This is a genomic window from Burkholderia sp. BCC1996 (assembly GCF_905339955.1).
Taxonomy (GTDB): Bacteria; Pseudomonadota; Gammaproteobacteria; order Burkholderiales; family Burkholderiaceae; genus Burkholderia.
Map to the genome: position 1 here is coordinate 1 of NZ_CAJPHM010000016.1, position 56555 is coordinate 56555.

The window sequence follows — 56555 nt, forward strand, 5'->3', positions numbered from 1 at the left end:
GCCATCAAGCGCCCACACTTATCGGCTGTTAATTTTTAAAGAGCATTTCTGCGAGAAACTTCGTGTTTCTCAGCAGCGCCGCGTTTTCAGCAGCGCCGCGTTTTCAGCAGCAGAGAAGCGAGATTATGAACCGTCTTTTTCAGTTCGTCAACAACTTTTTAACTGCTTCGTTGCGACGGCTGGGGTTCAACTTCCTGCACCGCCGAGGCTGCTACGACCAGCCCGACAGCACCGCTTCCCTTCTTCTCCCGCGCCGCGTTTCCGTTAGCGCGAAAGAGGCGTGATTCTAAGCACCCGCCCTCGTCTGCGCAACCCCTTTGTGAAAATATTTTGAAAAGCCCCCGTGCGCTGCCGCGCACGGGGGCTTGGGGTTCGTTGCACCAGGCGATCATGGCGGCGACCGACACCCGTCGCTCGCCAAGCTCCACCCGGCCGCCGGCGAATCAACGGTTCTTGAATACCGGTTTCCGCTTCTCGACGAATGCCGCCATCCCTTCCTTCTGATCTTCGGTCGCGAACAACGAATGGAACAGCCGACGCTCGAAATGGACGCCCTCGGCCAGCGTCGTCTCGTACGCACGGTTCACCGACTCCTTGACCATCATGACCGCCGGCAGCGAAAACTCGGCGATCGTCGTCGCAGCGGCAATCGCCTCGTCGAGCAGCTTGTCGGCAGGCAGCACACGCGACACCAGCCCGGCCCGCTCCGCCTCGGCTGCATCCATGAAACGTGCGGTCAGGCACATGTCCATGGCCTTCGCCTTCGAGACCGCGCGCGGCAGGCGCTGCGTACCGCCTGCGCCAGGCATCACGCCCAGCTTGATCTCGGGTTGACCGAACTTGGCCGTTTCCGCCGCGAAGATGATGTCGCACATCATCGCGAGTTCGCAGCCACCGCCGAGCGCGAAGCCCGCCACGGCAGCGATGATCGGCTTGCGGATCTCGCGGACGGTCTCCCAGTTACGGGTGATGTAGTCGCCGCGGTAAACATCCATATAGGAATAGGTCGCCATCATGCCGATGTCGGCCCCGGCCGCGAACGCCTTCTCGCTTCCCGTCACGACGATCGCGCCGATCTCGTCGTCCGCGTCGAACGCTTTCAGCGCGGCGCCCAGCTCATCCATCAGCGCATCATTCAGCGCATTCAGCGCCTTCGGACGGTTGAGCGTGACCAGCCCGACTCGCCCCCGGGTCTCCACCAGGATGTTCTCGTAAGACATCTATTTCTCCTCGATCAATGAAATGAGAAACGCCTCGCACATGCGAATAGTTTGATGCTACCATTCTCCGACCAACCGGTCGGTTAATTAATCGATCCAACCCTTCTCAACGTCCATCAGGCTGCCGTCATGACCCATGCACTGTTCACGAAGCACGAAGACACGCTGAAACACGCCCTCGCCGCCATCGAGAGCCGCGGGTACTGGAGCCCGTTCGCGGAAATGCCGAGTCCCAAAGTGTACGGGGAAAGCGCGAACGCCGATGGCGAAGCGGCGTTCAAGGCACACCTCGGCAACACGTTCGTGCTCGACCAGCCGGCGTCCGGCGGAACCGTCGGCGCGGAGCAGTCGCCGTACGGGGTCGCGCTGGGCATCCGCTACCCGAAATCGACGCCCGACGAACTGATTGCCGCAGCCGCCGCGGCCCAGCGTGCATGGCGCGAAGCCGGCCCGAGCGCCTGGATCGGCGTCAGCCTGGAAATCCTCGCGCGACTGAATCGCGCGAGCTTCGAGATTGCCTACAGCGTGATGCACACGACGGGCCAGGCGTTCATGATGGCGTTCCAGGCCGGCGGCCCGCACGCGCAGGATCGAGCACTCGAAGCGGTCGCCTATGCATGGGACGAGTTGCGGCGCATCCCCGCCGATGCGCACTGGGAGAAGCCGCAAGGCAAGAACCCGCCGCTCGCGATGCACAAGCGCTATACGATCGTCCCGCGCGGTACCGGCCTCGTGCTCGGCTGCTGCACGTTCCCGACCTGGAACGGCTATCCGGGCCTGTTCGCCGATCTGGCGACCGGCAACACGGTGATCGTCAAACCCCATCCGGGCGCGATCCTGCCGCTCGCGATCACGGTCCGCATCGCCCGCGACGTGCTGCGCGAAGCCGGCTTCGATCCGAACGTCGTCACGCTCCTCGCGACCGAGCCGAACGACGGCGCCCTCGTGCAGGACCTCGCGCTGCGTCCTGAAATCAAGCTGATCGACTTCACGGGCAGCACGCAAAACGGCACGTGGCTCGAACGCAATGCCCACCAGGCACAGGTGTATACCGAGAAGGCAGGCGTCAACCAGATCGTGATCGACTCGACCGACGACCTGAAGGCTGCAGCCAAGAACATCGCGTTCTCGCTGGCGCTGTACTCCGGCCAGATGTGCACGGCACCGCAGAACATCTATGTGCCGCGCGACGGCATCCGGACGGCAGACGGTCATGCGAGCTTCGACGAAGTCGCGCAGGCCATCGCCGTCTCCGTGCAGAAGCTGACCGGCGACCCGGCGCGCTCGGTCGAACTGATCGGCGCGATCCAGAACGACGGCGTGACCGCGCGCATCGACGACGCGCGCAAGCTCGGCCGCGTGCTCGCCGACAGCCAGACGCTCCAGCACCCGGCGTTCGCCGACGCTCGCGTGCGCACACCGCTCGTGCTGCAACTCGACGTGGCCGACCGCGCGAAGTTCACGCAGGAATGGTTCGGCCCGATCTCGTTCGTGATCGCGACCGACTCGACCGCGCAGTCGCTCGATCTCGCCGGCGAAATCGCCGCGGAACATGGCGCACTGACGCTGTCCGTCTACAGCACCGACGACCAGGTCCTCGACGCTGCGCACGATGCGGCGGTGCGTGGCGGCGTCGCGCTGTCGATCAACCTGACGGGCGGCGTGTTCGTCAACCAGTCGGCCGCGTTCTCCGACTTCCACGGCACCGGCGCGAACCCGGCCGCCAACGCGGCGCTGGCCGACCCGGCGTTCGTCGCCAACCGGTTCCGCGTGGTGCAAAGCCGCGTCCATGTTGCGCCGAAGGCAGTGCCCGCGGAAGCCGGCCAGACGGCATAACCCGAATGGCCGACGTGCAAACGCCGTCACGTTCTCTACCATGAACGAATCCGCCACCCGGCGGGTTCGTTGCACATCGACACACCCATGACCGACGCCTACATCTGCGACGCGATTCGCACCCCCATCGGCCGCTACGGCGGCGCCCTGAAAGACGTTCGTGCCGACGATCTCGGCGCGGTGCCGCTCAAGGCGCTGATCGAACGCAACCGTAACGTCGACTGGTCGGCCATCGACGACGTGATCTATGGCTGCGCGAACCAGGCCGGCGAGGACAACCGCAACGTCGCGCGCATGTCCGCGCTGCTCGCGGGCCTGCCGACCGCCGTGCCGGGCACGACGCTGAACCGGCTGTGCGGCTCGGGCATGGACGCCGTCGGCACCGCCGCGCGCGCGATCAAGGCGGGCGAGGCACGCTTGATGATCGCGGGCGGCGTCGAAAGCATGACGCGTGCGCCGTTCGTGATGGGCAAGGCCGCCAGCGCGTTCGCGCGCCAGGCCGCCATTTTCGACACGACGATCGGCTGGCGTTTCGTCAATCCGCTGATGAAACAGCAATACGGCGTCGATTCGATGCCGGAGACGGCCGAGAACGTCGCGGTCGACTACGACATCAGCCGCGCCGACCAGGACCTGTTCGCGCTGCGCAGCCAGCAGAAAGCCGCGCGCGCGCAACGGGACGGCACGCTCGCCGAGGAAATCGTCCCGGTGACGATTCCGCAGAAGAAAGGCGACACGCTCGTCGTATCCGTCGACGAGCATCCGCGCGAAACGTCGCTCGAAGCGCTCGCGAAGCTGAAGGGCGTCGTGCGCCCGGACGGCTCGGTGACGGCCGGCAACGCGTCGGGCGTCAACGACGGCGCATGCGCAGTGCTGCTCGCCAACGCGGAAGCCGCCGATCAATACGGGCTGCGCCGCCGTGCGCGCGTCGTCGGCATGGCGACCGCCGGCGTCGAGCCGCGCGTGATGGGCATCGGCCCGGCGCCGGCCACGCAGAAACTGTTGCGCCAGCTCGGGATGACGATCGATCAGTTCGACGTGATCGAGCTGAACGAGGCATTCGCGTCGCAGGGTCTCGCGGTGCTGCGCATGCTCGGCGTCGCCGACGACGATCCGCGCGTGAACCCGAACGGCGGCGCGATCGCGCTCGGCCACCCGCTCGGCGCATCGGGCGCCCGGCTCGTGACCACGGCACTTCATCAACTCGAGCGTACGGGCGGCCGCTTTGCGCTCTGTACGATGTGCATCGGCGTCGGCCAGGGCATCGCGATCGCCATCGAACGCGTGTAACCGACGCACCGCGCGCCTATAACGAAGTCATGAAGGAGACACTGCATGTCATATCAGGCGATCCAGCTGGATATCGATCAGGCTGCCCACGTGGCCACGATCACCCTCAACCGTCCGGACAAGCTGAACAGCTTCACACGGGCAATGCACCGCGAACTGCAGTCGGCACTCGATGAAGTAGAAACGGCCGGCGCGCGTGCGCTGATCCTGACGGGTGCGGGGCGCGGCTTCTGCGCAGGCCAGGACCTGGCCGACCTCGACTTCACGCCGGGCGCGTCCACCGACCTCGGCACGCTGATCGACGAGCATTTCAATCCGCTGATCCGCCGCCTGCAATGCATGCCGATTCCGGTGATCGCCGCCGTCAACGGCACCGCGGCCGGCGCTGGCGCAAATCTCGCGCTCGCCTGCGACATCGTGTTCGCCGCGCGCTCGAGCAGTTTCATCCAGGCCTTCGTCAAGATCGGGCTCGTGCCCGATTCGGGCGGCACATGGTTCCTGCCGCAACGCGTCGGCATGGCACGCGCGCTGGGGCTCGCCCTGACCGGCGACAAGCTCGGCGCCGAACAGGCCGAACAATGGGGCTTGATCTGGCGCGCGGTCGACGACGATGCGCTCGCCGCGTCGGCCCGTCAAGTTGCCAACCAGCTCGCGCAGCAACCGACGCTCGCGATCGCGTCGATCAAGCAGTCGATGCGCGACAGCGTCACGAATACGCTCGACCAGCAGCTCGACCTCGAGCGTGACCTGCAGCGCAAGCTCGGCCAGTCGTACGACTACGCGGAAGGCGTGAAGGCGTTCATCGAGAAGCGCGCGCCGCGGTTCGAGGGACGTTGACATGACCACCTCCACCGACACGATCGACCCCGATGCGCTCGCCCGTGCGGCGGCACGGGCCATGTACGACGCGGACGCCTGCAGCCGCGCGTTCGGCATGGAAATCGCCGAAGTGCGCGCCGGCTACGCACGCCTGCAGATGCGCGTACGGCCGGAATTCCTGAACGGGCACCAGACCTGCCACGGCGGCATCATCTTCACGCTCGCCGATTCGACGTTCGCGTTCGCGTGCAACTCGTACAACCTGAATACCGTTGCCGCGGGCTGCTCGATCGAATACCTGCGCCCCGTCTACGGCAACGACCTGCTGACGGCCGAGGCGATCGAGCAGACACGCAGCGGCCGGCATGGCGTCTACGACATCCGCGTCACGAACCAGACAGGCGAAACGGTCGCGATGTTTCGCGGCAAATCGGCCCAGATCAAGGGCACGGTCCTCCCGGAAGACCGCTGACGTCCACGGCTCGCTCATAACAATCACTGGAGACAGGCATGACTACCCCGCTACCGCTCGAGCCGATCGAGACCGCTTCACGCGACGAGCTGACCGCGTTACAGCTCGAACGCCTGAAATGGTCGCTCCGGCATGCGTATGAGCACTCCCCCGTCTATCGCCGCAAATTCGACGAAGCGGGCGTGCATCCCGACGACCTGAAGACACTCACGGATCTGTCGCGCTTCCCGTTCACGACCAAGAGCGACCTGCGCGACAGCTACCCGTTCGGCATGTTCGCGGTGCCTCAGGACCAGATCTCGCGCATTCACGCGTCGTCGGGCACGACCGGCAAGCCGACCGTCGTCGGCTATACGGCGCGCGACATCGATACGTGGGCGAATCTCGTCGCGCGCTCGATCCGCGCAGCCGGCGCGCGGCGCGGCGACAAGGTTCATGTCAGCTACGGCTACGGTTTGTTCACCGGCGGGCTCGGCGCACACTACGGCGCCGAACGCGCAGGGCTCACCGTAATCCCGTTCGGCGGCGGCCAGACCGAGAAGCAGGTGCAGCTGATCCAGGATTTCCGGCCCGACATCATCATGGTGACGCCGAGCTACATGCTGTCGATCGCCGACGAGATCGAGCGCCAGGGTCTCGATCCCGCGCAGAGTTCGCTGCGCATCGGCATCTTCGGCGCGGAACCGTGGACGAACGACATGCGCGTGGCCATCGAGCAGCGGATGGGCATCGACGCGGTCGACATCTACGGTCTGTCCGAAGTGATGGGCCCGGGCGTCGCGTCGGAATGCGTCGAGACCAAGGACGGCCCGACCATCTGGGAAGACTACTTCTATCCGGAAATCATCGACCCCGAGACCGGCGAAGTGCTGCCGGACGGCGAACTCGGCGAGCTGGTCTTCACGTCGCTGACGAAGGAAGCGCTGCCGATCATCCGCTACCGCACGCGCGACCTCACGCGCCTGCTGCCCGGCACCGCGCGCACGATGCGCCGGATGGAAAAGATCACCGGGCGCTCGGACGACATGATGATCGTGCGGGGTGTCAACGTCTTCCCGACGCAGATCGAGGAACAGCTGCTGAAGCAGCGCGCGCTGGCACCGCACTATCAGATCGTGCTGACGAAGGAAGGTCCGCTCGACGTGCTGACGCTCAACGTCGAGCCGTGTCCCGAAACGGCGCCCGACACGGCCGCGATCCACGCGGCCAGACAGGCGCTCGCACACGACATCAAGTCGCTGATCGGCGTGACGGCTGTCATCAACGTATTGCCCGTGAACGGAATCGAGCGCTCGGTCGGCAAGGCGCGACGCGTCATCGACAAGCGCAAGGGCTGATACCGGCTACGGCACGAGGGCGCTCCGGAACAGCGATCATGCGCGGCCCTCGAAAAAACAGCCCGACCGGCCAAAACCGGTCGGGCTGCCTCGTCTCGATGCGCCGGCTACACGTGCGTGCCGGCGTCACCGCGGATCACGAATTCGGGAACAGCAGCCACATCCGGCCGATCTGCTTCATCCGTCCGGCCTGGTCGCCGGCGTCGTCGCCGAGCCCCCAGAAATAGTCGGCCCGCACGCCGCCCTTGATCGCGGAACCCGTGTCCTGCGCGAACACGAGCCGGTTCATCGGCGTATTCGTCAGCGGACGCGTGGTCTGCAGGAACACCGGCGTGCCGAGCGGGATCGACGACGGATCGACCGCGATCGAACGCTCCGCCGTGAGCGGCACGCCGAGCGCACCGATCGGGCCGTCCGCGCCGCCGTGCGGTGCATCTTCCTTCGTCGGCATGTCGCGGAAGAACACGAATCGCGGATTCGTGTCGAGCAACGCATCCACGCGAGTCGGGTTCGCCTTCGCCCACGCCTTGATGCCCTGCATCGTCGCCTGGGCGGGCGTCAGCTCGCCGCGATCGAGCAGCCACTTGCCGATCGAGCGATACGGCTGGTTGTTGGTGCCGCCGAAACCCACCCGCATCACCGAACCGTCGTCGAGCAGCACGCGTCCCGAGCCCTGCACCTGCAGGAAGAACGCCTCGATCGGATCGTCGACCCACACGAGTTCGTTGCCGTTCAGGATGCCGGCGCGCTCGAGCTGCGCGCGAGCGGGCAGCGCGGCACCGGCGCGATAGCCGGCCGGCCAGCGGTACAGCGCGTACTGGTAAGGACCGCGACGCACGCGGGAGCCATGCAGCAGCGGCTCGTAATAGCCGGTCACGAGCCCGTCGAGCGTGCCGTCGGTGTTCGCCAGCTGAAACGGCGTGAAATACGTTTCGAAGAAGGTACGCGCGCTGCTGACGTCGAGTTCGTCGAGGCGATCGGCGGCCGCGCAGGCGCGCTGCCACGCCGGCTGCCGCGCAAGCCGCGCGCAGTTCTGCCGCAGCGCGGCCGTCGCGCCGATCAGCGAATCGTCCTGCCACCCCGGCACCTGTTGCCAGGCAACCGGCGTGAGCCGCTTCGCGGCGACCTGCCCCGGCACGATCGCCGCACCGGTCGGCGGCTTGAGCGTCGACGTGCGCGTCGGCGCGCCGCCGCACGCGGCAAGCAGCGCCGCCGTCGCGACCGCCGCAACCCAGCCGGCCGCCCGCGGCCCAAACCACATACAATGTCCGTTCTTGATGGAAACCGCCATGTCAGATTTTCTCGACCAATATCCGATGCTCATCTTCGCGCTCGAAGCCTTCGTAGCGCTTGCCCTGCTGATCTTCATCGTCGTGTGGACGTCGTCGGGCAGGAAGAAGCACGCCCGCGGCAACGACCGCCAGCCGCGCTGACCAGCGCCCGCACGCTCAATGCAGCGTGCGCGGCATGTGCAGCGCAAACTCGTCGACCGGCGCGTCGAACCGCTCGCCGTCCTCCGCCACGCAGAAGTACGCGCCGCGCATCGTGCCAACCGGCGTCGCGATCACGGCCCAGCTCGTGTATTCGAACTGTTCGCCCGGCTGCAGCAGCGGCTGGTGCCCGACGACGCCGAGCCCCTTCACTTCCTGCACGTGGTTTTCGCTGTCCGTGATGATCCAGTGACGCGCGATCAGCTGGGCTGCGACCTGCCCGGTATTCCGGATGGTCAGCGTGTACGCGAATGCATATTGACGTCGATCGGGGTCGGATTGTTCCGGCAAGAAGCTGGTTTTCACCGAAACGGTGAACTGATACTGACTCATGGTGTTTCCGCTGTAGGTAACCGCCGCGCCGACTCGAGCGGCAGGGCCGCGGGCGCGCCGCACTGGTTCGGCATTCTATGCGGAATCGGGCCGCATCCGCACGGCCCGTCGCCGCGCGCCGGGTCGCCGGACGGTAGAATGGCGGTTTTGCGCCGCAGCGTCCCCGCTCCCCTGTCATGACTCAATTCCGCATCGCTCCCAGCATCCTGTCGGCCGACTTTGCACGGCTCGGCGAAGAAGTCCGCAACGTGGTCGCCGCCGGCGCCGACTGGATTCACTTCGACGTGATGGACAACCATTATGTGCCGAACCTCACGATCGGCCCGCTCGTCTGCGAGGCGATCCGCCCGCACGTGCAGGTGCCGATCGACGTGCACCTGATGGTGCGCCCGGTCGACCGGATCGTGCCCGATTTCGCGAAAGCCGGCGCGAACCTGATCAGCTTCCACCCGGAAGGCTCGGACCACATCGATCGTACGCTGTCGCTGATCCGCGATCACGGCTGCAAGGCCGGCCTCGTGTTCAACCCGGCCACGCCGTTGAACTATCTCGACCACGTGATGGATCGCCTCGACTTCGTGCTGCTGATGTCGGTGAACCCGGGCTTCGGCGGCCAGTCGTTCATTCCGGAAACGCTGAACAAGCTGCGCGAAGCGCGCGCCCGCATCGACGCGTACACCGAGCGCACCGGCCGCGAGATCCTGCTCGAGGTCGACGGCGGCGTGAAGGCCGACAACATCGCGGAAATCGCGGCGGCCGGCGCGGACACCTTCGTCGCGGGTTCGGCGATCTTCGGCAAGCCCGACTACCGCACGGTGATCGACGAGATGCGTGCCGCGCTCGCCACCGTCGCGCGGGGCTGACGCCGTGGCCGATTCCTCGCTGGCCGGGGCCGCAGCCGACGGCGCGGTCCGTTTCGCGACGCCGCGCATCGACGCGGCATTGATCGACCTCGACGGCACGATGGTCGACACGGCCGACGATTTCACGGCCGGGCTGAACGGAATGCTCGCGCAGCTCGGCGCGCCGGCCACGTCGCGCGACGAGGTGATCGGCTACGTCGGCAAGGGCTCCGAGCATCTGATCCAGAGCGTGCTGAAGCCGCGCTTCACGCGCGACGAAGCGCACGCGCGCTTCGACGACGCGCTCGCGATCTACCAGACCGAGTACGCGAAGATCAACGGACGCCACACGCGCCTCTATCCGGACGTCGCAACCGGCCTCGATGCGTTGCGCACGGCCGGCATCCGGCTCGCATGCGTGACGAACAAGCCGCACCGCTTCGCGGTCGAGCTGCTCGAGCAATACGGGCTGATCGATCGCTTCGGCATCGTGCTCGGCGGCGACAGCGTCGCGCGCAAGAAGCCCGATCCGCTGCCGATGCTGACGGCGTGCGAAGCGCTCGGCGTCGCGCCGGACGCGGCGGTCGCGATCGGCGACTCGGAAAACGACGCGCTGGCGGGCCGCGCGGCCGGCATGGCGACGCTGACGGTGCCATACGGCTACAACCACGGCAAAGCTATACAAACGATAAATTCGGATGGTATAGTCGATTCGTTGCTGGTCGCGGCCCGCGCGATCACCGCGCACAACGCCGGCCGGCCAACCCTCTGATTATTTCTTCCATCCGCATGTTTCTGAATAAAAAACGGAGTCTGAGCAGCATCGACCGGGGAGCCTGGCCCTGGCGTCGCTGGTCGCGCTAACCTCTTCGATGAGGTACGCTGAGGCACGTCTTCAGCGCCGTTTTTTATCTCGCTGCGCAGCCGCGCGCCGATCGTCGCACCACCTCGAGTTCTACCGCGTCCGAACGCTTGCGTTCAGGACCGGCCGCAGGCTCGCGACGTTCACGCCCGGCGTGCCGGCCGGCAACAGGCACTTCTCGATCGACCGCCCTTTCGCCGACGGCAGCCCGCGCAGCGTCAAGTGATCCCTGGCGCACGCCGCCGCTCGTCCCGAACAGGACCGGAACATGACCGAACTCGAATTCCAATCGCTTGCGAACGAAGGCTACAACCGCATCCCGCTGATCGCGGAAGCGCTCGCCGACCTCGAAACGCCGCTGTCCCTCTACCTGAAGCTGGCCCAGCCTGAACGCGCGGGCGCCAACTCGTTCCTGCTCGAGTCGGTAGTCGGCGGCGAACGCTTCGGCCGCTATTCGTTCATCGGCCTGCCGGCCCGCACGCTGGTGCGCACCCGCAACGGCGTGTCCGAAGTGGTGCGCGACGGCCAGGTCGTCGAGACGCACGACGGCGACCCGTTCGAATTCATCGAGTCGTTCCAGGCGCGCTTCAAGGTGGCGCAGCGCCCGGGCCTGCCGCGCTTCTGCGGTGGCCTCGCCGGCTATTTCGGTTACGACGCGGTGCGCTACATCGAGAAGAAGCTCGCGAACACCGCGCCGCGCGACGATCTCGGCCTGCCCGACATCCAGTTGCTGCTCACCGAAGAAGTCGCGGTGATCGACAACCTCGCCGGCAAGCTCTATCTGATCATCTATGCGGACCCGGCCCAGCCGGAAGCCTATACGAAGGCCAAGCAGCGCCTGCGCGAGCTGAAGCAGCGCCTGCGCACGACCGTGCAGCCGCCCGTCACGTCGGCGAGTGTGCGCACCGAGACGTTCCGCGAGTTCAAGAAGGAAGACTATCTGGCCGCCGTGCGCCAGGCGAAGGAATACATCGCGGCCGGCGAACTGATGCAGATCCAGGTCGGCCAGCGTCTGACGAAGCCGTATCGCGACAATCCGCTGTCGCTGTATCGCGCGCTGCGTTCGCTGAATCCGTCGCCGTACATGTACTACTACAACTTCGGCGATTTCCACGTGGTCGGCGCATCGCCGGAAATCCTGGTGCGCCAGGAAAAGCGCGGTGAAGACCAGATCGTCACGATCCGTCCGCTCGCCGGCACGCGTCCGCGCGGCAACACGCCCGAGCGCGATGCGGAACTCGCGACCGAACTGCTGAACGATCCGAAGGAGATCGCCGAGCACGTGATGCTGATCGACCTCGCGCGCAACGACGTCGGCCGCATCGCGGAAATCGGCTCGGTGCAGGTGACCGACAAGATGGTGATCGAAAAGTACTCGCACGTGCAGCACATCGTCAGCTCGGTCGAAGGCAAGCTGAAGCCCGGCATGACGAACTACGACGTGCTGCGCGCGACGTTCCCGGCCGGCACGCTGTCCGGCGCGCCGAAGGTGCGCGCGATGGAACTGATCGACGAGCTCGAGCCGATCAAGCGCGGGCTGTACGGCGGCGCCGTCGGCTACCTGTCGTTCTCGGGCGAGATGGATCTCGCGATCGCGATCCGCACGGGCCTGATCCACAACGGCAACCTGTATGTGCAAGCGGCGGCCGGCGTCGTCGCGGACTCGGTGCCCGAATCCGAATGGCAAGAGACCGAGAACAAGGCGCGCGCGGTGCTGCGTGCGGCCGAACAGGTCCAGGACGGCCTCGATAGCGACTTCTGACCGGAGACTGACCATGCTGCTCATGATCGACAACTACGATTCGTTCACCTACAACCTGGTCCAGTACTTCGGCGAACTGGGCGAGGACGTGCACACCTATCGCAACGACGAAATCACGCTCGACGACATCGCGCGCCTGAACCCCGCCGCCATCTGCCTGTCGCCCGGCCCGAGCAATCCGCAGCACGCGGGCATCACGCTCGACGTGCTGCGCGAATTCGCGGGCAAGAAGCCGATCCTCGGCGTCTGCCTCGGCCACCAGGCGATCGGCGAAGCATTCGGCGGCCGCGTCGTGCGCGCGAAGACCATCATGCACGGCAAGGTGAGCCGGATCGAAACCGACTGCCGCGGCGTGTTCGCCGACCTGCCGAAGCATTTCGACGTCACGCGCTACCACTCGCTCGCGATCGAACGCGAATCGCTGCCCGACTGCCTCGAGGTGTCCGCGTGGACCGACGACGGCGAGATCATGGGCGTGCGCCACAAGACGCTGCCGGTCGAAGGCGTGCAGTTCCACCCGGAATCGATCCTCTCCGAGCACGGCCACGCGCTGCTCGAGAATTTCCTGAAGCAGAATCGCGCAGCGGCCCGCGCGGCCGCGCCGGCAGCCTGACGGGAGACGCACGATGACGATTACCCCGCAGGAAGCGCTGCAACGCACGATCGAGCACCGCGAGATCTTCCACGACGAAATGCTGCACTTGATGCGGCTCATCATGCGCGGCGACATGTCGCCCGTGATGGCGGCCGCGATCATCACCGGGCTGCGCGTGAAGAAGGAGACGATCGGCGAGATCGCCGCCGCCGCGACCGTGATGCGCGAATTCGCGAACCACGTCGAAGTGCAGGACAACTCGAACTTCGTCGACATCGTCGGCACGGGCGGCGACGGTGCGCACACGTTCAACATCTCGACCGCGTCGATGTTCATCACGGCGGCGGCCGGCGCGAAGGTCGCGAAGCACGGCAACCGCGGCGTGTCGAGCAAGTCCGGCAGCGCCGACGTGCTCGAGGCGCTCGGCGTGAACATCGACCTGCAGCCCGACCAGGTTGCCGCATCGATCGCCGAAACCGGCATGGGCTTCATGTTCGCGCCGAACCATCATCCGGCGATGAAGAACATCGCGGCCGTGCGCCGCGAGCTCGGCGTGCGGACGATCTTCAACATTCTCGGCCCGCTGACCAATCCGGCCGGCGCGCCGAACCAGCTGATGGGCGTGTTCCACCCCGACCTCGTCGGCATCCAGGTGCGCGTGATGCAGCGCCTCGGCGCGCAGCACGTGCTGGTCGTGTACGGCAAGGACGGGATGGATGAAGTATCGCTGGGCGCCGCGACGCTCGTCGGCGAATTGCGCGACGGCAAGGTGCACGAATACGAGATCCATCCGGAGGACTTCGGCCTGCAGATGGTGTCGAACCGCACGCTGAAGGTGGAAAATGCCGAGGAATCGCGCACGATGCTGCTCGGCGCGCTGGACAACCAGCCGGGTGTCGCACGCGAGATCGTCACGCTGAACGCGGGCACCGCGCTCTATGCAGCCAATATCGCCGAATCGATCGCCGACGGCATCCAGCTCGCCCGCGAAGCGATCGCGAGCGGCAAGGCACGCGCGAAGGTCGACGAACTCGTGCGCTTCACGCAGCAGTTCAAGCGCTGACTCCCTTTACGAATCAAGCAGGAACCCACATGAGCGACATTCTCGACCGAATCATCGCCGTCAAGCGCGAAGAAGTCGCGGCGGCCATGCGCAGCACGCCGCTCGAGGCACTGAAACTGGACGCATCGGCGCGCGACCTGCGCGACTTCGTCGGCGCACTGCGCGCGAAGCAGGCAGCGGGCCAGGCGGCGGTAATCGCCGAAGTGAAGAAGGCGAGCCCGTCGAAGGGCGTGCTGCGCGAGCATTTCGTGCCGGCCGACATCGCGCGCTCGTATGCGGCCCACGGCGCGGCGTGCCTGTCGGTGCTGACCGACGAGCAATTCTTCCAGGGCAGCGTCCGCTATCTCGAGGAAGCGCGTGCGGCGTGCACGCTGCCGGTGCTGCGCAAGGACTTCATCGTCGACGCGTACCAGATCCTCGAGGCGCGCGCGATGGGTGCCGACGCGATCCTGCTGATCGCGGCCGCGCTCGACACGCCGCTGATGCAGGACCTCGAGGCGTACGCGCACTCGCTCGGCCTCGCGGTGCTGGTCGAAGTTCACGACCGCGACGAGATGGAACAGGCGCTGACGCTGAAGACGCCGCTGCTCGGCATCAACAACCGCAACCTGCGCACGTTCGAGACGACGATCCAGACCACGCTCGACATGCTCGACATGATTCCGCCGGACCGCATGGTCGTGACCGAGTCGGGCATCCTGTCGCGCACCGACGTCGACACGATGCGCGCGGCGAACGTGAACGCGTTCCTCGTCGGCGAAGCGTTCATGCGCGCCGACCAGCCGGGCGAGGAACTGGCGCGGATGTTCTTCTGATGGCGATCGAAAAGGAAATCAAGCTCGCGCTGCCGGCCGGCCAGGCCGATGCGGCGCGGCGCTTTTTCGAGACGCTGACCGGCGAAACCGGTAACGTGATCGCGCTGGCGAACGTCTACTACGACACGCCCGACCTCGCGCTGGCGCGCTCGAAGAGCGCGGTGCGCGTGCGCCGCACGCCGCACGGCTGGCTGCAGACCTTCAAGACGGTCGGCAGCGCGGAAGCCGGCCTGCATCGCCGCCATGAATGGGAGTTGCCCGTCGCCGGCGATGCGCTCGAAATCGATGCGCTGGTCACCGCGTGCGACGTGCCGGAGGCTGCCGGCGCGCTGCGCGATGCGGCGCCCGCGCTGCACGCACTGTTCCGGACGGATTTTTCGCGTACGCTGTGGCGCATCGCAATCGGCGGCGCAACCGTCGAGGCCGCGGTGGACGTCGGCGAGATCGTCGTCCAGGCGGAACACGATACGCGCCGCGAACCGATCAGCGAAATCGAACTCGAACTGATCGACGGCCCGGAAGCGGCGCTCGCGACACTCGCCGCCGAACTGCAGCAAGCGCTGCCGGGCCTCGCCCCCGAAAACATCAGCAAGGCGCAACGCGGCTACCGGCTGCGCGCGCAATAAACCCGCATCACGCATGGCAACCCGCAAGACTCTCCGCACGCCGCAGCAGGCGTCGCTGTTCGATGATCCCGTGCCGGAAACGGCGCAGGACGATGTTTCCGCCCCGGCGCCTGCGCCGGCCGCAGCCGGGCGCAAGCCCGCAAAGAAGGCCGCGGCCGCCGCGCCGGTTTCCGCCGCGCCGCAGCCCGCTGCCGCCGACGCTCCCGGCACTCCCGCCGCCCCTGTTGTCGCGGATGTCCCGCACCTCGCCGCGCAATTCGACGCGCTGCCGGCCGTCTGGCGCGACGTGCTGAAACCCTTCACCGACAGCGACGCGTATGCGCCGCTGTGCCGCTTCGTCGACGACGAACGCGCGGCCGGCAAGACGGTCTACCCGACCGACGTGTTCCGCGCGCTGCGCCTGACGAGCCCGGACGACGTGAAGATCGTGATCCTCGGCCAGGACCCGTACCACGGCGACGACCGCGGCACGCCGCAGGCGCACGGCCTCGCGTTCTCGGTGCCGCCGGCCGTGCGCACGCCGCCGTCGCTGCGCAACATCTTCAAGGAGATCGCCGCGAATTTCGGCCACGACACGCCGCGTCACGGCTGCCTCGATACCTGGGCGCGCCAGGGCGTGCTGCTGCTCAACACCGTGCTGACGGTCGAGCGCGGTGCGGCCGCGAGCCACGCGAAGCGCGGCTGGGAGCAATGCACGGACACGCTGATCCACGAACTCGCCAACCGCCATCGCGGCCTCGTGTTCATGCTGTGGGGCGCGCATGCGCAGGCCAAGCGCGCGCTGTTCGATGCGAGCGCGCACTGCGTGCTCGAGGCGCCGCATCCATCGCCGCTGTCCGCTCACCGCGGTTTCCTCGGTTGCCGCCACTTCGCGCTCGCGAACGACTACCTGGCCGACGCGGGGCGCGAGCCGATCGACTGGCGCCTGCCGGAGGTGGCCGAAACGCTTGCGTAACCGCGTTGCGCATTTAGCGCTTCACGTTTCGCGTTCGTCCGCATCAAGCAAAAACGCCGCGTCCCTTTCGGGACGCGGCGTTTTTTTCATCCGTCGGACGCAGCGGGTGCGGCGCACCCGCGTCGGCCTCAGACGGCAGCGATCGCTTCGCGTGCGCTGGCGAGCGCGGCGCTCTGCGCATCCGGCCCGAGGTTCAGGCCTTCAGCGTGGATGAAGTTCACGTCGGTCAGGCCGATGAAGCCGAGGAACGAGCGCAGGTACGGCGTCTGGCTGTCGTTCGGCGTACCCAGGTACTTGCCGCCGCGGGCCGTCACCACGTGAACCTTCTTGCCCTTGATCAGGCCTTCCGGACCGTTCTCGGTGTAGCGGAACGTGACGCCTGCGCGGGCGATCCAGTCGAAATACGTCTTCAGTTGCGACGACACGCCGAAGTTGTACATCGGTGCGCCGATCACGACGATGTCGGCGGCTTGCAGTTCGGCGATCAGCGCATCGCTCTTCGCGACGATCGCATTCTGTTCCGCGCTGCGCTGGTCGGCCGGCGTGAAGAATGCGCCGAGCACCGATTCATCGAGGTGCGGCAGCGCGTCGGCCAGCAGGTCGCGAACCACGACCTTCGAACCGGGGTTCGATTGTTGCAGCTTTGCCGTCAGTTCGTTGGCCAGCAGCGTGGATTGCGCACCTTGCGAGCGCGCCGCGGAATTGATTTGCAGAATGGTCGTCATGTCAGGCTCCGGTTTGGTTGCGCTTCGGTAGCGCGAGTGACGCCATTGTGCGTGGCCGCATGGCCGCGAAAAAGCGGGTTCAGGGCGACGGATTGTTGCAGCAACAGAACAATCCATGATCGCGCCCCGAAACCCGCCCGTGCATGCTCAGCCCTTCAGCCAGGCTTCGCGGGCCTTCTGCGCGGCAGCCGGTTTCGCGGCGGCCGCGAGCCGGTAGCGCGCGATTTCCGGCCCGTCCAGTTTCAGTTTCGCGGTCCGCAGCTCGTCGCGGCGGAATGCGTGCACCTCGACCTTGTCGCCCGGCCGGTAACGCGCGAGCAGCATGTCGAGGTTCGTGCCGGTGACGCGCAGCCCGTCGAGCGCGATCAGCGTGTCGCCCGCCGACAGCCCCGCGCGATGCGCGCCGCCGCCTTCGTAGACCGCCGCCAGCGTGCAGTCCGCGCCGCCGCGCAGCCGCGCGCCGATGGTCGGCTTCGCGGTCGCACCCACTGCAACCTCCGGCGTGAGCGTCACGCCGAACGGCGCGAGCAGGTCGGCGAGCGGCAGGTCGCGCGTGCCGTGCACGGCGTCGGCGAACAGCCGGCCGAGCGCCACGCCCGTCGCTTCCTCGATCAGCGTCTCGACCTCGTTTTCCTCGACACCCGCCTGCTTGCCGCGATAGAACTCGCGGCCGTAGCGTTGCCACAGCAGACGCATCACGTCGTCGAGCGACTTGCGGTTGCGCGTCTGCGCGCGGATCGCGAGATCGAACGCAAGCGCGACGAGCGAACCCTTCGTGTAATAGCTGACGATCGCGTTGGTCGCGTTCTCGTCCTGACGGTAGTACTTGATCCACGCGTCGAACGAGCTGTCCGCGACGCTCTGCTTCAGGCGCCCCGTACCGCGCAGCACGCCGCCGACGGTACGGCCGAGCGCCGCGAAATATTCGTCCTGCGACATCAGCCCGCTGCGCACCAGCATCAGGTCGTCGTAATACGACGTGAAGCCTTCGAACAGCCACAGCAGCGACGTGTAGTTTTCGCGCGCGAGGTCGTACGGCACGAACGCGGCCGGTTTGATGCGCTTCACGTTCCACGTATGGAAATACTCGTGGCTGCAAAGGCCGAGGTACGTGCGATAGCCTTCCGTCGTTTCCGACCGGCCCTTCACCGGCAGGTCGGTGCGGTTGCAGATCAGCGCGGTCGACGCACGGTGCTCGAGGCCGCCGTAGCCGTCGCTGACCGCGAGCGTCATGAAAACGTAGCGGTCCATCGGCGCCTGTTTCGATTTCGGTTCGAACAGCGCGATCTGCGCTTCGCACACGCGCTTCAGGTCGGTGCGCAGCCGCTCCATGTCGAGCTGCGTCACGCGCCCGGCGATCACGATGTCGTGCGGCACACCGTGCGCGTCGAACGTCGCCAGCGCGAATTCGCCGATCGTCACCGGATGGTCGGCGAGCTCGTCGTAGTTCGCTGCGCGATACGCGCCGAACCCGTAGCGCCTGGTCCCGCGTGCCTCGGGTAACGACGTGCCGACGCGCCACGTGCGAAACGCCGGGCCCGCCGGTTTCGCGATGTCGACCTCGCATGGCGCATCCTCGCGGCCGGCGGCGCTCAGGAACACGGCCGTGGCGTTGAAGAAGCCGCCCGAGTCGTCGAGATACGCGGAGCGGACCGACAGGTCCCATGCGTACACGTCGTAGCGCAACGTCAGCGCGCCGTTCACCGGCGCGGCCTGCCACGTGTTCTTGTCGGTTTTCGCGATCCGCACCTTGCGGCCCGCGTCGTTGAACGCGGCGAGCGTCACGATGTTGCGCGCGAACTCGCGCACGAGGTAGCTGCCCGGAATCCATACCGGCAGCGAGAAGCGCTGGCCTTCGGGATCGGGATCGGTGACCGTCACCGTCACTTCGAACAGGTGCGCGGCAAGATCTTTCGGGGCAATCGAATAGCGGATCGGCTGGGTCATCGTGGCAATCGGTCGAAAATCGGACGGGAAATCAGACGGAATACGGCGGCGGAAACGAAGAGAGGCGCCGGCAGAGATCGCGGGCGCCCCTCGCTGGCCGGGCCGTGCGGCCCGGCGTGTCGCCGGTTACTTGCTCGACGCGAGCGCCTGGTTCAGCTGGTCGGCCGACACCGCGCCCGGCAGGCGGCGGCCGTCGGGCAGGAAGATCGTCGGCGTGCCGGTGACGTTCATCCCGCGGCCGAGCGCGAGGTTCTTGTCGAGCGCGGTCGTATCGCAGGCGCCGGCGCCGGTCGGCACGCGATGGTCGAGCATCCAGCCCTCCCAGGATTTCGCGCGGTCGGTCGCGCACCAGATCGCCTTCGACTTCGTGGTCGAATCGGGCGACAGCACCGGATACAGGAACGTGTAGACGGTCACGTTGTCGACCGACTGCAGCGTCGTCTCGAGGCGCTTGCAGTACGGGCAGTTCGGATCGGAGAACACCGCGATCTTGCGGGCGCCGTTGCCCTTGACGACCTTGATCGCGTTCGCGAGCGGCAGGCTCGCGAAGTCGATCTTGTTGAGGTCGGACAGGCGCGCGTCGGTCAGGTTCTTGTGCGTCTTGGTGTCGACGAGATCGCCGAGCAGCACGTAGTCGCCGGCTGCATCGCTATAGATGATCTGCGTGCCGAGGTTCACTTCGTACAGGCCCGCGACGGGCGACTTCGACACGCTCTTGATCGGCGCGTCGTTGCCGAGACGCGCTTGCAGCGTGGCTTTCAGCTTGTCGGTGGTCTGGTCGGCCTGCGCGGTACAGCCGAGCGTCGCCATCGTGACGGCCAGCGCCAGCGATGCGATGCGGATCGTTTTTTTCATCCTGTCGTTCCTTCAGCTCAATCGGAGTGCACGTCACAGTGTACGCCGTAACGGAACCGAGTCCGACAGGCCGAGGGCGCGAAGGTTCGCTCAGCCGAGCGCGGCCGACACGAGCCAGCGCTTCACGAGCGGTTGCGCGCCGACGAACGCCATGCCCGCGTTGCGGACCGCCTTCGCGAACGAGCCCGGAACCGCGAACAGCCGCTGCAGCCCGTCGGTCGCGACCATCAGTGCGCGGATGTCCTCGCGGCGCGAGCGCTCGTAGCGGCGCAGCAGCACCGTATCGCCGAGGTTGCGGAAGCTCTCCTTGTTCGCGATCGCATCGGCGAGTGCCGCGACGTCGCGCAGCCCGAGGTTCATCCCCTGCCCCGCAAGCGGATGGATCAGGTGCGCGGCATCGCCGACCAGCGCGACGCGCGGGGCGATCAGCTTGTCGACGGTCTGCAGCGCGAGCGGGAAGCCGGCCGCCGGCGTCACGCATTCGAGCGTGCCGACCTGGCCGTGCGACACGCGCTCGACTTCCGCCGCGAGCTGCGCGGGATCGAGCGCGAGCAGTTCGTCCGCATGCGCTGTGTGCGCGGACCACACGAGCGACACGTGACCGTCCGGCAGCGGCAGCAACGCAATGATCTCGCCTTCGTGAAACCACTGACAGGCCGTCTCGCGGTGCGGCAGCGACGCCTTGAAGTTCGCGACGACGCCCGTCTGCCGGTAATCGCGCCGCTCGACCCTGGCCCCCATTTGCGAACGCACCCACGAATGCGCGCCGTCCGCGCCGACCACGAGGTCCGCTTCGAGCACCTTGCCCGACGACAGCGTCAGCACGGCTGCGTCGTCGCGCACGTCGAAGCCCTGCGCGCGCGCGTCGAACCACGTGAGGTTCGGCTGGAACCGCAGCGCCGCGTCGAGCGACGTCTCGATCAGCGACGATTCGGCGATCCAGGCCAGTTGCGGCACGGAGGCCTGGTACGCGGAGAAATGCAGTTCCGCGTGCGCGTCGCCGTACACGCGCATGTCGTACACCGGCGCGAGCCGGCCATGGTCGAGCGCCTGCCAGACCCGCAGCCGCTCCAGCAATGCCTGCGAGCTGGACGACAGCGCGTAGATGCGGGTGTCGAACGCGAGATCGGCGGAGCGCGGCGTGGCCGGCTGGGCGAGCAAGGCGGTCTTGTAGCCGGACTGGGTCAGTGCGAGCGCGGCCGTCTTGCCGACGAGCCCGCCGCCGACCACGGCGACGTCGAAGGTGTGGTGGGCAGTCATGGCGGGCATTATAGCCGTGGGGCCAATCCCTTACGCGGCCGGACTTTGCGGGAAATCAGCAGAATCGCAGGCGGGTCCGGCAGCGCGGCGGCCCGTCGCATCGGGCGTTCGGGTGAAGGCCGGAAACCGGGGCGTCGGCACGGTACAATAGCGCCTTTGAACGTCGGCCCGCCGCGCCCCGCGCGCCGGCCGTCCCTATTTTCCCGCGCCGCCGTGCCTTGTCCGGCCGCGCCGCTCCACCCGTCCGAAGGATTCCATGAGTCTCAAATGCGGCATCGTCGGCTTGCCCAACGTCGGCAAGTCCACCCTGTTCAATGCGCTGACCAAGGCCGGCATCGCCGCCGAGAACTACCCGTTCTGCACGATCGAGCCGAACGTCGGCATCGTCGAAGTGCCTGACACGCGCCTGAAGGCGCTCGCCGAGATCATCAACCCCGAGCGCATCGTGCCGGCCGTCGTCGAATTCGTCGACATCGCGGGCCTCGTCGCGGGCGCGAGCAAGGGTGAAGGCCTCGGCAACCAGTTCCTCGCGAACATCCGCGAAACCGATGCGATCACGCACGTCGTGCGCTGCTTCGAGGACGACAACGTCATCCACGTCGCCGGCAAGGTCAGCCCGATCGACGACATCGAAGTGATCAACACCGAACTCGCGCTCGCCGACCTCGGCACCGTCGAGAAGGCGCTCACGCGCTACTCGAAGGCCGCGAAGTCCGGCAACGACAAGGAAGCGGTGAAGCTCGCCGCGGTGCTCGAGAAGGTGCGCGCGCACCTCGACCAGGGCAAGGCCGTGCGCGGCCTCGATCTGTCGGACGACGAGCAGGCGCTGCTCAAGCCGTTCTGCCTGATCACCGCGAAGCCGGCGATGTACGTCGCGAACGTGAAGGACGACGGCTTCGAGAACAACCCGCACCTCGAAGCGGTGCGCAAGTATGCGGAAAGCGAGAACTCGCCGGTGGTCGCGGTGTGCGCGGCGATCGAGGCGGAAATCGCCGATCTCGACGATGCGGACAAGGAAGCGTTCCTCGCCGACATGGGCATGGAAGAGCCGGGCCTCGACCGCGTGATCCGCGCGGGCTTCAAGCTGCTCGGCCTGCAGACCTACTTCACCGCGGGCGTGAAGGAAGTGCGCGCGTGGACGATCCACATCGGCGACACGGCGCCGCAAGCGGCCGGCGTGATTCATACGGACTTCGAGCGCGGCTTCATTCGCGCGCAGACGATCGCATTCGACGACTTCGTCGCGTACAAGGGCGAACAAGGTGCGAAGGAAGCCGGGAAGATGCGCGCGGAAGGGAAGGAATATGTCGTGCACGACGGAGATGTGATGAACTTCCTGTTCAACGTCTGACGCATCAACAGACGCTGTTTCGTGCAGTGTCACGGTAACCAGGAAAAGCCCGCAAGTCGCGGGCTTTTTTCATTTCGAACGGGTTCGTGAAGGTTTGCGATGAGTGGTCGCGGATAACCTTTACGTCATTTCCTTCGTCGCCGCCGTTACACAGATCGCCTGTGCCGCAGGTCGCATCGAACCATGGCTCCATGCGTTACGCGTCGATTTTTCGCATGATGCGCCGCGCGCTTTCTTCCGCTTTGCGATCCTGCTTCGAGCTTCTGCCTGCGCCGAGGCCGCTCGCACACCAGCGTGTCGACCAGTTGCTGCAGCGCTCGCTCGGCGACAAGTTGATCTCTCCACGCGTGGCAATTCATGCTGGTCCGATTCGAATCGAGCGCCCGCCATACACCCGTGCGACGCCGGAATCCTCAACGTTGCAATCCTGCGGCGAGTTCCGGCCACAGCGATGAATGGCTGCGGCGAAACATGCCGACGTGACCGATTGCTCGGCCTTCGCAGTTTTCCGGACTGATGAAGTGGATATGGCTTCTGGCGCGCGGCAACCATCGCAGCCAGTCTTCTATATTGGCCGGCGTTGCAAGCGGATCGTCGACTGCCGCGACGACCGTGATCGGCGCGCAGAATTCGCCGTAGTAATGGTGTGTGACGCCGCGCCCGAACTCGTTCGCGACGTATCCGGGGCGGCGACACCATCGCGCCCATTGCAGCCCGACCTGCGCCGGCAGATCGTCGCCCCAACCGAGTGCTCTGGCTGGCACATAGCCGAACAGGCTTGCAAAAACCGGTACATAAAGATGCACCAACCATGACGCGGCGATTCGCGTCGGCCACCCGATGTTGCCGACGTAACCGGAGGAGGCGGATATCGCACACAGCGAGCGAACCGATGCGTGGTTCGGCATCAGGCCGACCAGTTGCGCACCCGCGCTATGTCCGATCAGGTGCGCATCGCTTGCTCGGGTTTCGTTGAGGAGCCAGTCGAGCGCAGCGGGCATGTCCCGTTGCCCCCAATCCTGTTTGCGGGCGCGCGAATGGCGGACGTGGCTCTCGTCGAGCGATGCGCCGATCCCCCGGTAATCGAATACGAACGTCGGATGGCCGCTATCGCGCAGCCACTCCGCGAACGCAAAATAGAAAGACTGACGCAGCCCGGTTGCAGGACAGACGAGCACGGGTGAACGGCTATCGGCCGCTGCCGGGAAATAGGTGCCCTGCAGCGCATACCCGTCGACGGCGCGAAACGCAACGCGCACTCGGGGAAGTGATGGCTCAGTCATTGCGTTCGATAACGAACGAGCGATCTCGTTTCGAGACGCAATGACCAGTCAACGCTCGCCAAATCGATCCTTCCATCGATTCACTCCAGTTCTCGAAGTGACCAATGTATGGAGAGGGCGTCGGCGATGAAATCAGACGAGTTCGATTTTGCGAGTCCTTATGTCAATGATTCGCCGTGGTGATGAACGCTCCAGGTTCCACGTCAAGTGCCTCCGTTTGCTGGTGCAAAACAAATGGCCCGATCGCCAATGCCGATCGGGCCACTTTCACGACGGGAATCCCCGTGTCTACCGACAGCGAACGCTCACGCCCGCTGCCGCATCGTCACTTCATCACATCGCCGACACCCGCCGCCCCGCCCCCGCCCGCGCATCGCGACCGCGCTTGTTCAGCCAAGACGCAAACAGCACGAGCAGCGCGAGCACGGCCGTCGCACCGACTTCCATCCGGTGTTCCTCGCTGACGAACATCACGGTCAGCGTGCCGCAGATGAACAGGATCACCGCCCAAGTGAGCCACGGGAACAGCCACATCCGCAGCGTCAGGTCGGCGCCGCCCGATTCGAGCGTCCTGCGCATCCGCAGCTGCGAGATCGCGATCACGAGATACACGAGCAGCGCGATCGCACCCGACGTCGCCAGCAGGAAGCCGAACACCTGCTCCGGCATCAGGTAGTTCGCGATCACGGTCAGGAAACCGAATGCGGTCGATGCCAGCACGGCCGCACGCGGCGTACCGGTCGAATCGGTGCTGTGCAGGAACGCAGGTGCGTCCTTGCGCTTGGACAGCGAGAACAGCATCCGCGATGCGGTGTACAGCGCGGAATTCAGGCAGCTCGCGACCGACACGAGCACGATCACGTCGATGATCGCCTTCGCGTTCGGAATGCCGATCAGCTCCATCGCACGCTGATACGAGCCGTGCTTCGGCAGCAGCGGATCGTTCCACGGCACGATCGCCGCGACGACGAGGATCGAGCCGAGATAGAACAGCGTGATACGCCAGATGACGGAATTGGTCGCACGCACGATCTGGCGTTGCGGGTTGTCCGACTCGGCGGCCGCGATCGTCACGATCTCGGTACCGAGGAACGAGAACATCGTCGTTAGCATCGCCGCGAGCACCGCGCCGGCGCCGTTCGGCATGAAGCCCTGGTGCGCGAAGAGGTTCGACACGCCCGATACGGCCGGCGCGGGCACGATGCCGACGATCGCCGCACCGCCGATGCACAGGAACACGACGATCGCGACAACCTTGATCAGCGCGAACCAGAATTCGAATTCGCCGTAGTTCTTGACCGAGAAGAGGTTGGTGATCGTCAGCAGCAGCGTGATGCCGAGCGCGAAGATCCAGGTCGCGACGCCGGGGAACCACGCATTGAGGATGGTAGCCGCAGCGGTTGCCTCGATCGGGATCACGAGCACCCAGAACCACCAGTACAGCCAGCCGATGGAGAAGCCCGCCCAGTGGCCGATCGCGCGATCGGCATAGGTCGAGAACGAACCGCTGTCCGGATGCGCGACGGCCATCTCGCCGAGCATGCGCATCACCAGCACGACTAGGACGCCCGCGATCGCATACGCGAGGATCGAAGCCGGGCCGGCTTCCGCGATTGCGTGGCCGGAGCCGACGAACAAGCCCGCGCCGATGACGCCGGCAATCGACATCATCGTCACGTGCCGCTGCTTCAGACCCGTGCCGAGGCCTGTCTTGCTTCCACTCATGTGTCTCTCTCCAAAAAACGGTTCCGGTATGACCGGGTGTCGCGTGAAGGCGGCGGGGAGTTGTCGTTGTTGAACCCGGCAGCCCGCCGCGCATGCGCGCATACGGGCAGGAAGCCGGGTCGAGCTGTTCCGGTCGGTGCGCGACGCAGTCTGCGAAGCCGCGGGTGCGATGCGGCGCACGAGGTGCCGGCGCATCGCGTACGCCCCTTCCGTCGGCTGTCGGTCAGCCGCCTTCGAAGCGAAGGAGTGTAAGCATCAAACGGTTCTTCACTAAGAACCAATTGAAGAATTTCGATGGATCCACTTGTTGCATCGATGCGAACCGATGCAACGCATGATCCGGTTCGGCGTCCGCCTGCGGGCAGCCGGATCGGGCAAGTGATGACGGCGCGTGCCCGCTCGGCATCATGGTGAACACGTTCCGTCGAAGCGGATCGCGTGCCGCGCGGGCGCGGCTCAGTTGGCGTCGTCCGGCCCTGCGTCGCGCCATTTGGCCGGCACGATTGCGCGCCATTCGCGCAGAAGCAGGTTTCTCACGGCGTCGGGATGCGCGGCCGACAGGCGCACCAGCACGATCGGCCAGCCCGCATAGTGGTCGGTCAGGTAATACACGTCGGGTTCCGCTTCGATCAGCCACGCGCGCTCGTCGGCGCCGACGCCCTTCACGACGAGCGTATCGCCGTCCTCGCGCAGGCGCGCGAGCGTCTTGCCCTTCACCTTGAGTGCGGGCGTGCCGTACGACGTCCCCTCCTCGACGCCGCGCCATGCGAGCGCGATCTGCCGCACTTCGTCGAATGTCACGATGCGCCTCCAGCCGTCGATGATCGAGTTCCGGCCACCGTAGCGGAAATCGTAGATCGCGCCTAGCTGGAAGGCGCCGTGCCTTGCAGCGGGCGACGCGCGTCTAGCGGCCGGCCGCGCGCACGGCCATCTGCGCGCGGCCGGTGGTGGCGACGATCGCGAACGCGATCGCATTGGCGGCCGCGCTGGCCAGGATCGGCACGAGATAACCGCCACCCGCGTCGTAGATGAAACCGGCCGCAGCCGGCCCGATCAGCGTGCCGAACGCAATGCTCGTGTACAGCACGCCGATGATCGCGCTCACGTTGCGGCCGCCGAAGTAGTCCATCACGACGGCGGGCAGCACGGCGACCCAGCCGCCGTAGAACACGCCGAACACGAGTGCGAACGCGGCCAGCGTCGCGACGCTGCCGGCGCCGGCCCACGCGACGAGCGCGACGGCCATGCCCGCGAACATCGCGAGCAGCGATGCGCGGCGGCCGAAGCGGTCGGCGAGGCCGCCGAGAAAGAAGCGCCCAGCCGTGCTGCCGACGCCGATCGCGCCGAGCAGCAGCACGGCCGTCGACGATGCGACGCCATGATCGAGCGCATACGGCACGAGGTGCACGAACGGCACGAAGACGCCGAACGAGCACACGAGGCACGCCGCGTAGAGGCTCGCGAACGGTCGCGACGTGACGGCCTCGCGCAGCGTCGCACCGGTGGGCGCCGCTGCGGCAGCCCGCGCGCGATCAGCAGCGTTCACGGAGTCCGCGGCCCCTGCCGTGTGCCCGCCCGCTTCCGGCAAGCCTCCGCCGGCGGCGGGATGCACGGCCTCCCCGTCCGGCAACAGCCCGCGCCCGCGCGGGTCGTTCTCGATCAGCAGCGACATCCCGGCGCCGATCGCGACGGCGAGCGCCGCAAGCGTGAAATAGGCGCCGCGCCAGCCGACGTGCGCGATCAGCGCAGAGGCGAGCGGCGGCATCACGAGCGTGCCGACGCCGATTCCCGCGACCGCGAGCCCCGACGCGAAGCCGCGCCGCCGCACGAACCAGCGCTGCACGGCGCCGACGGCCGGCACATACGCGCAGCCGACGCCGAGACCGACACCGAGCCCGTACGCGACATAGACCTGCAGCAGCGTATGCGCGGCGCCTGCCGCCGCGAGACCCGCCGCCGTCAGCAACATGCCGGTGACGGCGAGCCGCCGTGAGCCGAAACGATCGGCAAGCGGGCCGCTGACGATGCCGAAGCCGAAATACAGGAAGCCGGCCAGCGAGAACACGAGCGAGATCTGCCCGCGCGATGCGGCGAAATCCCGCTGCAGCGCTTCGACGAACGCGCTGAACGTGTACGCACTGCCGAAGCCGACGAACGTGACGGCGAACGCGGCCGCCACCACATACCAGCCGTAGAAAACGCGCGACGCGCGCGGGCCGCTCATGACGATGCTCCTCTCAGGTTCCGCCGGACGCCGCACGGCGTCCGGATTGCCTCATGGATATAGTTGAACTATGTTGGTCGCATCGACCGCCGCAAGTCAGCCGTGACGAATTGGATCCGACGCGACAACGGTACTCGCGCGCATGCCTTGCCTCAAACGATATTTCGTCGGCCTTTCGCTTTAGAAAAACTCAATGAACCGTTCCCGTCTGCCACCGCTCAACGCGTTGCGCGCGTTCGAGGCGGCGGCCCGCCACCTGTCGGTGAAATCGGCAGCGCAAGAGCTGTCGGTCACGCCCGGCGCGGTGAGCCAGCTGATCCGCACGCTCGAGACCCATCTCGGCGTGCAACTGTTCGAGCGCGTGAACCGCGGCATCCTGCTGACCGCCGCGGGCCGCGACTATCTGCCGCCCGTGCGCAACGCGTTCCGGCAAATCGCCGACGCGTCGCAGCGCGTGTCGGGCGCCGCCGACAGCGGCGTGCTGACGGTGAGCGTCACGCCGTTTTTCGCATCCGCATGGCTCGTGCCGCGCCTCGCGCAGTTCCGCGATGCATGCCCGGACGTCGACCTGCAGATCGTCGCGAGCCATGCGCTCGCCGATTTCTCGCGCGACGGCGTCGACGTCGCGATCCGCCACGGTCTCGGCCGCTACATCGGGCTGTGCAGCGAACGGCTGCTGACCGTGGAGATCGTCGCGCTTGCGGCGCCGGAACTCGTCGCGCGGCTGGGCATGCCGGCCACGCCCGCCGACCTGGCCGGATGGCCGCATCTGCACGACGCCGAACGCAAGGGCTGGCACATCTGGTTCGACGCGCAGCGAATCGCCGATTTCGGCCCGCCGCGCGGCCCCGCGTTCGACGATTCCAGTCTGTTGCTGCAGGCGATCCTCGCCGGCCAGGGCGCCGGCCTGCTGCCGGCGGCGATGGTGCGCGGCGAGCTCGCGAGCGGCCGGCTCGTGCAGCTTGCCGACGTCGCGTGGCTCGACGACTTCGCGTACTACCTCGTCTATCCGCCGCATCATGCGGAGCGCGCGAAAGTCGCCGCGTTCCGTCGGTGGATTCTCGAGGCCGCCCAGGCCGACGGCGCGGCATCGATGACGGGCACGGCGTAGCGTCGCTGCAGCGCGGGGCGGCGGCAACGATCTCGAGCCGATCGGCTAACATGCGGCCCGGGCCGTCGGCCCGCCAGCCACCGGCAACGGACAACGACATCAGCAGAGACCATGCCAGCCCTGCTCCGCCGCGCGACACGCATCGCAACCCTGTCGGCCGCGCTGTTCGGCGCGTGCGCCGCCCTGCCGCCCGCGGCGCACGCCTATCGCGCGTCGCCCAGCTACGGCAGCGAAGCCGACCTCGACCGGCACGACACGTACCGCAATCGCGACGGCGACACCGTCCATGCACCGGCGCATTCGAAATCGGGCCGCGTGCCCGAGGGCGCGAGCGCGCGCTGCCGCGACGGCACGTACAGCTTCAGCCGCCATCGGCGCGGCACCTGCTCGGGGCACGGCGGCGTCGCCGGATGGCTGTGAACGCGGGTCGGCCGAATGGCCAGCGCGGTGCCAGCGGCAGCCGGCGCCGAAGTACAATACGCGCTCGCGCCGCCAACCCGCGGCGACACCGCCGCGCCCCGCGCGGCACGCTCCGTACCGAATCCCCCGACGCCACGCACGCCGATGCGCTGCGCGGCAGTCTCAACCCTTTCTGAGTTTCACACCCAAATGGCCCAATACGTTTTCACGATGAACCGGGTCGGCAAGATCGTGCCGCCCAAGCGCCAGATCCTGAAGGACATCTCGCTGTCGTTCTTTCCCGGCGCGAAGATCGGCGTGCTCGGCCTGAACGGCTCGGGCAAGTCGACGCTGATCCGCATCATGGCGGGCGTCGACAAGGACATCGAAGGCGAAGCGACGCCGATGCCGAACCTGAACATCGGCTACCTGCCGCAGGAACCGCAGCTCGATCCGACGAAGACGGTGCGCGAAGCCGTCGAGGAAGGCCTCGGCGACCTGTTCCAGGCGAACAAGAAGCTCGAGGAAATCTACGCGGCCTATGCGGAACCGGACGCCGACTTCGACGCGCTCGCGGCCGAGCAGGCGAAATACGAAGCGATCCTCGCATCGAGCGACGGCGGCAGCCCCGAGCAGCAGCTCGAAGTGGCCGCCGACGCGCTGCGCCTGCCGGCATGGGACGCGAAGATCGAGCACCTGTCGGGCGGTGAAAAGCGCCGCGTCGCGCTGTGCAAGCTGCTGCTCGAGAAGCCGGACATGCTGCTGCTCGACGAACCGACCAACCACCTCGACGCGGAATCGGTCGACTGGCTCGAGCAGTTCCTGGTGCGCTTCCCGGGCACCGTCGTCGCCGTCACGCACGATCGCTACTTCCTCGACAACGCGGCCGAGTGGATTCTCGAACTCGACCGCGGCCACGGCATTCCGTGGAAGGGCAACTACAGCAGCTGGCTCGACCAGAAGGAAGAGCGCCTGAAGCAGGAAGAAGCGTCGGAATCGGCGCGCCAGAAGGCGATCAAGAAGGAACTGGAGTGGGTGCGCCAGAACCCGAAGGGCCGCCAGGCGAAGTCGAAGGCGCGTATCGCGCGCTTCGAGGAGCTGAACAGCCAGGAATACCAGAAGCGCAACGAAACGCAGGAAATCTTCATTCCGGTCGGCGACCGCCTCGGCAATGAAGTGATCGAGTTCAAGAACGTCAGCAAGTCGTTCGGCGACCGCCTGCTGATCGACAACCTGAACTTCAAGATTCCGGCCGGCGCGATCGTCGGCATCATCGGCCCGAACGGCGCCGGCAAGTCGACGCTGTTCAAGATGCTGACCGGCAAGGAACAGCCGGATTCGGGCGAAGTCGTGATGGGCCCGACCGTGAAGCTCGCGTACGTCGACCAGAGCCGCGATGCGCTCGACGGCTCGAAGACGGTGTTCGAGGAAATCTCGGGCGGCGCCGACGTGCTGACGGTCGGCAAGTACGAAACGCCGTCGCGTGCGTACATCGGCCGCTTCAACTTCAAGGGCGGCGACCAGCAGAAGATCGTCGGCAACCTGTCGGGCGGCGAACGCGGCCGCCTGCACCTCGCGAAGACGCTGATCTCCGGCGGCAACGTGCTGCTGCTCGACGAACCGTCGAACGACCTCGACGTCGAAACGCTGCGCGCGCTGGAAGACGCGTTGCTCGAATTCGCCGGCTCGGTGATGGTGATCTCGCACGATCGCTGGTTCCTCGACCGGATCGCGACGCACATCCTCGCGTTCGAAGGCGATTCGCAGGTCACGTTCTTCGACGGCAACTACCAGGAATACGAAGCCGACAAGCGTGCGCGCCTCGGCGAGGAAGCCGCGAAGCCGAAGCGCCTGCGCTACAAGCCGATCAGCCGCTGAACGATGCGGCCCGTGCATCCGGCGCGCGGCGACGCGCGGCCGGATGCCGAAAGCGGCCGCTTCCGGCTCGGCAAAACGAAAAAGCGGGCTCCCGGCCCGCTTTTTTCATCCGGCTGTCGTCCGGCGCCGGCCTACGCGAGCGCGCCCAGCTCGCGCAAACGCGCCTCGGTCGCGGCCGCGCTCGTGTGATGAATGCCATGCCAGCCGAGTGCCGTCGCAGCCGCGGCATTCTTCGCGTTGTCGTCGATGAACACGAGCTCATGCGGCGCAATGCCCGGCAGGTGCGGATCGATCCGCGCATGCATCTCGCGGTAGATCGCCGGATCGGGTTTCACGAGCTTCACGCGGCCCGACACGACGATGTCCTTGAAGCGCCGCAGCACCGGGAAGTTGTCCCACGCATACGGAAACGTCTGCGCGGACCAGTTGGTCAGCCCGAAGAGCGGCATCCCCTGCGCATCGAGCCGGTCGACGAGCGCGGCGCCTTCGTCGAGCACGCCGCCGATCATCTCGTGCCAGCGCGCGTAGAACGCGCGAATCAGCGTCTCGTGCGCCGGAAACTTCGCGACCAGCTCGCTCGTCCCTTCGTCGATTGTCTGCCCGCCGTCCTGCCGGATCACCCAGTCCATCGCGCACACGTGCGTGAGGAACCAGCGGCGCTCGGCTTCGTCCGGAATCAGATGCCGGTACAGGTACTCGGGGCTCCAGTCGATCAGCACGCCGCCGAAATCGAACACCACCGCCTTGATCGTCATGCAAACTCCGCGAGCACGTCGGCGAGCGGACGCGGCGTCACCGCATTGCCCGACAGCGTATTGTTTTCCCACACGAAGTGATGATGCGCGACGATCTGCGCGGCCGACAGGTGCGCGCGCTCGTTCGTCGTGTGCAGGTCGGACACGACGGTCGTCCGGTAGCCGAGCAGTGCCGCGCGGCGCGCGGCCGAATCGACGCAGAACTCGGTCGCATAACCGCAGATCAGCACCGAACGGATGCCATGGCCGTCGAGCTGCGCGGCGAGCGGCGTGTCGTGGAACGAATCGCTCACCTGCTTGCGGATGCGCCAGTCGGCGCGACCGACGATCAGTTCCACATGCAGTTCCCAGCCAGGCGTGCCGGGCACGATGTCGTCGTCCGCATCGCCGTCGTGCTGCACGAAGCACACGGGCGCGTTTGCCGCACGTGCCGCCGCCGTCAGCCGGTTGATGCCCGACACGACGTCGTCGAGCCGGTACGCGGGCCGCGCCCGCTGCACCAGCCCGCGCTGCATGTCGATCACGATCACTGCGGTGTCTGCCATCGATTGCCCTCTCCGTCGTGGTCCGGCCGTCGCGCGGCCGGTATCTGTCGTGTATTGCGCGTCGCGTCAGATCGGCTGCGTGCGCGCGTCGAGCCACGCCTTCGCGTCGCCGCTCACGTGCCGGCCGACGCGTTCGCGCACGGTCGCGTGATACGCGTTCAGCCACGCGCGTTCTTCTTCATGCAGCATCTCGATCAGCACGCAGCGCGTGTCGATCGGGCACAGCGTCAGCGTCTCGAACGCGAGGAAATCGCCGAATTCGGTCTGCCCGCCCGCGCGATTCACGACCAGGTTTTCGATCCGGATGCCCCACTTGCCGGGCCGGTACACGCCCGGCTCGATCGACGTGATCATCCCCTCTTCCATCGCCGTGTACGGCTCGGCTGGCGCGTAGTGCGAGATGACCTGCGGGCCCTCGTGCACGTTCAGGAAGTAGCCGACGCCGTGACCGGTGCCGTGGCCGTAGTCGAGCCCGGCCGCCCACATCGGCGCGCGCGCGATCGCGTCGAGCATCGGCGAGCGGATGCCGCGCGGGAAGCGTGCGCGCGACAGCGCCATCATCGACTTCAGCACGATCGTGAAATCGCGGCGCTGCAGGTCGCTGACCGTGCCGACCGGCACGACGCGCGTGATGTCGGTGGTGCCGGTCGTGTACTGGCCGCCCGAATCGACGAGCAGCAGGCCGTCGCCGGCGATCGTCGCGTGCGACTCGGGCGTCGCGCGATAGTGCGGCATCGCACCGTTCGCGTTGAAGCCGGCGATCGTCGCGAAGCTCGGCGACACGTAGCCGGGGCGCCGTGCGCGCGCGGCCGTGAGTCGCTCGTCGATCGTCAGCTCGGTGATCGTCTCGCGGTTCACCGCCTGCTCGAACCACGCGAAGAACTCGGCGAGCGCGGCGCCGTCGTGCTCCATCGTCACGCGCACGTGCTCGATCTCGGCGGACGTCTTGCGCGACTTCGCGAACGTCGACGGGTTCACGGCCTCGATCAGCTTCACGCCGGCCGGCACGGCCTCGAGCGTGCCGAACGTCACGCGGCGCGGATCGATCAGCAGCGTCGCGCCGTCGGGCAGCGCCGCGAGCGCCGCGCGCGCGGCGTCGTACGCGCGGACCTCGACGCCGTCCTGCGCGAGCGACGCGGCCAGCGCCGGCGACACCTTGCCGTCGGCGACGAACAGCGTCGCGCGATCGGCCCCGATCATCGCGTGTGCGACGAACACGGGGTTGAAGTTGACGTCGGCGCCGCGCAGGTTGAACAGCCACGCGAGATCGTCGAGCGTCGACACGAAATGCCATTGCGCGCCCTGCGCGTGCATCGCACGGCGCACTTCGGCGAGCTTGCTCGCGCGTGTCGTGTCGGCCTGCGGCGCCACATGCTCGAACACCGCGTCGCCCGGCAGCCCCGGGCGCTCCGGCCAGATCGCGTCGAGCAGGTCGAGATCGGTGCGCAGCGCGATGCCGCGCGCGCTCAGCGCGGCCGTCAGCGCGCGTGCCGCCGCGACGCCGAGCACGGCGCCGTCGACGCCGACCGTCGTCCCGGCCGGCACGTTCTGCGCGAGCCAGTCGACGTGCGGCGCGCTCTGCTGCCCGCCCGTCATCTTCATCAGCTGGACGCCCGTGCCGGCGAGTTCGGCCTCGGCCTGCACCCAGTAGCGGCTGTCGACCCACAAGCCCGCGAAATCCGCGGTCACGACCAGCGTGCCGACCGAGCCCGTGAAACCGGACAGCCAGCGTCGCGCCTGCCAGCGCTCGGGCAGGTACTCGGACAGGTGAGGATCGGCGGACGGCACGAGATAGGCGGCCAGGTCCTCGCGGACCATCGCGCCGCGCAGCAGCGCGAGGCGGGCCGGCACCGACGAGACTTCGGGGAGACGGGCATTCATGATTTCACCTGAGAGCGTTCAGCGACGGGCCGACACGGCGACCGTCACGGCTACGGCGAGGAACGCGACACCGGTGCAGACCGGCCATTCGAGCGTTTCGCCGTCGTAAAACAGTCCAGAGAGATTGCCGGCCATGCGCGCGGCGGCGGCGCCTGCGATGCCGACCAGCACCACGATCCACCATGCCGGCCGGCCCGTGCGCCGCATCGGATGCAGCCACCGGCCGAACAGCCCGACGGCCGCTCCCAGGACAAGGATTCCAAACCAGTTCATTCGACGCCTTCTATAAATTCAGATTCGTCCCATAGGCGTGAACGTTGCCAGCGGCTAGCATCGATTCATCCATCGAACCCGAGACCAGCCGGGCGCCGCGAACATTCGAGTGTAGGGGCCGACCCGACGTTATGGCAAGCGCGCACCCGCAGGCGTATTGAAGAAATCCTCATGCGAATCGCTCTCATCGATCCGGAGGCGCATCATGCTGCGCTCCTGAACCGCCTGCTGTTCGCCGGCGGTCATGTGTGCCACGCGTTTCCGTCCAGCGCGGCGTTCTTCGAGTGGCTCGCCACCGATACCTGCGACATGCTGATCATCGGCAACTGGGCCGGCGACCAGCCGGCCGAGGTAGTCATTCCGCGGGCGCAGGCGATCCTGCCCGGGCTGCCGGCCATCGCCGTGATGCAGCTAGCGCGCGAAAGCGAAGTCGTGTCGTGCCTGCACGCGGGCGCCGACGACTGCCTCGTGCGCCCGGTGAGCGGCCCCGAGCTGCTCGCACGCGTCAACGCGCTGAGCCGGCGCGCGGGTGTCCGGCGGCCGCCGAATCGCTCGCGCGAAATGTATGGAGAATACGCATTCGATGCGACCCACAGCCTCGTGCGCTTCGGCAATGCGATCGTCGCGCTCACGCCGAAGGAGTTCCGCTTCGCACAGCTGCTGTTCGCGAACCTGTCGCGGCCCGTGTCGCGCGCGCATATCCTCGAGACGGTTTGGGCCCGCCGCCGCGACATGAAGTCGCGCACGCTCGACACCCATGCGTCCCGGCTGCGCAGCAAGCTGCGGCTGCTTCCGGAGCGCGGCTACCGGCTTCTGCCGCTCTACGGCTACGGCTACCAGCTCGACCGCGTGCCGATCGAGCCCCCAAATTCGAGGCCGCGCCACGCCGATGCCCGGTATGCCGCAAGTGAGGAAATCGCTGAAACGCTATAATATGGGGCTAAACGATAGCCCTCGATATGCAACTCCTCACGATCGGAATCAACCACCACACTGCGCCTGTCGCCCTGCGCGAACGCGTGGCGTTTCCGCTCGAGCAAATCAAGCCGGCTCTCGTCACGTTCAAGAACGTGTTCCTCGGCCCCCAGGCGCCGAATGCGCCCGAAGCAGCAATCCTCTCCACCTGCAACCGCACCGAACTCTATTGCGCGACCGACGATCGGGCCGCCCGCGAGGGTGCGATTCGCTGGCTGTCGGAGTACCACCAGATTCCGGTCGACGAACTCGCCCCGCACGTCTATGCGCTGCCGCAATCGGAAGCGGTCCGGCACGCATTCCGCGTCGCGTCGGGTCTCGATTCGATGGTGCTCGGCGAAACGCAGATCCTGGGCCAGATGAAGGATGCGGTACGCACCGCGACGGAAGCCGGCGCGCTCGGCACCTATCTGAACCAGCTGTTCCAGCGCACGTTCGCCGTCGCGAAGGAAGTGCGCGGCACGACCGAGATCGGCGCGCAGTCGGTGTCGATGGCCGCCGCCGCGGTCCGCCTCGCGCAGCGCATCTTCGAAAAAGTGTCGGATCAGCGCGTGCTGTTCATCGGCGCCGGCGAGATGATCGAGCTGTGCGCGACGCACTTCGCCGCGCAGAGCCCGCGCGAGCTCGTCGTCGCGAACCGCACGGCCGAACGCGGCCAGCGGCTCGCCGAACGTTTCAACGGCCGCGCGATGCCGTTGTCGGACCTGCCGGCCCGCATGCACGAATTCGACATCATCGTGTCGTGCACCGCGTCGACGCTGCCGATCATCGGCCTCGGCGCGGTCGAACGTGCGGTGAAGGCGCGCCGCCACCGGCCGATCTTCATGGTCGACCTCGCGGTGCCGCGCGACATCGAGCCGGAAGTCGGCAAGCTGAAGGACGTGTTCCTCTACACCGTCGACGATCTCGGTGCGATCGTGCGCGAAGGCAACGCATCGCGCCAGGCCGCGGTTGCACAAGCCGAGACGATCATCGAAACCCGCGTGCAGAACTTCATGCAGTGGCTCGACACGCGCAGCGTCGTGCCGGTGATCCGTCACATGCATACGCAGGCCGACGCGCTGCGCCGCGCGGAAGTCGAGAAGGCGCAGAAGCTGCTCGCGCGCGGCGACGATCCGGCCGCCGTCCTCGAAGCGCTGTCGCAGGCGCTCACCAACAAGCTGATCCACGGCCCGACGAGCGCGCTCAACCGCGTGAACGGCACCGACCGCGATTCGCTGATCGACCTGATGCGCGGGTTCTACCAGCACGCGCCGCGCTCGAACGACCAGTCCGGCCACTAGCGCCGGCCGGTTGCCCCTGCCGCCGGCCGCGCGCCGGCCTATCCTTTTCGAATACCCCTTTTGTCCGGGAGCGTCGCTCCACACCATGAAGACGAGCATGCAACGCAAGCTCGACCAGCTGTCTATCCGGCTGGCCGAACTGAACGACCTGCTGAGCCGCGAAAACGTCACGGCCGACCTCGACCAGTACCGCAAGCTGACGCGCGAACACGCGGAACTCGGCCCGGTCGTCGAGCAGTACGCGCTGTGGCGCCAGTCGCGCAGCGACGAGACGGCCGCGCAGGAGCTGGTCGCCGATGCATCGATGCGCGATTTCGCCGAAGACGAGATTCGCAGCGCGCGGGAACGCATGGTTCGCCTCGAAGGCGAGTTGCAGAAGATGCTGCTGCCGAAGGACCCGAACGACGACCGCAACATCTTCCTCGAAATCCGCGCGGGCACCGGCGGCGACGAATCGGCGCTGTTCGCGGGCGACCTGCTGCGCATGTACCTGCGCTTCGCGGAACGCCAGCGCTGGCAGGTCGAGATGATGTCGGAGAGCCCGTCGGATCTCGGCGGCTACAAGGAAGTGATCGTGCGGATCGCCGGCCAGGGTGCCTACTCGCGGCTGAAGTTCGAATCGGGCGGCCATCGCGTGCAGCGCGTGCCGGCGACCGAGACGCAGGGGCGCATCCACACGTCCGCCTGCACGGTCGCGGTGATGCCGGAAGCCGACGAAATCGGCGAGGTCGAGATCAATCCGGCCGACCTGCGGATCGACACGTTCCGCGCGTCGGGTGCGGGCGGCCAGCACATCAACAAGACCGATTCGGCGGTGCGCGTCACGCACATCCCGACCGGGATCGTCGTCGAGTGCCAGGACGACCGCTCGCAGCACAAGAACAAGGATCGTGCGCTGAAGGTGCTCGCCGCGCGCATCAAGGACAAGCAGTATCACGAGCAGCACGCGAAGGAAGCGGCGACGCGCAAGAGCCTGATCGGCTCGGGCGACCGCTCGGAGCGGATCCGCACGTACAACTTCCCGCAGGGCCGGATGACCGATCACCGGATCAACCTCACGCTGTACCGGCTCGAGGCGCTGATGGACGGCGATCTCGACGAACTGATCGGCGCGCTCGTCACCGAACACCAGGCCGAACTGCTCGCGTCGCTCGGCGACACCGACTGAGGCCGCGATGCCCGATACCACCGCCGACGATCTGCTGCGCGCGTCGCCGCTCGACCCGGTCGATGCGCGCGTGCTCCTCGCGTACGCGCTCGGCTGGACCCGCACGCAGCTGATCACGCGCGGCGACACCCCGCTCGAGCCCGCCGCGATCGCGCGCTACCGCGCGCTCGAAGCGCGCCGCGTGGCGGGCGAGCCGGTCGCGCAGCTCGTCGGGATGCGCGAATTCTTCGGCCGGCCGTTCGATGTGACGCCCGACGTGCTGATCCCGCGCCCCGAAACCGAACTCCTCGTCGAAGCCGCGCTCGACGCGATCGACGGTCGCCCGCATCCGGCCGTGCTCGATCTCGGCACCGGCAGCGGCGCGATCGCCGTGTCGATCGCCGCCGAACGGCCCGATGCACGCGTGTGGGCGCTCGACCGCTCATCGGCCGCGCTCGACGTCGCCCGGCGCAACGCGCACAAGCTGCTCGACGCGCGCCGCCCCGGCGGCCCGCTGCACTGGCTGCAGAGCGACTGGTACGCCGCGCTCGATCCGACGCTCGCGTTCGACATGATCGTCAGCAATCCGCCGTACATCGCGCAGCACGATCCGCACCTCGCGCAGGGCGACCTGCGGTTCGAGCCGCGCGGCGCGCTCACCGACGATGCCGACGGCCTCAGCGCGATCCGCACGATCGTCGCAGGCGCCGGCGCCTACCTGAAACCGGGCGGCACGCTCTGGATCGAGCACGGCTACGACCAGGCCGAATCCGTGCGTGCCTTGCTCGTGTCACGCGGCTTCGTCGCGGTCGAATCGCTCGCCGATCTCGCCGCGATCGAACGCACCACGGGCGGCCGCCGGCCCGTCTGACGGCCGGCCCGCCCGGTTGAAATCCGCTATCATTTCGTTCTAACGCCCCGCCAACGCAAGGTCAGTCATGGACACCCAACAACGTATCAAGCAAATCGTCGACGAAAACCAGGTCGTGCTCTTCATGAAGGGCAACGCGCAATTCCCGATGTGCGGCTTTTCGGGCCGCGCCGTGCAGGTGCTGAAAGCCTGCGGCGTCGACCAGTTCAAGACGGTCAACGTGCTCGAGGACGACGAAATCCGCCAGGGCATCAAGGAATTCTCGAACTGGCCGACCATCCCGCAGCTGTACGTGAAGGGCGAATTCATCGGCGGCTCGGACATCATGATGGAGATGTACCAGTCGGGCGAACTGCAGCAACTGTTCGCCGCCGCGTAACGCCCCGTTCCCGATGGCATCTCCCAGCGCGCCGCCACGCCGGCTGATCGTCGCGATCACCGGCGCCACCGGCGCGGTCTACGGCGTGCGGCTGCTCGAATTGCTGCGCGCCGCCGGCGGCGTCGAAACGCACCTGCTGGTTTCGAACGCCGGCTGGCTCAATATCCAGCATGAATTGCAGCTGTCGAAGGCCGAAGTCGAAAGCCGGGCGGATGTCGTGCATTCGGTGCGCGATGTCGGCGCGACGATCGCGTCCGGTTCGTTCGCGACCGACGGGATGGTGATCGCCCCGTGCTCGATGAAGACGCTCGCGAGCGTCGCGCACGGCCTGTCGGACAACCTGATCACGCGCGCGGCCGACGTCACGCTGAAGGAACGCCGCCGTCTCGTGCTGATGGTGCGCGAAACGCCGTTCAACCTCGCCCATCTGCGCAACATGACCGCCGTGACCGAAATGGGCGGCATCGTGTTTCCGCCGCTGCCCGCGTTCTACGCGATGCCGAAGACGATCGAGGAACTCGTCGACCAGACCGTCACGCGCGTGCTCGACCTGTTCACGCTCAGCGCACCGATGACGACGCCGTGGGCCGGCATCCGGCCCGCACGGTAAGCCGTTCGCCGCGGCGCTTCGGCGCCGTTCTCCACGTATCTTCGTCGATTCGGCCGCCTTCCGGTTCGATCCAGCCGCGCCCAGCCTCTCCACGCCTGCTCCCGCGCACCCGAATCGGCCGAATTATCAACCATTGCGATTCAATCAAATTCCGTCAAGCCGATTTATCAATGTCCGGTGCGCGCCTATAGTCACAGGCAACCCACTATTGCAGGCTCCCCACCATGAACCGCTTGCCTTCGCTTTACCTGTCACACGGCGCCCCGACGCTGCCGATCGACCCGACGCTGCCGTCCGGCGCATTCACGCACCTCGGCGCCGAATTGCCGCGCCCCCGCGCGGTGCTGATGCTGTCCGCGCACTGGGGCACGCAGCAGCCGGTCGCGAGCGTGGCCGCGCACCCGGAAACGATCCATGACTTCTACGGCTTCCCGCGCGCACTGTACGAGATCCGCTACCCGGCACCGGGCGCGCCCGAGGTCGCCGAGCGGGCGGCCGCGCTGCTGAACGCGGCCGGCATCGCGACCGCGACGACCGAGCACGGCCTCGACCACGGCGCGTGGGTGCCGATGCTGCTGATGTTCCCGGAAGCCGACGTGCCCGTCGCGCAGCTGTCGATCCAGCCGCGTGCGGACGCGGCCCATCACTTCGCGCTCGGCCGCGCGCTGCGGCCGCTGCGCGACGAAGGCGTGATGGTGATCGGCTCGGGCCAGATCACGCACAACCTGCGCGCGGCCGATTTCAGCGCGGCGCCCGAGGATGCGGACCCGCGCGTCGCGGAATTCACCGACTGGTTCGAGGCGAAGCTCGCCGCGCGCGACGTCGACGCGCTGCTCGACTATCGCCGGCAGGCGCCGCACGCGGCGCTGATGCATCCGACCGACGAGCACCTGCTGCCGGTGTTCACCGCGCTCGGCGCAGCCGACGACGACTACCAGCTCGGCGTCCAGTCGCTCGGCACGTATCAACGCGTGCTCGCGATGACGAACTACGTGTTCGCAAGCGCGGCCGCCTGAATCGCGCGACACGGCGACACAAGCGCCGAGCACAAATAAAAAGCCCGCCCGAGCATCGCTCGGACGGGCTTTTTTGCGCTTTCCGCCACCGCCGATTCCGGTGGCAGGTCAGGCGTCAGGCACCGACCCCTTCAAGGATCTCGTCGTGCGCCTCGCGCTCGTCGAGATACTGGGTCCGGTAACCGGTATTCACGCCCCAGAAGTAGAACACCAGCGAGATTGCCGCGACGATCAGCATGTCCCAGCCGTACGGCAGCACGCCGTAACCGCCGAACTCCTTGCTGCCGACCAGCGACAGCACGGCCATCGTCGGCAGGTAGGCGACCAGCCACCATGCGGCCTTCAGGTCGGCGCCCCAGCCGGTCCAGCCCGACTTCGCCTGGAAGTAGAAATACACCGGCAGCGCGACGATCATCAGCAGGATGATTTCGCCCGTCAGCGGCCACTTCGCCCAGTACAGGATCAGCGACGCGCAGACGAACGCGAACGGTGCGATCAGCTTCATCAGCGGGATCGACAGCGGACGCTCGATGTCGGTCGCCGCGCGGCGCAGCGCCATCAGGCTGATCGGGCCGGTCAGGTACGAGATCACCGTTGCGACCGAGATCACTGCCGCGAGCGAGCTCCAGCCGCGGAAGAAGAACAGGAAGATGAACGACACGAGCAGGTTGAACCACATCGCCTGGCGCGGCACACCGTAGATCGGGTGCACGTTGCCGAACATCTTCGGCATCGTGTTGTTGCGCTCCATCGCGTAGATCATGCGGGTGGTCGTCGCCATGTAGGTCGTACCGGTGCCGCTCGGGCTGATGAACGCGTCGACGTACAGCAGGATCGCGAGCCAGTTCAGGTTCAGCGCGATCGCGAGTTCGGCGAACGGCGACGAGAAGTTGAACTGCGACCAGCCCTTCGCGACGTCGGCCGGATTCACCGAACCGATGTACGCCATCTGCAGCAGCACGTAGATCACGAGTGCGATCAGGATCGACGTGATCACCGCGAACGGCACGCTGCGCGACGGATTGCGCGCTTCGCCGGCCAGGTTCACCGGGCTCTGGAAGCCGTTGAACGCGAACACGATACCGCTCGTCGCGACCGCGGTCAGCACGGCCGACCAGCCGTACGGCGCGAAGCTTGCATTCGATGCAGTGCCGAGGTTTTCCGAGTGGAAGCTCGACAGCATCAGGCCGAGGATCGTGAGGCCGGGGATCAGGAACTTGAAGATCGTGATCGCGGTGTTCGCACGTGCGAAGGCCTTGACGCCCCAGTAGTTCAGCAAGAAGTAGATGACGACCAGCACGGCCGACAGCAGCAGGCCGGGTGTCGTCAGTTCGCCGTTCACGAACAGCGCATGCGCCCACGGATACTGCCACGTGCTCATGTACTGGATCGACGCTTCCGCCTCGATCGGGATCACCGATACGATCGCGATCCAGTTCGCCCACGCGCTGATGAAGCCCACCAGCGAACCGTGCGAGTAGCGCGCGTAGCGCACCATGCCGCCCGACTCGGGGAACATCGCACCGAGTTCAGCGTACGTCAGCGCAATCGCGAGAATCACGACCGCGCCGATGATCCATGCGCAAATCGCCGCCGGACCGGCAATCTTCGCAGCCTTCCAGGCGCCGAACAGCCAGCCCGAACCGATAATCGAACCCAGCCCCGTCAGCATCAGTGCAAACGGGCCGATGTTCCGTTGAATAGAACTCTTCACATCCTCTCCTATGTCTCAAAAAGCATGGTCGGCCCGCGGTCCGGGATCGGCTCGGACAGCAGCGCGCATGCAATTTTGGGGGGAAGGATCACCCGATCGGGGCAACCCGTCCACGCGGCGCGTAGTTTAACGGTTGCACCTCCAAGTTGGCGCCAAAATCGTTCAGCCCCTACAAAAAAGTCGCATCGTTTGCAAGGTTTGTAAACCTTAACTCCGCAATAACCCTGAGTGCATGGAAATCCGGTTGACCGCGCGACCGATTACCCGTATAAACAACGTTGCAGGATTTCAAGCGGCGAGTGAATTGGTTCTTTCGTAGTTCGCCCATCAACGGTACTCCGGTTGGTCCCATTACCCCTTCCTTGATTTTCCGCACCCCATGGGCCTCGGCCCCGTTTTATCTTTTTAGGAACAAGTAACATGGCAACCGGTACCGTCAAGTGGTTCAATGACGCAAAGGGCTTCGGCTTCATCACCCCGGAAGGCGGCGGCGACGATCTGTTCGCGCACTTCTCGGAAATCCGCGTCGAAGGCTTCAAGACGCTGCAAGAAAACCAGAAGGTTGAATTCGAAGTGAAGACGGGCCCGAAGGGTCTGCAAGCTGCGAACATCCGTCCGGTCTAAGTTCGGCGCGATAATTCGTGTAAAAAAGCCCCGCTTCGGCGGGGCTTTTTGTTTTCCGGCGCGGGCAGCCATGCGGCCGCCGCCGATCGAGAATGGCCTCCGGTCAGCCGAACAGCCGCTGCGCGTGAATGCCGAGCCCGGTCGCGACGCTCGCGAGGCGATCGCCGAACACCGGCTGCGCGTCCGGGAATGCGCCGGCGAGCGCACCCGACAGGAACGCGAGCCCGGTCGAGCCGCCGGTGAAATACAGCGCGCCGACGTCGCGCGGCGCGACGCCCGCCAGCCGCACCGTTTCGCGCGCGGCATCGACGATGCGCGCGGTGTCGTCGATGCTCGCGTCGACGAGGCGTTCGGCGTCGAACGCGATCTGCAGATCCTCTTCCACGTCGTTCAGGTCGATCATCGTCTCCCCGCCCGCCGCCACACCGATCTTCGCCTCTTCCGCGCGCGCCATCAGTGCATGCCCGAGCCGCTGCTCGACCACGCGCGTGAGCCGGTCGTACTGCCGCACGTCCTGGTACAGGTGCTTCATCAGCTTCAGCTCGCCCAGCCGCTTCGGCGTGTAGACCGTGTTGATCAGGTGCCAGGTCGCCAGGTCGAAGTAGATCCGGTTCGGCAGCTCGCGTCCCTCGGGATCGAGCGCGCGGTAGCCGAACGCCGGCAGGATCGCCGCCAGCTCGACGCGCCGGTCGTAGTCGGTGCCCGCGACGTGCACGCCGTGGTGCGCGAGCACGTCATCCTTGCGCTCGAGGCGCGCCATCCGCTCCGGCCCGACGCGCACCAGCGAGAAGTCCGACGTACCGCCGCCGATGTCGGCGACCAGCACCAGCCGCTCGGCCTGCTGGCGCGACTCGTAGTCGAACGCGGCCGCGATCGGTTCGTACTGGAAATGCACGTCCGCGAACCCGACCGACTGCGCGGCCGCTTCGAGCTGGTCCTGCGCGAGACGGTCGGCGCGCGGATCGTCGTCGACGAAGAACACCGGCCGGCCGAGCACCGCGCGGCCGATCGGCGCGCCGGCGCGCGCTTCGGCCTTGCGTTTCAGGTGCGTCAGGAAGCGCGCGATGATCTCCGTGTACGCCATCGCACTACCGTCGCCGAGATCCGTCGTCGTTTCCGCGAGCGGCGAGCCGAGGATGCTCTTCATCGAGCGCATCAGGCGGCCGTCGAAACCGTCGATATAGGACGCGAGCGCCGCCCGGCCGTATTCGACCGTCTGCTCGTCGTTGTTGAAGAAGATCGCGGTGGGCAGCGTCAGGTGGTCGCCCTCGACGGGCGCGAGGCGCATGGCGTCGCCGTCGGGCAGGGCCACGGCGGAATTGGACGTGCCGAAATCGATCGCGCAGTAAGTCATGGGAAGGTGCCGCAGCATGGCCGGCGCGAAAACGGAAAGGACGGGCTTTTTAACATGAAGCCCGCCGGATCACAACCGGGGGCCACCGCCGGCGCGGTGCAACCGGCCCGGGGCGGAGATCAGGCGCGCCTGCGGCATGCCGGCGACAGGGGCGGACGGGGTGCCCGAGGCGCCCCGCCGCCCGCTTGCAGCGCACCGGCGACAGGTTCGGACAGAGTGCTCGACGCGCCCCGGTACCCGCTTGCGGCACACCGGCGACAGGTGCAGACGGGGTGCCCGACGCGCCCCGCCGCCCGCCTGCAGCGCACCGGCAACCGGTGCGGACAAGGTGCTCGACGCACGCCTGCCCGCTTGCACCATCAGGCCGCGGCGTCGAAACCCTTCTTCCATGCGCCCGCATACACGACCTCGCCGATCGCATGGCGCGTGCGCGGCGCCTTTTCGCGTTCGCGCAACACCGGGTCGAGCTTGTCGACGTTGCCGTAGTGGCCGAGCGAGATGATCGCCGGAATCGCGACGTCGGCCGGAATCTCGAACGCATCGCGGAACGCCTTCGCATCGAAGCCGCTCATCTGGTGCGCGGCGAGACCCAGCGCGTGCGCCTGCAGCACCAGCGACATCGCGGCCGCGCCCGCATCGTACAGCGCGGTCGGCGCCGGCTCGCCCTTCGGCGTGAGCGTATGCGCGGTCACGGCGATCAGCACCGGCGCCGGCGCGTTCCAGCCCTGGTTGAACGGCACCAGCGTCGCGAATGCGTGCTTGAACGCCGCTTCGTCCTGCGTGCGATCGAACACGATGAAGCGCCACGGTTGCGCGTTGTAGGCGGACGGCGCCCAGCGCGCCGCTTCGAGCACCGCGTGCAGATCGGCGGCGCTGATCGGCTCGTCCGAATACGCGCGCGGGCTCCAGCGGCCGGCAATCAGGTCGTGAATCGAAACAGTGGTGGGAGCAGGTTTGACGGACATGCGGTTCCTCGCTGACATCGATGAAGGGCGCGAACGCCCGGCGAACCGCAAGCATAACCGCTTGAGCCGTCGCGCGCCCGGTCATCCCGCGCAATGCAAATCACCGATCCTGCATTGACCGGCCGCACCTGCGCACGGGCCGGCCGGCGCACCGCGCTCAGGCGGCCTGCGCGGCCGCGCGGGACGGGCCGCGATTGATCCGCAGCACGATCAGCGCACCGACGATGCAGAGCGCGCCCGAGATCATCGACGCGATCGTATAGGTGCCGAGGCTCGCGCGCAGCAGCCCCGCGCCGAGCGCCGCGAACGCCGCGCCCAGTTGGTGGCCGGCGACGATCCAGCCGAACACGACCGGCGCCGCGGCCTTGCCGAACACGTCGGTGGCCAGCCGCACGGTCGGCGGCACGGTCGCGATCCAGTCGAGCCCGTAGAACATCGCGAACAGCGGCAGACCGAAGAAGTCGATGCCGAACGCATGCGGCAAGTAGATCAACGACAGCCCGCGCAGCCCGTAGTACCAGAACAGCAGCACGCGGTTGTCGTAGCGGTCGGACAGCCAGCCCGACAGCGTCGTGCCGAACAGGTCGAACACGCCCATCGCGGCGAGCAGCGACGCGCCCTGCACTTCGGACATCCCGTAGTCGCTGCACATCGCGATCAGGTGCGTGCCGACGTAGCCGTTGGTGCTCGCGCCGCAGATGAAGAAGCTGAAGAACAGCAGCCAGAAGTCGCGCGAGCGGCTCGCCGTCAGCAGCGTGCGGAACGCGACCGCGAGCGGGTTCTCCTTCGTCGCGTCGGGCGCCGCCGGCGCGTCGGCCGGCTCGCCGTACGGACGCAGCTGCACGTCGGCCGGCCGCTCGGGCAACAGGAACGCGACCAGCGGAATCACGATCGCGGCCGCCACCGCGACGACCAGCACGACCGGCCGCCAGCCGTGGCGCTGCGCGATCGCCGCGAGCATCGGCAGGAACACGAGCTGGCCAGTGGCCGTGCTCGCGGTCAGGATGCCCATCACGAGGCCGCGCCGCGCATGGAACCAGCGTGTGACGAAAGTCGCGGACAGCGTCAGCGCGACGACGCCGGTCGAGCAGCCGACCATCAGCCCCCAGATCACGACCATCTGCCAGCTCTGCGTCATCATCGACGACAGCGCGACGCCCGCGCTCATCGTCACGAGCGCGGTCAGGATCGTCGGCCGCAGCCCGAAACGCTGCATCGCCGCGGCCGCGAACGGGCCCGTCAGGCCGTACAGCGCGATGTTCACCGAAATCGCCAGCGAAATCGCCGCGCGGCTCCAGCCGAGTTCGCGCTCGAGCGGCACCATCAGCACGCTCGGCGTCGCGCGCGTGCCGGCCGCCGCCAGCAGGATCAGGAAAACCACCGCCGCCGCGAGCCATCCGTAGTGGAAGCGCCCGCCGATTCGTGTCACTGCCCAGTTCATGTTGTCGCTCTCCAGTTGGCGGGCCCGCGCTCGCGCGCCTGCCCCGCCTCACCTCCGGGCCACCTCCGCCGCACGCTGCATCGGCTGACCCGGGCCGATACGTGGCATTTGTCTGTCGATCCGGCCGGCATTGTTACCGCTCGGTCACAAGTGTGTTGCGATCGTAGTGACCAGTCGGTAACATGTCAAGCAATTCACCACGCAGTCGAGGGTCATCATGTCGGGCATCGAGGCCGCCAACAAGCCGCCGGCACGCCGCACGCGCCAGCCGATCGCCGCGGCCGCCGCGCAGGAACACCTGCTGCGCGCCGCGGAGGAGCTGTTTTACAAGGAAGGGGTGCGCGCGGTCGGCGTCGAGGCGGTCGTGGAGCGCGCGGGCGTCAACAAGATGAGCCTGTACCGCCAGTTCTCGTCGAAGGACGAGCTGATCCTCGCGTATCTGGAACGGATGGATGCGTGCTTCTTCGAGCGTCTCGATTCGAGCGTCGCGAAGCATCCGGGCCAGCCGAAGGCGCAATTGATCCAGTATTTCGTCGATCTGGCCGAACGCGCGACGCAGAAGGACTATCGCGGCTGCCCGTTCGTCAACGTCGCGGCCGAATTCCCGGATACGTCGCATCCGGCGCGCGAGCGCGTCGCGCAGAACAAGGAACAGCTGATGAAGCGGCTCGTCGAGTTGTGCGAAGGCGCGGGCGCCCGGCAGCCGAAAGCGCTCGCCGATGCGCTCGCGCTCATCGTCGAAGGCATCTACGCGGCCAGCCAGACCTACCGGCACGGCGAAACGCCGATCGGCACCGCGCCCGCGCTGGCCACGCAGCTGATCGAAGCCGCCTGCGCGTGACGGGCGGCGCACGCCCGACCCGGCTTGCCCGCTCCGGCTACAATGCGGCCCTCGCTGCCGCTTCGCCCGACCGCCTCCGCCATGACCGATACCCGCCCCGACTCGCACGACGACATTCTCGCCGCCACGCGGCACTGGCTCGCGCGCGCGGTGATCGGGCTCAATCTGTGCCCGTTCGCGAAGAGCGTCTATGTGAAGGAACAGGTGCGCTATGCGATCAGCGAAGCGACGACGCTCGAGGATGCGCTCGCCGATCTCGAAACCGAGCTGCGCGCGCTCGAAGCGGCGGATCCGCAGCAGGTCGACACGACGCTCGTGATCTATCCGCGCGCGTTCGCGGATTTCGTCGACTACAACGATGCGCTGTTCTTCGCCGAGCGGCTCGTGCGGCAACTGCGACTCGACGGCGTGCTGCAGATCGCGAGCTTCCATCCCGAGTACCGGTTCGAAGGCAGCGACGCCGACGACATCGAGAACTACACGAACCGCGCGCCGTATCCGATCCTGCATCTGCTGCGCGAGGACAGCATCGCGCGCGCGGTCGATGCGTTCCCGGACGCATCCGCGATCTACGAGAAAAACCAGGAAACGCTGCGCCGCCTCGGCCACGACGGCTGGCGTGAATGGATGCGCCGGCCGGGCGACGACGTCTGACGCGTCGCGCGGCGGGTGGCTGGCGCGCGGCGGACGGGGGCCGGGCGTCGGTCCGCCTTGGTCCGCCTCGGTCGCCTCAGTCCGCGGACTGCTCGACGGCCTCGCCGGCCGCCGCCGCGGGCGCCGGCGCGAAGAAGCGCTCGTTCAGTTCGGCGAGCCCGAACATGCCGAGGATCTCGTGCAGCCGCTCGCCGGGCTTGCGGCGCGGCAGATTCTTGTACTGCGCGATGATCAGCTCGTTCTTCATCGAATGCTCCCAGCCGACCAGCTCGGTCACGCTCACCTGGTAGCCGTGCGCCTCGAGCTGCAGGCAGCGCAGCACGTTGGTGATCTGGCTGCCGAATTCGCGCGTATGCAGCGGATGCCGCCACACTTCCGTCAGCGCGTTCGCGAGCGACTTGCCCTTGTTCTTGCGCAGCACGCCCGCGACCTCCGCCTGGCAGCACGGCACCAGCACGATGTGCTGCGCGCGCTTCGCGAGCGCGAACCGGATCGCGTCGTCGGTCGCCGTGTCGCACGCATGCAGCGCGGTGACGACGTCGACCGTTTCGGGCAGCTTCGGCGACGTGATCGAATCGGCGACCGACAGGTTCAGGAACGACATCCCGCCGAATCCGAGCCGCGCGGCGAGTTCGGTGGAGCGCGTGACGAGTTCCTCGCGCGTCTCGATCCCGTACACGTGCGACGCGAACGCCGGCGTGCCGTGCCCCGGCTGCTGCTTGAAGAACAGGTCGTACAGGATGAAGCCGAGATACGACTTGCCGGCGCCGTGATCGACGAGCGTCACGCCGCCCTTGTCGGCCTGCACGCTCGCGAGCAGCGGCTCGATGAACTGGAACAGGTGATAGACCTGCTTCAGCTTGCGGCGGCTGTCCTGGTTCAGCTTGCCGTCGCGGGTCAGGATGTGCAGTTCCTTCAGCAGCTCGACGGACTGCTCCGGACGGATTTCGTAGGTCTTGTTCGACATCGTGAAACGGCGCCGGGCCACGGTCGGTCGACCACGGCCCGGCGGCGGGAATTCGTGAGGAATGGCGACAGTTTACCGAAAATACGCGATCAGGCTCGCGCGCCGAGCCGCCAGAGCGACGTGACCTCGGCGCGGCGCGCGGCGTGCAGCGGATCGTCCGCGTCGGCCGACTTCGGGTGTGCGGGGCGGATGTCTTCGCGGCCGAGCACGACGAGGCCCGCTTCGTCGATCCATTGCAGCAGCGTGTCGCGCGGGCGCAGGCCGAGATGCTCGGCAAAATCGGACAGGATCAGCCAGCCCTCGCCGCCCGGTTCGAGATGGTCGGCAAGCCCCGCGAGGAAACCGCGCAGCATGCGGCTGTCGGGATCGTAGACCGCGTATTCGATCGGCGCGCTCGGACGGGCCGGCACCCACGGCGGGTTGCAGACGACGAGCGGCGCGCGGCCGGCCGGAAACAGGTCGGCTTCGACGACGTCGACGCGCCCGGCATGACCGAGCCGCGCGACATTCTCGCGGGCGCATGCGAGCGCGCGCGGATCCTGGTCGGTCGCGACGATGCGCTCGACGCCGCGCGACGCGAGCACGGCCGCGAGCACGCCGGTGCCCGTGCCGATGTCGAACGCGAGCGAAGTCGCGGGCAGCGGCGTGCGCGCGACGAGTTCGACGTATTCGCCGCGCACCGGCGAGAACACGCCGTAATGCGGGTGGATCGGCGCGCCGCCGAGCGCCGGGATCGGCACGCCCTTCTTGCGCCATTCGTGCGCGCCGACGAGGCCGAGCAGTTCGCGCAGCGACACGACCGACGGCGCGCCGCCCGGGCCGTACGCTTCCTCGCACGCGGCGCGCACGTCGGGCGCGCGGCGCAGCGGGATCGTGTAATCGGCGTCGAGCGGGATCAGCAGCATCCCGAGCGTGCGGGCGCGCTGCGATTGCGCGAGCCGGTGCAGGTTGAACGCGTCGACCCCGACCGCGGCCTTCGCCTTCTTCGGCTTGCGTTCGACGCGGCGCGCCATCGCCTGCACGAGCTGGCGTGCATTCTGGAAATCGCCCTGCCAGACGAGTGCGGTGCCCTCGCACGCGAGGCGGTACGCCGCGTCGGCGGTGAGGCGGTCGTCGGCGGGCACGGCGCGCTTCGGCGGCTGCACGCCGGCTTCGGAGCGCCAGCGCACGGCATGTTCGGCGCCGTCGGCGTCGGTCCAGTGGAAAACGGGGAAATCGGTCACGCGAGCTCGGCTACGGTTGGCTTCAGACAGGCGGCGCTACCGGACTACCGGAGTGCGCCGCGCGGACCACACCATACCGCGCTTTGCCCGCGCGGCAAAGCGCGGGCGACCGCCCTGGCCGCCAGCCGCGCGATGCTCGCGGCGTGTCAGCTCTGGTCGTCGAGCGCCGCGTCCGGCGCGTTCTGCTTCACCGACGCGATGCCGTTCTCGCGGCCGGCTTCAGCCTTGTACAGCTCGCTCGTGCCGATGATCTCGTGATTGCCGGCCTTCAGGTTGAACATGAACTGGCCGTTGCTCGCGGTCTTGCGCTCGTAGCGCGCGTCGTCCGGTGCGTTCTTGCGCACGGACGCGACGCCGTTTTCCGCCGACGCCTTGGTCTTGTACAGCTCGCTGCGCAGAATGATCTCGCCGTTGGCGGCCTTCAGGTGGAACAGGAACTGCCCGTCGTTCGCTTTCTTGATGACGAATTTCGCTGCCATGGTGCCCTCTCCAAAAAGTCGTCCGGCCCTCCGGACCGAGGCAGTCTAAACGCGATTGCAGCGCAAAACGTAAGGCGCACGAAACACGATCGTCAGGAATCGTCAGACGGCGCTGCAATCACGCCGCTTCGTCCGGTCCGGCATCCGGGGCGTCGCGCAGGCATCGTCTAGCCGCCCCACCCCGGCGTCGCCGGCATGCGCAACGTGCCCGCATCGCTGAAACGCACGGTGCCGAGCACGCCGCCGGCGAGCCGGCCGCGCAGCGCGTACGGCAACTCGCCGCTGGCTGCCGCGCCGGGCAGGTTCCACGCCTGCCGCGCGGCGGCGAACGCCGACACCGAAACGGGCACGTCGATCACGGCCTCGCCGAAGCGCGGCACGACGCCCGAGCGATCGCTGACCCCGCTCGCGAACGGCGTGCCGTTCAGGTCGAGCGCGACCGAAATGCCGTCGTATTCGATCGGCGTGTCATTCGGGTTCTGCACGCGCAGCTTCAGGCTGAAGCGCATCTCGAGGCCCTGTCCGGCCAGCGGGTCGAGCCCGGCGACGGTCACGCTCACGGGCTCGCGCGTCAGGCCCGCGCAACCGCCGAGCGCGAAGACGGCGGCGAACAGCAGCAGCATGGCGCGCAGCGGCGCGATACGGAACAGGGCTCGTGGCATGGGCTGGCCTCCTTGCGGCAATCGATCGGCGGGTCGTCGCCGCATTGTACCGAGCGCGCCGCGCCACGCCCTGATTCGTAGTTTTCGCGCACCGGCGAGATCGTTAATAGATTAAAACTACGGAAACGAATGGCTAAACAGAAAGCGAATTAATGCCTCCCAGCATTCAATGGCGCGCGAAAAATTCAAGAGAAGCACTTTCTAATTTTTTCGTTTCCTTTACCCAAAACCATCAAGTATATTTACGCATCCTTCGAGCAGGCCGACAAACCTTCAAGCCGCATGACGGCGATTTTACGGAACGGCGACACGCCGTCCTTCCGTCCTGCGGCCTGGTACGGCCAGCCCCGTGGGTCGTCGGTTCAAAGGGAATGCACGCCCGCACAAGGGCGGGCGGCCCAGTGTCGTGCGCGCGAAATCAATTCAGCACAACCCGCGCCCGGCCATTTTGAACCGGCCAGTTAACCGACATCCGGAAACACAGAGGGGGCAGTAAACCATGATTACCTTCACGTAGTCGGCCGGCCGTCTTTTCGAATAATCCGTCATTGGCATTTCTCGTCGCTGTTGATTAACGGCGAGGGATTTCTTTTGCCGGCGTTTTCGCAGCACTGAACGATTCTTTCAACAATCGAGGTTTCAGTCATGTCGATCAACATTCACAAGATGCGTTACCTGCCGCTGGTTGCCGCACTCGCGCTCGCCGGGTGCGGCGGCGACGACAGCGGCGTCGGCTCGGCTTCCGCACTCAGCTCCGCCGGCGCGCCGCACTCGAGCTCGTCGCCCGCCGCCAACACGCCGCCGTCCGCCTCCAACGTCGACAAGAGCGTGTCGCCCGTCGAGCTGCCGGACACCGTGGTACCGGTCAACTACCGGCTGTGGTTCCGCCCGAACGATGCGCTGAACGCGTTCGACGGGCGCGCCGACGTCGAGATCAAGGTGCTGAAGCCGGTCAACAACATCGTGATCGCCGGCCATCGGATCAAGTTCACGAACGGCCGCATCACGCTGCAGCCGGGCAACATCCAGCTGATCGCGACGCCGCAGGACAAGGGCGACTTCTACCAGCTGCGCCCCGTCGCCGGCACGATCGCGCCGGGCAACTATTCGCTGCACATGGAATGGTCGGGCATCATCAACTTCAAGTCGTACGACGATCCGGCCACGCAGACGGGCGGCAGCTGCGGCGACGATCCGTATCCGGGCTGCTCCGCCGCCGAAGGCGTGTTCCGCGTCGACCTGAAGGGCACCGACGGCAAGACGAGCGGCGCGATCCTCACGCAGGGCGAAACCAACCTGTCGCGCCAGTGGTTCCCGGGCTGGGACGAGCCGGCCTTCCGGCCGACCTATGAAGTGACGGCCGAAGTGCCGCAGAACTGGCGCGTCGTGTCGAACGCGGCCGAGAAGCCGTCGACCAACGTCGGCGGCGGCTACAAGCTCGTGCAGTTCGAGAAGACGCCGCCGATGCCGTCGTACCTGCTGTTCTTCGGCGGCGGCATGTTCGATACCTACGAGGACGACTTTTCGAGCCCGCTGCCGGGCGGCAAGGGCGGCCTGCACCTGCGCGTGTTCACGCCGCCGGGCATGAGCGACTGGGCCAAGCCGGCGATGGACCGCACCAAGCAGGCGCTCGATTTCTATTACCGCTACACGGGCATCCCGCTGCCGCTGACGAAGTTCGATACGGTCGCCGCGAACGACGCGTTCAAGGAGCAGAAGGACCTGAACTTCGGCGGGATGGAGAACTGGGGGTCGATCCTCGAGTTCGCCGACGACATCCTGCCGCAACCGGGCCAGCCGATGTCGCGCTACGGTAACGAGGTGCTGACGCACGAAGTCGCGCACCAGTGGTTCGGCGATCTCGTCACGGCCGACTGGTGGGACAACGTCTGGCTCAACGAGTCGTTCGCGACGTTCTTCGAGACGAAGACGACGATCCAGTTCTTCCCCGACGAGTTCAGCTGGCTCGACCAGGTGAAGAACAAGTATCGCGTGATCAATCGCGACATCGGCCCGAACGCGTTCCCGGTCGCGCCGAACTTCAACGACTGGGCATCGAACGACTTCGTGCTGAGCGCGAGCGCGTTCACGTACGACAAGGGCGGCCATGTGCTGAAGACGCTCGAGAACTATCTCGGCGAGCAGACATTGCGCCGCGGCCTGCAGCAGTACCTGGTCGACTACTCGTTCGGCAACGGCACGCCGAAGCGCCTGTGGGATGCGCTGTCGAAGGAAAGCGGCCAGGCGGTCGGCCCGATCGGCGACAGCTACGTGCGCCAGACGGGCGTGCCGCTGATCTCGCTCGACACGCAGTGCGACATGACGAAGAACCAGACGGTCGTCACGCTGAAACAGCAGCCGTTCCCGAACAAGAACGCGTATCCGGGCCTGCAGTGGACGGTACCGATCACGCTCGCGTACGGCCAGGGTCTCGCGAAACGCACGACGCTCGCGCTGAAGGATACGCAGACGCAGACGCGGATCGACGGCTGCACGGGCGTGGTCGCGGATCCGAGCGGTCTCGACTACTACGTCGTGAACTACAGCGACGCCGCGTGGAGCGGCCTGCTCACGCAGGTCAACAGCTCGGTCGATCCGGTGCTGCTCGCGAACCTGAAGAGCGAGGCCGCGCTGCTCGTCGCGAACAACCTCGCGCCGGCTTCGCGTTCGACGTCGATCGGCTCGGTCGCTTCGCCGGCCGCGATGAAGCTGCGCCAGACGCCGAGCTTCGGCGGCATCGCGCCGACGGTGAAGGAACGTCCGTCGCTGCGCTACCAGGGCATGTTCAAGCCGCGCAAGATGCTGGTTCAGTAACGTGGTCCGGCCGGCCGGTGCCGCGCGGTACGCGGCGCCGGCCGGCGTTCGACGCTTCATGTCCCTTCACGTCCCTTCACCTCTTATCGCAGGCCCCGGATGCGGGGCCTGTTTTTTGTTGCCGCCGCGCGCGGCGCCCGGCCAATGCCGGCCTGGCGCCTGTTCACGCCGATAACGGGCCCTAGCGATCGTCGCGCCGGCGAAACGCCCACCACGCGGCGAGCGCGGTAAAGCCCGCGACCAGCAGCACCATCAGCCAGAACCCGTGCTTGTTCTCCGAGAACGGCACGCCGCCGACGTTCATCCCGAAGAAGCCCGCGACGATGTTGATCGGCAGCGCGATCACGGTCACGAGCGTCAGCGTGAACAGCGTCCGGTTGTTCTGCTCGTCGAGCCGCGAACCGATCTCTTCCTGCAACAGCTTGATCCGCTCGTTGAGCCCCGACAGATCGGCGAGCACCAGCGAGAACTCTTCGGTCGATTCGCGCAGCTCCTGCACGTCTTCGGCGTGCAGCCATGCGGGCGGTTTCGCGAGCAGCCGGAAAATCGAGCCGGGCTCGGGCGCCAGCATGCGCTGCAGCCGCGTCAGCGTGCGGCGCATCGCGCCGAGCTCGATGCGGTTCGACGTGAGCCGTTGCGACAGGAAGCGATCCTCGATGCGATCGACGTCGATGCTCGTGCGCCGCATGATCTGGATCAGCAGGTCGGCCTGGTCGCGCAGCAGGTGCACGAGCAGTTCGGCCGGCGACCGGAACCGCTCGCCGTCGCGCACGCAGGCGCGCAGCGTATCGACCGAGCGCAGCGGCTTGAGCCGCGCGGTGACCATGATGCGCCGCTCGACGTGGACGAACAGCGTCGCGATTTCCGACGGCGTCAGCTCGAGGTTGAACATCACGTCGTTGACGATCGCGCGCAGCGCGCCGTCCTCCTGCTCGATGCGCGTCGAGCGCGATCCTTCGTGGAGGAATTCGAAGAAGCTGTCGGGCAATCCGAGGTGCGTGCGCATCCAGCGCTCGCTCGCGCCGTGCGCGAGATTGAAGTGCAGCCAGACGAAATCGTCCGATGCGGCCGCATCGCGCTCGCGGCACGCGCGCAGCCATGCGGCGGCCGCATCGGCATCGAGCATCGCGCCCGATCCGCCCGGGACGAAGCGGAATCCGCACACCATGCCGGACGTATCGGCGCCGTAAGTCTGTACGATCAGGTCCATCGTGTCGAAGGTCGTGCGGCGCTCGCCGCGCCGCGCATCGCGCATTGCGGCGCCACGCCGGGAAATGGAAGGAAACGTATGCCCGATGCATGCGGCATTTTCGTGACATTGTCACATCCTGCCGTCCGGCGTAAGACGTCCCAAAAACAACGCGCCGCCCGGTGGGCGGCGCAGGTGCGATGTGCAGGCTGGTGTGATGCCGGTTACTGCCGCGTCTCCGACTGTGCGGCGGTCGGGCAGGCCGGATCCTTGCCCCAGTGGCCGTCGCAGACGCGCCAGCGGCACAGCTGATCCTCGAAGAAGCCGCGCTCCGCGCAATCCTTCACGCGCGATGCGAGCGAACCGCCCGTCGCGGCGGCCGTCTTGGTCGGCACGACCTGCCCCTTCTGCGCGGCGACCTTCTTGTCGGCCGGCTTCGTACGGGCGACGAGCGCGGCGAGCAGGTCCGCATCCGGGTCGTCCTTCCCGGACGCCTTCGCGCTCGCGGTACGGGTCGCCGCTTCGCGACGCTTCTTCGCCTGCGCGAGCTCCGCCTGCTGTTCCTTGTGATGCTTGCGAGCCTCCGCCTTCGCATCGGCCTTCGCATCGGCCTTGCTGCGGGCGGCGACCTTGTCGCTCTTCGCGGCGTCGGCCTTCGCGGATTTCGTCGTCGCCGCTGCTGCGGCAGCCGTCGCGGCGACGGCGCCCGCCGTGGCTGCGCCCGATGCATCGTCGGCACCGTTCGCGAGCGCGCGCGACAAGCGGCTGTTGTCCGCACCCGACGCGCCCGATGCGGACGCAACGGCCTGGGACGCGGC

At 67.0% G+C, this 56555-nt stretch carries 56 protein-coding genes (1 of these 56 running past the window's edge); 29 read left to right on the forward strand and 27 right to left on the reverse strand.

The features are described 5' to 3' along the window. The first annotated feature begins 62 nt into the window (after positions 1-62). Entirely contained in the window at positions 63-284 is a 222-nt protein-coding gene (locus tag U4Z64_RS22625) for a hypothetical protein (RefSeq protein ID WP_321821149.1), read from the forward strand. Positions 285-443: 159 nt separating this feature from the next. Here the strand turns inward: U4Z64_RS22625 and U4Z64_RS22630 are convergent, their stop codons facing one another. Then, positions 444-1220 (reverse strand): enoyl-CoA hydratase, encoded by a 777-nt coding sequence (locus U4Z64_RS22630; RefSeq protein WP_044845869.1) that lies wholly within the window; start codon positions 1218-1220, stop codon positions 444-446. Positions 1221-1349: 129 nt separating this feature from the next. Here U4Z64_RS22630 and paaN point away from each other — a divergent pair, with 129 nt between their 5' ends. From paaN to paaK, 5 genes are all read left to right on the forward strand, one after another. Continuing rightward, positions 1350-3056, forward strand: coding sequence for a phenylacetic acid degradation protein PaaN (gene paaN / locus U4Z64_RS22635; RefSeq protein ID WP_321821150.1), 1707 nt, complete (start codon positions 1350-1352; stop codon positions 3054-3056). An 87-nt stretch (positions 3057-3143) separates the two neighbouring features. Beyond that, positions 3144-4346 carry a 3-oxoadipyl-CoA thiolase gene (gene pcaF / locus U4Z64_RS22640; protein WP_321821151.1) on the forward strand — a complete coding sequence of 401 codons (1203 nt, stop codon included), beginning with the start codon at positions 3144-3146 and terminating at the stop codon, positions 4344-4346. Positions 4347-4391: 45 nt separating this feature from the next. Then, positions 4392-5183, forward strand: coding sequence for a 2-(1,2-epoxy-1,2-dihydrophenyl)acetyl-CoA isomerase PaaG (paaG, locus tag U4Z64_RS22645; RefSeq protein WP_321821152.1), 792 nt, complete (start codon positions 4392-4394; stop codon positions 5181-5183). A 1-nt stretch (position 5184) separates the two neighbouring features. Beyond that, positions 5185-5637, forward strand: coding sequence for a hydroxyphenylacetyl-CoA thioesterase PaaI (gene paaI / locus U4Z64_RS22650; RefSeq protein WP_321821153.1), 453 nt, complete (start codon positions 5185-5187; stop codon positions 5635-5637). A gap of 38 nt (positions 5638-5675) precedes the next feature. Then, entirely contained in the window at positions 5676-6974 is a 1299-nt protein-coding gene (gene paaK / locus U4Z64_RS22655; RefSeq protein ID WP_044845874.1) for a phenylacetate--CoA ligase PaaK, read from the forward strand. 136 nt (positions 6975-7110) lie between these two features. Here the strand turns inward: paaK and U4Z64_RS22660 are convergent, their stop codons facing one another. Then, entirely contained in the window at positions 7111-8343 is a 1233-nt protein-coding gene (locus U4Z64_RS22660; protein ID WP_044845993.1) for a murein transglycosylase A, read from the reverse strand. Positions 8344-8422: 79 nt separating this feature from the next. Then, positions 8423-8797 (reverse strand): Co2+/Mg2+ efflux protein ApaG, encoded by a 375-nt coding sequence (gene apaG, locus U4Z64_RS22670; protein ID WP_044845994.1) that lies wholly within the window; start codon positions 8795-8797, stop codon positions 8423-8425. A 176-nt stretch (positions 8798-8973) separates the two neighbouring features. On the opposite strand from apaG, the gene rpe reads away from it, so the two are divergent. From rpe to U4Z64_RS22710, 8 genes are all read left to right on the forward strand, one after another. Further along, positions 8974-9660 carry a ribulose-phosphate 3-epimerase gene (gene rpe / locus U4Z64_RS22675; protein WP_321821154.1) on the forward strand — a complete coding sequence of 229 codons (687 nt, stop codon included), beginning with the start codon at positions 8974-8976 and terminating at the stop codon, positions 9658-9660. Positions 9661-9664: 4 nt separating this feature from the next. Beyond that, entirely contained in the window at positions 9665-10411 is a 747-nt protein-coding gene (locus tag U4Z64_RS22680; RefSeq protein WP_321821155.1) for a phosphoglycolate phosphatase, read from the forward strand. A 358-nt stretch (positions 10412-10769) separates the two neighbouring features. Then, on the forward strand, positions 10770-12263 hold the full coding sequence (gene trpE, locus U4Z64_RS22685) for an anthranilate synthase component I (RefSeq protein ID WP_059449739.1): 1494 nt from the start codon (positions 10770-10772) through the stop codon (positions 12261-12263). 13 nt (positions 12264-12276) lie between these two features. After that, complete coding sequence (locus U4Z64_RS22690) at positions 12277-12876, forward strand: aminodeoxychorismate/anthranilate synthase component II (protein WP_044845877.1); 600 nt, start codon at positions 12277-12279, stop codon at positions 12874-12876. A 13-nt stretch (positions 12877-12889) separates the two neighbouring features. After that, positions 12890-13921: an anthranilate phosphoribosyltransferase gene (gene trpD / locus U4Z64_RS22695; protein WP_039318793.1), complete on the forward strand. Its 1032-nt coding sequence runs from the start codon at positions 12890-12892 to the stop codon at positions 13919-13921. 29 nt (positions 13922-13950) lie between these two features. Then, complete coding sequence (gene trpC / locus U4Z64_RS22700; protein WP_044845878.1) at positions 13951-14736, forward strand: indole-3-glycerol phosphate synthase TrpC; 786 nt, start codon at positions 13951-13953, stop codon at positions 14734-14736. Further along, entirely contained in the window at positions 14736-15362 is a 627-nt protein-coding gene (locus U4Z64_RS22705; protein WP_044845879.1) for a CYTH domain-containing protein, read from the forward strand. Before trpC ends, U4Z64_RS22705 begins: the two co-directional genes overlap by 1 nt. A gap of 13 nt (positions 15363-15375) precedes the next feature. Then, positions 15376-16317, forward strand: a complete 942-nt coding sequence (locus U4Z64_RS22710; RefSeq protein WP_321821156.1) for a uracil-DNA glycosylase — start codon at positions 15376-15378, stop codon at positions 16315-16317. A 128-nt stretch (positions 16318-16445) separates the two neighbouring features. On the opposite strand, the gene U4Z64_RS22715 is transcribed toward U4Z64_RS22710, so the two are convergent. From U4Z64_RS22715 to U4Z64_RS22730, 4 genes are all read right to left on the reverse strand, one after another. Next, the gene (locus U4Z64_RS22715; protein ID WP_124487907.1) at positions 16446-17042 is read right to left on the reverse strand and encodes an FMN-dependent NADH-azoreductase; all 597 of its coding nucleotides are present in this window, start codon (positions 17040-17042) and stop codon (positions 16446-16448) included. Between the two features lie 147 nt (positions 17043-17189). Beyond that, positions 17190-18989: a PDZ domain-containing protein gene (locus tag U4Z64_RS22720; protein ID WP_321821157.1), complete on the reverse strand. Its 1800-nt coding sequence runs from the start codon at positions 18987-18989 to the stop codon at positions 17190-17192. Between the two features lie 126 nt (positions 18990-19115). Then, positions 19116-19844: a DsbC family protein gene (locus tag U4Z64_RS22725; protein WP_044845883.1), complete on the reverse strand. Its 729-nt coding sequence runs from the start codon at positions 19842-19844 to the stop codon at positions 19116-19118. Between the two features lie 90 nt (positions 19845-19934). Then, complete coding sequence (locus U4Z64_RS22730) at positions 19935-21113, reverse strand: UbiH/UbiF family hydroxylase (protein WP_321821158.1); 1179 nt, start codon at positions 21111-21113, stop codon at positions 19935-19937. A gap of 247 nt (positions 21114-21360) precedes the next feature. Between U4Z64_RS22730 and ychF the strand changes: the two genes are divergently transcribed. Further along, positions 21361-22455, forward strand: coding sequence for a redox-regulated ATPase YchF (gene ychF, locus U4Z64_RS22735; protein ID WP_059532716.1), 1095 nt, complete (start codon positions 21361-21363; stop codon positions 22453-22455). A gap of 4 nt (positions 22456-22459) precedes the next feature. Here ychF and U4Z64_RS22740 read toward each other — a convergent pair whose 3' ends face one another. The 6 genes from U4Z64_RS22740 to U4Z64_RS22765 all read right to left on the reverse strand — a co-directional run bounded on the left by U4Z64_RS22740 (position 22460) and on the right by U4Z64_RS22765 (position 27687). Next, positions 22460-22648, reverse strand: a complete 189-nt coding sequence (locus tag U4Z64_RS22740; protein WP_321821159.1) for a hypothetical protein — start codon at positions 22646-22648, stop codon at positions 22460-22462. A gap of 220 nt (positions 22649-22868) precedes the next feature. Further along, complete coding sequence (locus U4Z64_RS22745) at positions 22869-23738, reverse strand: alpha/beta fold hydrolase (RefSeq protein ID WP_321801801.1); 870 nt, start codon at positions 23736-23738, stop codon at positions 22869-22871. A gap of 333 nt (positions 23739-24071) precedes the next feature. Next, entirely contained in the window at positions 24072-25463 is a 1392-nt protein-coding gene (gene gabP, locus U4Z64_RS22750) for a GABA permease (protein ID WP_044845887.1), read from the reverse strand. Between the two features lie 223 nt (positions 25464-25686). Continuing rightward, positions 25687-25881: a hypothetical protein gene (locus U4Z64_RS22755; protein WP_124571704.1), complete on the reverse strand. Its 195-nt coding sequence runs from the start codon at positions 25879-25881 to the stop codon at positions 25687-25689. A 38-nt stretch (positions 25882-25919) separates the two neighbouring features. Continuing rightward, positions 25920-26264 carry an MmcQ/YjbR family DNA-binding protein gene (locus U4Z64_RS22760; protein WP_321821160.1) on the reverse strand — a complete coding sequence of 115 codons (345 nt, stop codon included), beginning with the start codon at positions 26262-26264 and terminating at the stop codon, positions 25920-25922. Positions 26265-26367: 103 nt separating this feature from the next. Then, on the reverse strand, positions 26368-27687 hold the full coding sequence (locus U4Z64_RS22765) for an MFS transporter (protein ID WP_321801792.1): 1320 nt from the start codon (positions 27685-27687) through the stop codon (positions 26368-26370). A 193-nt stretch (positions 27688-27880) separates the two neighbouring features. Here U4Z64_RS22765 and gcvA point away from each other — a divergent pair, with 193 nt between their 5' ends. From gcvA to ettA, 3 genes are all read left to right on the forward strand, one after another. Further along, on the forward strand, positions 27881-28798 hold the full coding sequence (gene gcvA, locus U4Z64_RS22770; protein WP_044845890.1) for a transcriptional regulator GcvA: 918 nt from the start codon (positions 27881-27883) through the stop codon (positions 28796-28798). A gap of 111 nt (positions 28799-28909) precedes the next feature. After that, the gene (locus U4Z64_RS22775) at positions 28910-29218 is read left to right on the forward strand and encodes a DUF3761 domain-containing protein (protein ID WP_321821161.1); all 309 of its coding nucleotides are present in this window, start codon (positions 28910-28912) and stop codon (positions 29216-29218) included. Between the two features lie 189 nt (positions 29219-29407). Next, positions 29408-31075, forward strand: coding sequence for an energy-dependent translational throttle protein EttA (ettA, locus tag U4Z64_RS22780; RefSeq protein WP_044845892.1), 1668 nt, complete (start codon positions 29408-29410; stop codon positions 31073-31075). A gap of 131 nt (positions 31076-31206) precedes the next feature. Here ettA and U4Z64_RS22785 read toward each other — a convergent pair whose 3' ends face one another. The 4 genes from U4Z64_RS22785 to U4Z64_RS22800 form a co-directional block, all read right to left on the reverse strand. Continuing rightward, positions 31207-31830, reverse strand: a complete 624-nt coding sequence (locus U4Z64_RS22785; RefSeq protein WP_321821162.1) for an HAD-IA family hydrolase — start codon at positions 31828-31830, stop codon at positions 31207-31209. Continuing rightward, positions 31827-32375 (reverse strand): cysteine hydrolase family protein, encoded by a 549-nt coding sequence (locus U4Z64_RS22790; RefSeq protein ID WP_321821163.1) that lies wholly within the window; start codon positions 32373-32375, stop codon positions 31827-31829. Before U4Z64_RS22790 ends, U4Z64_RS22785 begins: the two co-directional genes overlap by 4 nt. A 66-nt stretch (positions 32376-32441) precedes the next feature. Next, positions 32442-34256: an aminopeptidase P family protein gene (locus U4Z64_RS22795; RefSeq protein ID WP_044845895.1), complete on the reverse strand. Its 1815-nt coding sequence runs from the start codon at positions 34254-34256 to the stop codon at positions 32442-32444. 18 nt (positions 34257-34274) lie between these two features. Beyond that, positions 34275-34529 carry a hypothetical protein gene (locus U4Z64_RS22800; protein WP_044845896.1) on the reverse strand — a complete coding sequence of 85 codons (255 nt, stop codon included), beginning with the start codon at positions 34527-34529 and terminating at the stop codon, positions 34275-34277. Between the two features lie 171 nt (positions 34530-34700). On the opposite strand from U4Z64_RS22800, the gene U4Z64_RS22805 reads away from it, so the two are divergent. The 7 genes from U4Z64_RS22805 to U4Z64_RS22835 all read left to right on the forward strand — a co-directional run bounded on the left by U4Z64_RS22805 (position 34701) and on the right by U4Z64_RS22835 (position 40810). Beyond that, a complete protein-coding gene (locus U4Z64_RS22805) occupies positions 34701-35462 on the forward strand; it encodes a response regulator transcription factor (protein ID WP_044845897.1) in 762 nt (253 codons plus the stop codon). 26 nt (positions 35463-35488) lie between these two features. After that, positions 35489-36787 carry a glutamyl-tRNA reductase gene (gene hemA / locus U4Z64_RS22810; RefSeq protein WP_044845898.1) on the forward strand — a complete coding sequence of 433 codons (1299 nt, stop codon included), beginning with the start codon at positions 35489-35491 and terminating at the stop codon, positions 36785-36787. An 85-nt stretch (positions 36788-36872) separates the two neighbouring features. Next, on the forward strand, positions 36873-37955 hold the full coding sequence (gene prfA / locus U4Z64_RS22815; protein WP_044845899.1) for a peptide chain release factor 1: 1083 nt from the start codon (positions 36873-36875) through the stop codon (positions 37953-37955). 7 nt (positions 37956-37962) lie between these two features. Continuing rightward, a complete protein-coding gene (gene prmC / locus U4Z64_RS22820; RefSeq protein WP_321821164.1) occupies positions 37963-38805 on the forward strand; it encodes a peptide chain release factor N(5)-glutamine methyltransferase in 843 nt (280 codons plus the stop codon). Between the two features lie 67 nt (positions 38806-38872). Next, positions 38873-39184 (forward strand): Grx4 family monothiol glutaredoxin, encoded by a 312-nt coding sequence (gene grxD, locus U4Z64_RS22825; RefSeq protein ID WP_011883132.1) that lies wholly within the window; start codon positions 38873-38875, stop codon positions 39182-39184. 13 nt (positions 39185-39197) lie between these two features. Further along, positions 39198-39794, forward strand: coding sequence for a UbiX family flavin prenyltransferase (locus U4Z64_RS22830; protein ID WP_321821165.1), 597 nt, complete (start codon positions 39198-39200; stop codon positions 39792-39794). A 224-nt stretch (positions 39795-40018) separates the two neighbouring features. After that, entirely contained in the window at positions 40019-40810 is a 792-nt protein-coding gene (locus U4Z64_RS22835; RefSeq protein WP_321821166.1) for a class III extradiol ring-cleavage dioxygenase, read from the forward strand. 115 nt (positions 40811-40925) lie between these two features. Here U4Z64_RS22835 and U4Z64_RS22840 read toward each other — a convergent pair whose 3' ends face one another. After that, the gene (locus U4Z64_RS22840) at positions 40926-42524 is read right to left on the reverse strand and encodes an APC family permease (RefSeq protein WP_044845903.1); all 1599 of its coding nucleotides are present in this window, start codon (positions 42522-42524) and stop codon (positions 40926-40928) included. Between the two features lie 420 nt (positions 42525-42944). Here U4Z64_RS22840 and U4Z64_RS22845 point away from each other — a divergent pair, with 420 nt between their 5' ends. Next, positions 42945-43148 (forward strand): cold-shock protein, encoded by a 204-nt coding sequence (locus U4Z64_RS22845; RefSeq protein ID WP_006477070.1) that lies wholly within the window; start codon positions 42945-42947, stop codon positions 43146-43148. A gap of 103 nt (positions 43149-43251) precedes the next feature. Here the strand turns inward: U4Z64_RS22845 and U4Z64_RS22850 are convergent, their stop codons facing one another. The 3 genes from U4Z64_RS22850 to U4Z64_RS22860 all read right to left on the reverse strand — a co-directional run bounded on the left by U4Z64_RS22850 (position 43252) and on the right by U4Z64_RS22860 (position 46908). Then, the gene (locus U4Z64_RS22850; RefSeq protein WP_124571711.1) at positions 43252-44502 is read right to left on the reverse strand and encodes an Hsp70 family protein; all 1251 of its coding nucleotides are present in this window, start codon (positions 44500-44502) and stop codon (positions 43252-43254) included. A gap of 359 nt (positions 44503-44861) precedes the next feature. Next, a complete protein-coding gene (locus U4Z64_RS22855) occupies positions 44862-45467 on the reverse strand; it encodes a nitroreductase family protein (protein ID WP_044845905.1) in 606 nt (201 codons plus the stop codon). Between the two features lie 157 nt (positions 45468-45624). After that, positions 45625-46908: an MFS transporter gene (locus U4Z64_RS22860; RefSeq protein ID WP_044845906.1), complete on the reverse strand. Its 1284-nt coding sequence runs from the start codon at positions 46906-46908 to the stop codon at positions 45625-45627. Positions 46909-47125: 217 nt separating this feature from the next. On the opposite strand from U4Z64_RS22860, the gene U4Z64_RS22865 reads away from it, so the two are divergent. Next, on the forward strand, positions 47126-47749 hold the full coding sequence (locus tag U4Z64_RS22865) for a TetR/AcrR family transcriptional regulator (protein WP_257775232.1): 624 nt from the start codon (positions 47126-47128) through the stop codon (positions 47747-47749). Between the two features lie 81 nt (positions 47750-47830). Continuing rightward, on the forward strand, positions 47831-48403 hold the full coding sequence (locus U4Z64_RS22870) for a DUF1415 domain-containing protein (RefSeq protein WP_321821167.1): 573 nt from the start codon (positions 47831-47833) through the stop codon (positions 48401-48403). Between the two features lie 76 nt (positions 48404-48479). Here U4Z64_RS22870 and U4Z64_RS22875 read toward each other — a convergent pair whose 3' ends face one another. From U4Z64_RS22875 to U4Z64_RS22890, 4 genes are all read right to left on the reverse strand, one after another. Further along, positions 48480-49370, reverse strand: a complete 891-nt coding sequence (locus U4Z64_RS22875; RefSeq protein WP_321801765.1) for an SAM-dependent methyltransferase — start codon at positions 49368-49370, stop codon at positions 48480-48482. An 89-nt stretch (positions 49371-49459) separates the two neighbouring features. Then, complete coding sequence (locus tag U4Z64_RS22880; RefSeq protein WP_321821168.1) at positions 49460-50593, reverse strand: class I SAM-dependent methyltransferase; 1134 nt, start codon at positions 50591-50593, stop codon at positions 49460-49462. A gap of 146 nt (positions 50594-50739) precedes the next feature. Further along, positions 50740-51072, reverse strand: coding sequence for a YegP family protein (locus tag U4Z64_RS22885; protein WP_044845911.1), 333 nt, complete (start codon positions 51070-51072; stop codon positions 50740-50742). A 167-nt stretch (positions 51073-51239) separates the two neighbouring features. Continuing rightward, complete coding sequence (locus U4Z64_RS22890) at positions 51240-51734, reverse strand: LEA type 2 family protein (protein ID WP_124522203.1); 495 nt, start codon at positions 51732-51734, stop codon at positions 51240-51242. 645 nt (positions 51735-52379) lie between these two features. Between U4Z64_RS22890 and U4Z64_RS22895 the strand changes: the two genes are divergently transcribed. Continuing rightward, on the forward strand, positions 52380-54548 hold the full coding sequence (locus U4Z64_RS22895) for a M1 family metallopeptidase (RefSeq protein WP_321821169.1): 2169 nt from the start codon (positions 52380-52382) through the stop codon (positions 54546-54548). Positions 54549-54729: 181 nt separating this feature from the next. Here the strand turns inward: U4Z64_RS22895 and U4Z64_RS22900 are convergent, their stop codons facing one another. Continuing rightward, the gene (locus U4Z64_RS22900) at positions 54730-55758 is read right to left on the reverse strand and encodes a transporter (protein ID WP_044845996.1); all 1029 of its coding nucleotides are present in this window, start codon (positions 55756-55758) and stop codon (positions 54730-54732) included. Positions 55759-55961: 203 nt separating this feature from the next. Next, positions 55962-56555, reverse strand: partial view of a phage tail protein gene (locus U4Z64_RS22905; protein ID WP_321821170.1) — the 3' portion only. 372 nt of this gene lie beyond the right edge of the window; 594 of the gene's 966 nt are visible here — the last part of the coding sequence; its start codon lies off the right edge, out of view; its stop codon occupies positions 55962-55964.

Coding starts and splice junctions, on each gene's coding strand:
- U4Z64_RS22865 (WP_257775232.1), top strand. CDS start 47,126: ATGTCGGGCATCGAGGCCGCCAACAAGCCGCCGGCACGCCGCACGCGC.
- U4Z64_RS22710 (WP_321821156.1), top strand. CDS start 15,376: ATGGCAACCCGCAAGACTCTCCGCACGCCGCAGCAGGCGTCGCTGTTC.
- U4Z64_RS22800 (WP_044845896.1), bottom strand. CDS start 34,529: ATGAACTGGTTTGGAATCCTTGTCCTGGGAGCGGCCGTCGGGCTGTTC.
- U4Z64_RS22860 (WP_044845906.1), bottom strand. CDS start 46,908: ATGAACTGGGCAGTGACACGAATCGGCGGGCGCTTCCACTACGGATGG.
- U4Z64_RS22870 (WP_321821167.1), top strand. CDS start 47,831: ATGACCGATACCCGCCCCGACTCGCACGACGACATTCTCGCCGCCACG.
- U4Z64_RS22690 (WP_044845877.1), top strand. CDS start 12,277: ATGCTGCTCATGATCGACAACTACGATTCGTTCACCTACAACCTGGTC.
- prmC (WP_321821164.1), top strand. CDS start 37,963: ATGCCCGATACCACCGCCGACGATCTGCTGCGCGCGTCGCCGCTCGAC.
- U4Z64_RS22890 (WP_124522203.1), bottom strand. CDS start 51,734: ATGCCACGAGCCCTGTTCCGTATCGCGCCGCTGCGCGCCATGCTGCTG.
- U4Z64_RS22875 (WP_321801765.1), bottom strand. CDS start 49,370: ATGTCGAACAAGACCTACGAAATCCGTCCGGAGCAGTCCGTCGAGCTG.
- U4Z64_RS22715 (WP_124487907.1), bottom strand. CDS start 17,042: ATGACGACCATTCTGCAAATCAATTCCGCGGCGCGCTCGCAAGGTGCG.
- U4Z64_RS22845 (WP_006477070.1), top strand. CDS start 42,945: ATGGCAACCGGTACCGTCAAGTGGTTCAATGACGCAAAGGGCTTCGGC.
- U4Z64_RS22775 (WP_321821161.1), top strand. CDS start 28,910: ATGCCAGCCCTGCTCCGCCGCGCGACACGCATCGCAACCCTGTCGGCC.
- paaK (WP_044845874.1), top strand. CDS start 5,676: ATGACTACCCCGCTACCGCTCGAGCCGATCGAGACCGCTTCACGCGAC.
- paaN (WP_321821150.1), top strand. CDS start 1,350: ATGACCCATGCACTGTTCACGAAGCACGAAGACACGCTGAAACACGCC.
- U4Z64_RS22720 (WP_321821157.1), bottom strand. CDS start 18,989: ATGACCCAGCCGATCCGCTATTCGATTGCCCCGAAAGATCTTGCCGCG.
- paaI (WP_321821153.1), top strand. CDS start 5,185: ATGACCACCTCCACCGACACGATCGACCCCGATGCGCTCGCCCGTGCG.
- trpC (WP_044845878.1), top strand. CDS start 13,951: ATGAGCGACATTCTCGACCGAATCATCGCCGTCAAGCGCGAAGAAGTC.
- U4Z64_RS22790 (WP_321821163.1), bottom strand. CDS start 32,375: ATGGCAGACACCGCAGTGATCGTGATCGACATGCAGCGCGGGCTGGTG.
- hemA (WP_044845898.1), top strand. CDS start 35,489: ATGCAACTCCTCACGATCGGAATCAACCACCACACTGCGCCTGTCGCC.
- apaG (WP_044845994.1), bottom strand. CDS start 8,797: ATGAGTCAGTATCAGTTCACCGTTTCGGTGAAAACCAGCTTCTTGCCG.
- pcaF (WP_321821151.1), top strand. CDS start 3,144: ATGACCGACGCCTACATCTGCGACGCGATTCGCACCCCCATCGGCCGC.
- U4Z64_RS22830 (WP_321821165.1), top strand. CDS start 39,198: ATGGCATCTCCCAGCGCGCCGCCACGCCGGCTGATCGTCGCGATCACC.
- gcvA (WP_044845890.1), top strand. CDS start 27,881: ATGAACCGTTCCCGTCTGCCACCGCTCAACGCGTTGCGCGCGTTCGAG.
- U4Z64_RS22835 (WP_321821166.1), top strand. CDS start 40,019: ATGAACCGCTTGCCTTCGCTTTACCTGTCACACGGCGCCCCGACGCTG.
- U4Z64_RS22850 (WP_124571711.1), bottom strand. CDS start 44,502: ATGACTTACTGCGCGATCGATTTCGGCACGTCCAATTCCGCCGTGGCC.
- U4Z64_RS22630 (WP_044845869.1), bottom strand. CDS start 1,220: ATGTCTTACGAGAACATCCTGGTGGAGACCCGGGGGCGAGTCGGGCTG.
- U4Z64_RS22805 (WP_044845897.1), top strand. CDS start 34,701: ATGCGAATCGCTCTCATCGATCCGGAGGCGCATCATGCTGCGCTCCTG.
- U4Z64_RS22900 (WP_044845996.1), bottom strand. CDS start 55,758: ATGGACCTGATCGTACAGACTTACGGCGCCGATACGTCCGGCATGGTG.
- gabP (WP_044845887.1), bottom strand. CDS start 25,463: ATGAGTGGAAGCAAGACAGGCCTCGGCACGGGTCTGAAGCAGCGGCAC.
- U4Z64_RS22895 (WP_321821169.1), top strand. CDS start 52,380: ATGTCGATCAACATTCACAAGATGCGTTACCTGCCGCTGGTTGCCGCA.
- ettA (WP_044845892.1), top strand. CDS start 29,408: ATGGCCCAATACGTTTTCACGATGAACCGGGTCGGCAAGATCGTGCCG.
- U4Z64_RS22885 (WP_044845911.1), bottom strand. CDS start 51,072: ATGGCAGCGAAATTCGTCATCAAGAAAGCGAACGACGGGCAGTTCCTG.
- U4Z64_RS22725 (WP_044845883.1), bottom strand. CDS start 19,844: ATGAAAAAAACGATCCGCATCGCATCGCTGGCGCTGGCCGTCACGATG.
- U4Z64_RS22705 (WP_044845879.1), top strand. CDS start 14,736: ATGGCGATCGAAAAGGAAATCAAGCTCGCGCTGCCGGCCGGCCAGGCC.
- trpD (WP_039318793.1), top strand. CDS start 12,890: ATGACGATTACCCCGCAGGAAGCGCTGCAACGCACGATCGAGCACCGC.
- U4Z64_RS22745 (WP_321801801.1), bottom strand. CDS start 23,738: ATGACTGAGCCATCACTTCCCCGAGTGCGCGTTGCGTTTCGCGCCGTC.
- prfA (WP_044845899.1), top strand. CDS start 36,873: ATGAAGACGAGCATGCAACGCAAGCTCGACCAGCTGTCTATCCGGCTG.
- U4Z64_RS22740 (WP_321821159.1), bottom strand. CDS start 22,648: ATGGAGCCATGGTTCGATGCGACCTGCGGCACAGGCGATCTGTGTAAC.
- trpE (WP_059449739.1), top strand. CDS start 10,770: ATGACCGAACTCGAATTCCAATCGCTTGCGAACGAAGGCTACAACCGC.
- U4Z64_RS22660 (WP_044845993.1), bottom strand. CDS start 8,343: ATGAAGATCAGCAGGGCAAGCGCTACGAAGGCTTCGAGCGCGAAGATG.
- U4Z64_RS22730 (WP_321821158.1), bottom strand. CDS start 21,113: ATGCCCGCCATGACTGCCCACCACACCTTCGACGTCGCCGTGGTCGGC.
- U4Z64_RS22785 (WP_321821162.1), bottom strand. CDS start 31,830: ATGACGATCAAGGCGGTGGTGTTCGATTTCGGCGGCGTGCTGATCGAC.
- grxD (WP_011883132.1), top strand. CDS start 38,873: ATGGACACCCAACAACGTATCAAGCAAATCGTCGACGAAAACCAGGTC.
- paaG (WP_321821152.1), top strand. CDS start 4,392: ATGTCATATCAGGCGATCCAGCTGGATATCGATCAGGCTGCCCACGTG.
- ychF (WP_059532716.1), top strand. CDS start 21,361: ATGAGTCTCAAATGCGGCATCGTCGGCTTGCCCAACGTCGGCAAGTCC.
- U4Z64_RS22795 (WP_044845895.1), bottom strand. CDS start 34,256: ATGAATGCCCGTCTCCCCGAAGTCTCGTCGGTGCCGGCCCGCCTCGCG.
- U4Z64_RS22765 (WP_321801792.1), bottom strand. CDS start 27,687: ATGAGCGGCCCGCGCGCGTCGCGCGTTTTCTACGGCTGGTATGTGGTG.
- U4Z64_RS22855 (WP_044845905.1), bottom strand. CDS start 45,467: ATGTCCGTCAAACCTGCTCCCACCACTGTTTCGATTCACGACCTGATT.
- rpe (WP_321821154.1), top strand. CDS start 8,974: ATGACTCAATTCCGCATCGCTCCCAGCATCCTGTCGGCCGACTTTGCA.